The 57671-nt window shown below is 50.1% G+C and carries 54 protein-coding genes, 1 tRNA gene and 2 pseudogenes; 30 read left to right on the top strand and 27 right to left on the bottom strand.

The features are described 5' to 3' along the window. The first annotated feature begins 187 nt into the window (after nt 1-187). A complete protein-coding gene (gene rfaY, locus OGY19_RS18690) occupies nt 188-874 on the top strand; it encodes a lipopolysaccharide core heptose(II) kinase RfaY (protein ID WP_061066826.1) in 687 nt (228 codons plus the stop codon). Between the two features lie 67 nt (nt 875-941). Here rfaY and tdh read toward each other — a convergent pair whose 3' ends face one another. The 3 genes from tdh to OGY19_RS18675 form a co-directional block, all read right to left on the bottom strand. Further along, on the bottom strand, nt 942-1967 hold the full coding sequence (gene tdh / locus OGY19_RS18685) for an L-threonine 3-dehydrogenase (RefSeq protein WP_005120462.1): 1026 nt from the start codon (nt 1965-1967) through the stop codon (nt 942-944). A gap of 9 nt (nt 1968-1976) precedes the next feature. Beyond that, entirely contained in the window at nt 1977-3173 is a 1197-nt protein-coding gene (gene kbl / locus OGY19_RS18680) for a glycine C-acetyltransferase (RefSeq protein WP_115601300.1), read from the bottom strand. A gap of 153 nt (nt 3174-3326) precedes the next feature. Next, nucleotides 3327-4478 (bottom strand): glycosyltransferase, encoded by a 1152-nt coding sequence (locus OGY19_RS18675; RefSeq protein ID WP_115601299.1) that lies wholly within the window; start codon nt 4476-4478, stop codon nt 3327-3329. A gap of 297 nt (nt 4479-4775) precedes the next feature. On the opposite strand from OGY19_RS18675, the gene rfaD reads away from it, so the two are divergent. From rfaD to rfaC, 3 genes are read left to right on the top strand one after another with little or no spacing between them, the layout of a single operon-like run. Beyond that, on the top strand, nt 4776-5708 hold the full coding sequence (gene rfaD, locus OGY19_RS18670) for an ADP-glyceromanno-heptose 6-epimerase (protein ID WP_003827312.1): 933 nt from the start codon (nt 4776-4778) through the stop codon (nt 5706-5708). A gap of 12 nt (nt 5709-5720) precedes the next feature. Continuing rightward, nucleotides 5721-6767, top strand: a complete 1047-nt coding sequence (rfaF, locus tag OGY19_RS18665) for an ADP-heptose--LPS heptosyltransferase RfaF (RefSeq protein ID WP_048213711.1) — start codon at nt 5721-5723, stop codon at nt 6765-6767. Between the two features lie 3 nt (nt 6768-6770). Continuing rightward, on the top strand, nt 6771-7730 hold the full coding sequence (gene rfaC / locus OGY19_RS18660) for a lipopolysaccharide heptosyltransferase RfaC (protein ID WP_115601298.1): 960 nt from the start codon (nt 6771-6773) through the stop codon (nt 7728-7730). 128 nt (nt 7731-7858) lie between these two features. Here rfaC and OGY19_RS18655 read toward each other — a convergent pair whose 3' ends face one another. The 5 genes from OGY19_RS18655 to OGY19_RS18635 form a co-directional block, all read right to left on the bottom strand. Next, nucleotides 7859-8629, bottom strand: a complete 771-nt coding sequence (locus tag OGY19_RS18655) for a glycosyltransferase family 25 protein (RefSeq protein WP_115601297.1) — start codon at nt 8627-8629, stop codon at nt 7859-7861. A 127-nt stretch (nt 8630-8756) separates the two neighbouring features. Next, nucleotides 8757-9554: a lipopolysaccharide core heptose(I) kinase RfaP gene (gene rfaP, locus OGY19_RS18650; protein WP_048213714.1), complete on the bottom strand. Its 798-nt coding sequence runs from the start codon at nt 9552-9554 to the stop codon at nt 8757-8759. Next, the gene (locus OGY19_RS18645) at nt 9547-10671 is read right to left on the bottom strand and encodes a glycosyltransferase family 4 protein (protein WP_115601296.1); all 1125 of its coding nucleotides are present in this window, start codon (nt 10669-10671) and stop codon (nt 9547-9549) included. Before OGY19_RS18645 ends, rfaP begins: the two co-directional genes overlap by 8 nt. Nucleotides 10672-10692: 21 nt before the next feature. Further along, complete coding sequence (gene rfaQ / locus OGY19_RS18640; protein ID WP_048213809.1) at nt 10693-11697, bottom strand: lipopolysaccharide core heptosyltransferase RfaQ; 1005 nt, start codon at nt 11695-11697, stop codon at nt 10693-10695. Nucleotides 11698-11977: 280 nt separating this feature from the next. Next, the gene (locus OGY19_RS18635; RefSeq protein ID WP_115601295.1) at nt 11978-13228 is read right to left on the bottom strand and encodes an O-antigen ligase family protein; all 1251 of its coding nucleotides are present in this window, start codon (nt 13226-13228) and stop codon (nt 11978-11980) included. A gap of 310 nt (nt 13229-13538) precedes the next feature. On the opposite strand from OGY19_RS18635, the gene OGY19_RS18630 reads away from it, so the two are divergent. The 3 genes from OGY19_RS18630 (at nt 13539) to coaD (ending at nt 16539) form a co-directional block, all read left to right on the top strand. Then, nucleotides 13539-14528: a glycosyltransferase gene (locus OGY19_RS18630; protein ID WP_115601294.1), complete on the top strand. Its 990-nt coding sequence runs from the start codon at nt 13539-13541 to the stop codon at nt 14526-14528. Nucleotides 14529-14773: 245 nt separating this feature from the next. After that, nucleotides 14774-16051, top strand: coding sequence for a lipid IV(A) 3-deoxy-D-manno-octulosonic acid transferase (gene waaA / locus OGY19_RS18625; RefSeq protein WP_048213717.1), 1278 nt, complete (start codon nt 14774-14776; stop codon nt 16049-16051). Nucleotides 16052-16059: 8 nt separating this feature from the next. After that, on the top strand, nt 16060-16539 hold the full coding sequence (gene coaD / locus OGY19_RS18620) for a pantetheine-phosphate adenylyltransferase (RefSeq protein ID WP_048213718.1): 480 nt from the start codon (nt 16060-16062) through the stop codon (nt 16537-16539). A 49-nt stretch (nt 16540-16588) separates the two neighbouring features. Here coaD and mutM read toward each other — a convergent pair whose 3' ends face one another. The 4 genes from mutM to radC form a co-directional block, all read right to left on the bottom strand. After that, complete coding sequence (gene mutM / locus OGY19_RS18615; RefSeq protein WP_061066832.1) at nt 16589-17398, bottom strand: bifunctional DNA-formamidopyrimidine glycosylase/DNA-(apurinic or apyrimidinic site) lyase; 810 nt, start codon at nt 17396-17398, stop codon at nt 16589-16591. Between the two features lie 98 nt (nt 17399-17496). Next, nucleotides 17497-17664: a 50S ribosomal protein L33 gene (rpmG, locus tag OGY19_RS18610; protein ID WP_003024094.1), complete on the bottom strand. Its 168-nt coding sequence runs from the start codon at nt 17662-17664 to the stop codon at nt 17497-17499. 22 nt (nt 17665-17686) lie between these two features. After that, entirely contained in the window at nt 17687-17923 is a 237-nt protein-coding gene (gene rpmB / locus OGY19_RS18605; protein ID WP_002436699.1) for a 50S ribosomal protein L28, read from the bottom strand. Between the two features lie 218 nt (nt 17924-18141). After that, the gene (gene radC / locus OGY19_RS18600; protein ID WP_061066833.1) at nt 18142-18807 is read right to left on the bottom strand and encodes a RadC family protein; all 666 of its coding nucleotides are present in this window, start codon (nt 18805-18807) and stop codon (nt 18142-18144) included. Nucleotides 18808-18978: 171 nt separating this feature from the next. Here radC and coaBC point away from each other — a divergent pair, with 171 nt between their 5' ends. The 3 genes from coaBC to slmA all read left to right on the top strand — a co-directional run bounded on the left by coaBC (nt 18979) and on the right by slmA (nt 21348). Then, the gene (coaBC, locus tag OGY19_RS18595; protein ID WP_286596984.1) at nt 18979-20199 is read left to right on the top strand and encodes a bifunctional phosphopantothenoylcysteine decarboxylase/phosphopantothenate--cysteine ligase CoaBC; all 1221 of its coding nucleotides are present in this window, start codon (nt 18979-18981) and stop codon (nt 20197-20199) included. Further along, complete coding sequence (gene dut, locus OGY19_RS18590) at nt 20177-20635, top strand: dUTP diphosphatase (protein WP_061066835.1); 459 nt, start codon at nt 20177-20179, stop codon at nt 20633-20635. The genes coaBC and dut overlap by 23 nt, the downstream gene beginning before the upstream one ends. A gap of 116 nt (nt 20636-20751) precedes the next feature. Then, a complete protein-coding gene (gene slmA / locus OGY19_RS18585) occupies nt 20752-21348 on the top strand; it encodes a nucleoid occlusion factor SlmA (RefSeq protein ID WP_048213722.1) in 597 nt (198 codons plus the stop codon). An 82-nt stretch (nt 21349-21430) separates the two neighbouring features. Here slmA and pyrE read toward each other — a convergent pair whose 3' ends face one another. Together pyrE and rph are read right to left on the bottom strand one after the other, a co-directional pair. Beyond that, the gene (gene pyrE, locus OGY19_RS18580; protein ID WP_061066836.1) at nt 21431-22072 is read right to left on the bottom strand and encodes an orotate phosphoribosyltransferase; all 642 of its coding nucleotides are present in this window, start codon (nt 22070-22072) and stop codon (nt 21431-21433) included. A gap of 65 nt (nt 22073-22137) precedes the next feature. Continuing rightward, the gene (gene rph / locus OGY19_RS18575; protein WP_003024054.1) at nt 22138-22854 is read right to left on the bottom strand and encodes a ribonuclease PH; all 717 of its coding nucleotides are present in this window, start codon (nt 22852-22854) and stop codon (nt 22138-22140) included. Nucleotides 22855-22979: 125 nt separating this feature from the next. Between rph and OGY19_RS18570 the strand changes: the two genes are divergently transcribed. From OGY19_RS18570 to OGY19_RS18520, 11 genes are all read left to right on the top strand, one after another. After that, nucleotides 22980-23843 (top strand): YicC/YloC family endoribonuclease, encoded by an 864-nt coding sequence (locus OGY19_RS18570; protein ID WP_005122606.1) that lies wholly within the window; start codon nt 22980-22982, stop codon nt 23841-23843. 175 nt (nt 23844-24018) lie between these two features. Continuing rightward, a complete protein-coding gene (locus OGY19_RS18565; protein WP_286596971.1) occupies nt 24019-25278 on the top strand; it encodes a tyrosine-type recombinase/integrase in 1260 nt (419 codons plus the stop codon). A 187-nt stretch (nt 25279-25465) separates the two neighbouring features. Continuing rightward, the gene (locus OGY19_RS18560; protein WP_225622921.1) at nt 25466-26080 is read left to right on the top strand and encodes a hypothetical protein; all 615 of its coding nucleotides are present in this window, start codon (nt 25466-25468) and stop codon (nt 26078-26080) included. A 74-nt stretch (nt 26081-26154) separates the two neighbouring features. Beyond that, nucleotides 26155-26331 (top strand): helix-turn-helix transcriptional regulator, encoded by a 177-nt coding sequence (locus tag OGY19_RS18555; RefSeq protein ID WP_061280834.1) that lies wholly within the window; start codon nt 26155-26157, stop codon nt 26329-26331. After that, nucleotides 26328-26777, top strand: a complete 450-nt coding sequence (locus tag OGY19_RS18550; RefSeq protein WP_061280832.1) for a hypothetical protein — start codon at nt 26328-26330, stop codon at nt 26775-26777. Before OGY19_RS18555 ends, OGY19_RS18550 begins: the two co-directional genes overlap by 4 nt. A gap of 82 nt (nt 26778-26859) precedes the next feature. After that, complete coding sequence (locus OGY19_RS18545) at nt 26860-27729, top strand: toprim domain-containing protein (RefSeq protein WP_082767943.1); 870 nt, start codon at nt 26860-26862, stop codon at nt 27727-27729. Continuing rightward, nucleotides 27726-29432: a DUF927 domain-containing protein gene (locus tag OGY19_RS18540; protein ID WP_286596965.1), complete on the top strand. Its 1707-nt coding sequence runs from the start codon at nt 27726-27728 to the stop codon at nt 29430-29432. Before OGY19_RS18545 ends, OGY19_RS18540 begins: the two co-directional genes overlap by 4 nt. A gap of 609 nt (nt 29433-30041) precedes the next feature. Further along, the gene (locus OGY19_RS18535; protein ID WP_000774112.1) at nt 30042-30527 is read left to right on the top strand and encodes a hypothetical protein; all 486 of its coding nucleotides are present in this window, start codon (nt 30042-30044) and stop codon (nt 30525-30527) included. After that, a complete protein-coding gene (locus tag OGY19_RS18530; protein ID WP_044071072.1) occupies nt 30524-30730 on the top strand; it encodes a hypothetical protein in 207 nt (68 codons plus the stop codon). Before OGY19_RS18535 ends, OGY19_RS18530 begins: the two co-directional genes overlap by 4 nt. Nucleotides 30731-30849: 119 nt before the next feature. Beyond that, nucleotides 30850-31131 (top strand): hypothetical protein, encoded by a 282-nt coding sequence (locus OGY19_RS18525; protein ID WP_000935764.1) that lies wholly within the window; start codon nt 30850-30852, stop codon nt 31129-31131. A 423-nt stretch (nt 31132-31554) separates the two neighbouring features. Next, nucleotides 31555-32172 (top strand): trimeric intracellular cation channel family protein, encoded by a 618-nt coding sequence (locus OGY19_RS18520; protein ID WP_003024049.1) that lies wholly within the window; start codon nt 31555-31557, stop codon nt 32170-32172. On the opposite strand, the gene ligB is transcribed toward OGY19_RS18520, so the two are convergent. Then, on the bottom strand, nt 32169-33848 hold the full coding sequence (ligB, locus tag OGY19_RS18515) for an NAD-dependent DNA ligase LigB (RefSeq protein WP_115601292.1): 1680 nt from the start codon (nt 33846-33848) through the stop codon (nt 32169-32171). The genes OGY19_RS18520 and ligB overlap by 4 nt on opposite strands. Before the next feature lie 261 nt (nt 33849-34109). On the opposite strand from ligB, the gene gmk reads away from it, so the two are divergent. From gmk to recG, 5 genes are read left to right on the top strand one after another with little or no spacing between them, the layout of a single operon-like run. Next, nucleotides 34110-34733 carry a guanylate kinase gene (gmk, locus tag OGY19_RS18510; protein WP_019078035.1) on the top strand — a complete coding sequence of 208 codons (624 nt, stop codon included), beginning with the start codon at nt 34110-34112 and terminating at the stop codon, nt 34731-34733. Between the two features lie 54 nt (nt 34734-34787). Beyond that, on the top strand, nt 34788-35063 hold the full coding sequence (gene rpoZ / locus OGY19_RS18505) for a DNA-directed RNA polymerase subunit omega (RefSeq protein WP_000135058.1): 276 nt from the start codon (nt 34788-34790) through the stop codon (nt 35061-35063). Between the two features lie 18 nt (nt 35064-35081). Next, entirely contained in the window at nt 35082-37196 is a 2115-nt protein-coding gene (gene spoT, locus OGY19_RS18500; protein WP_003024038.1) for a bifunctional GTP diphosphokinase/guanosine-3',5'-bis pyrophosphate 3'-pyrophosphohydrolase, read from the top strand. Nucleotides 37197-37200: 4 nt separating this feature from the next. After that, entirely contained in the window at nt 37201-37890 is a 690-nt protein-coding gene (gene trmH, locus OGY19_RS18495) for a tRNA (guanosine(18)-2'-O)-methyltransferase TrmH (RefSeq protein WP_016151178.1), read from the top strand. Nucleotides 37891-37895: 5 nt separating this feature from the next. Continuing rightward, nucleotides 37896-39977 carry an ATP-dependent DNA helicase RecG gene (recG, locus tag OGY19_RS18490; RefSeq protein ID WP_003837591.1) on the top strand — a complete coding sequence of 694 codons (2082 nt, stop codon included), beginning with the start codon at nt 37896-37898 and terminating at the stop codon, nt 39975-39977. A gap of 42 nt (nt 39978-40019) precedes the next feature. On the opposite strand, the gene gltS is transcribed toward recG, so the two are convergent. Beyond that, entirely contained in the window at nt 40020-41225 is a 1206-nt protein-coding gene (gene gltS, locus OGY19_RS18485; protein WP_003024029.1) for a sodium/glutamate symporter, read from the bottom strand. Between the two features lie 225 nt (nt 41226-41450). On the opposite strand from gltS, the gene xanP reads away from it, so the two are divergent. Then, on the top strand, nt 41451-42842 hold the full coding sequence (gene xanP / locus OGY19_RS18480) for a xanthine/proton symporter XanP (RefSeq protein WP_003024026.1): 1392 nt from the start codon (nt 41451-41453) through the stop codon (nt 42840-42842). A gap of 121 nt (nt 42843-42963) precedes the next feature. Then, on the top strand, nt 42964-44673 hold the full coding sequence (locus OGY19_RS18475; protein WP_115601291.1) for an AsmA family protein: 1710 nt from the start codon (nt 42964-42966) through the stop codon (nt 44671-44673). 42 nt (nt 44674-44715) lie between these two features. Here the strand turns inward: OGY19_RS18475 and OGY19_RS18470 are convergent, their stop codons facing one another. The 9 genes from OGY19_RS18470 to OGY19_RS18430 all read right to left on the bottom strand — a co-directional run bounded on the left by OGY19_RS18470 (nt 44716) and on the right by OGY19_RS18430 (nt 54913). Next, entirely contained in the window at nt 44716-45393 is a 678-nt protein-coding gene (locus OGY19_RS18470) for a D-lyxose/D-mannose family sugar isomerase (RefSeq protein ID WP_115601290.1), read from the bottom strand. Between the two features lie 49 nt (nt 45394-45442). Next, a complete protein-coding gene (locus tag OGY19_RS18465; protein WP_003827236.1) occupies nt 45443-46303 on the bottom strand; it encodes a ketose-bisphosphate aldolase in 861 nt (286 codons plus the stop codon). 80 nt (nt 46304-46383) lie between these two features. Further along, on the bottom strand, nt 46384-47235 hold the full coding sequence (locus tag OGY19_RS18460) for a class II fructose-bisphosphate aldolase (RefSeq protein ID WP_115601289.1): 852 nt from the start codon (nt 47233-47235) through the stop codon (nt 46384-46386). A gap of 11 nt (nt 47236-47246) precedes the next feature. Next, the gene (locus tag OGY19_RS18455; RefSeq protein WP_115601288.1) at nt 47247-48338 is read right to left on the bottom strand and encodes a PTS fructose transporter subunit IIC; all 1092 of its coding nucleotides are present in this window, start codon (nt 48336-48338) and stop codon (nt 47247-47249) included. 29 nt (nt 48339-48367) lie between these two features. Beyond that, nucleotides 48368-48685 (bottom strand): PTS fructose transporter subunit IIB, encoded by a 318-nt coding sequence (locus OGY19_RS18450; protein ID WP_115601287.1) that lies wholly within the window; start codon nt 48683-48685, stop codon nt 48368-48370. A 19-nt stretch (nt 48686-48704) separates the two neighbouring features. Further along, entirely contained in the window at nt 48705-49175 is a 471-nt protein-coding gene (locus tag OGY19_RS18445; RefSeq protein WP_003024008.1) for a PTS sugar transporter subunit IIA, read from the bottom strand. A gap of 26 nt (nt 49176-49201) precedes the next feature. After that, nucleotides 49202-50755: a BglG family transcription antiterminator gene (locus OGY19_RS18440; protein WP_286596956.1), complete on the bottom strand. Its 1554-nt coding sequence runs from the start codon at nt 50753-50755 to the stop codon at nt 49202-49204. 446 nt (nt 50756-51201) lie between these two features. Continuing rightward, on the bottom strand, nt 51202-53520 hold the full coding sequence (gene yicI / locus OGY19_RS18435) for an alpha-xylosidase (RefSeq protein ID WP_286596954.1): 2319 nt from the start codon (nt 53518-53520) through the stop codon (nt 51202-51204). Nucleotides 53521-53530: 10 nt separating this feature from the next. Continuing rightward, complete coding sequence (locus OGY19_RS18430) at nt 53531-54913, bottom strand: glycoside-pentoside-hexuronide family transporter (RefSeq protein ID WP_286596952.1); 1383 nt, start codon at nt 54911-54913, stop codon at nt 53531-53533. Between the two features lie 290 nt (nt 54914-55203). Here OGY19_RS18430 and OGY19_RS18425 point away from each other — a divergent pair. Further along, a tRNA-Sec gene (locus OGY19_RS18425) sits at nt 55204-55298 on the top strand. A gap of 295 nt (nt 55299-55593) precedes the next feature. Beyond that, nucleotides 55594-56808: a tyrosine-type recombinase/integrase gene (locus tag OGY19_RS18420; protein ID WP_039026320.1), complete on the top strand. Its 1215-nt coding sequence runs from the start codon at nt 55594-55596 to the stop codon at nt 56806-56808. A 48-nt stretch (nt 56809-56856) separates the two neighbouring features. Here the strand turns inward: OGY19_RS18420 and OGY19_RS18415 are convergent. After that, nucleotides 56857-57183 (bottom strand): annotated as a pseudogene (locus tag OGY19_RS18415) (5'-nucleotidase); the annotation flags it as partial. Nucleotides 57184-57194: 11 nt separating this feature from the next. Beyond that, a pseudogene (locus OGY19_RS18410) lies at nt 57195-57671 on the bottom strand (IS1-like element IS1X2 family transposase); the annotation flags it as partial.

Below are 57671 nucleotides of genomic sequence, written 5' to 3'. Positions count from 1 at the left end.
TTAAGGTTAGAACGTATTTATGGGCAGAAACGCTGCAGCGAAAGCGTCCGGTTTGAGAAAGATGCCCTGCTACACCTGCGTTCAGCAGGTTGATGATAGCTCAGATCGTCTACATATTGAGGTACACAACCTGTATACTCTATTCCTATGAATTAACGTACTCTATAGGCTGATATTGAGGGAAAAGATGGCCATCAGTAAGACACACGAAAAAGGTTTTACGGTCTATTGCAAAGAGACCAGAAAAGACCTTAAGTCACTGATGAATAAATACATCAAAAAAGAAATCAGTGGCAAACCGCTGAGCAGTGGTAACGCATTGCGCAGCGTGGAGTTGGTCGAGTACAACTCACAAAAATTTATCATCAAAAACGACCGTGAAGTTGATCCACGATTTGAGAAAAAATTACAGAACTTTACCTCCGGCCCTTTCTATTCCCGGCTGATCAGGAAGCTGGACAGGCTCCCGCCGGAAATGCGCATCTGTACTGCCGATCTCTACTATGCTGCTGAGAAAACACGTTTTCGCCAGTGCCATGATGTTTATACTATTCATGAATATATTGAAGGGGTTCCTTTAAGGGAAATTAACCAGCAGAATGCTGACGAGGTAAAGCAATGCGTACTGCGTCTTCACAAGGCCGGACTGGCATCAAATGACATTCACCCAGGGAATTTCATTCGCACACCAACGGGTGAGTTAAGGATTATTGACCTGTCCTGTAAGGGAAATATGAAGGTCTGCCAGGCAAATGACATTCTGGCATTACAACGAAAATATAATATTAACGTTAAAGGCAGAGGGTTAATTTATAAACTCATCCTGCTTAAAGAAAATATAAGATCGTTATCCAGAAAGATCCGCGGAAAATAAAATCTATGGTTTATACGGCCAGATAGCGATATCTGGCCGTAATTAACATTGAATGCACCTTGCGCATTCAATCCCAGCTCAGGATCACTTTCCCTGACTGGCCTGAACGCATCGCGTCAAAGCCCTGCTGGAATTCATCGATGGAGAATCGATGGGTGATGATCGGCGACAAATCCAGACCAGACTGGATCAGTGCAGCCATTTTGTACCATGTCTCAAACATCTCACGACCGTAGATACCTTTAATAAACAGTCCTTTAAAGATAACTTTCGTCCAGTCGATGGACATATCAGATGGCGGAATACCCAGCATAGCAATACGGCCACCGTGATTCATGGTGTCCAGCATGGTGCGGAACGCTGGCGGCGCCCCAGACATTTCCAGACCCACATCGAACCCTTCGGTCATCCCCAGCTCGGCCATCACGTCGGTCAGGTTCTCTTTCGAGACGTTGACTGCGCGGGTAATGCCCATTTTACGCGCCAGCTCCAGACGGTACTCATTAACATCTGTAATCACTACGTGGCGAGCACCAACGTGCTTCGCTACCGCTGCAGCCATAATGCCAATCGGACCCGCACCGGAAACCAGCACATCTTCGCCAACCAAATCAAACGACAGCGCCGTGTGTACCGCGTTACCGAATGGATCGAAGATGGAAGCTAAATCATCGGAGATATTGTCCGGGATTTTAAAGGCGTTAAACGCCGGGATCACCAGATATTGTGCAAAACAGCCTGGACGGTTTACGCCGACACCGGTGGTATTGCGGCACAGGTGAGTACGGCCACCGCGGCAGTTACGGCAATGTCCGCAGGTAATGTGGCCTTCACCGGAAACGCGATCGCCGATTTTGAAGCCTTTAACTTCCTGGCCGATGCCAACAACTTCACCGACATATTCATGCCCTACAACCATTGGAACCGGGATGGTTTTTTGCGACCATTCATCCCAGTTATAAATGTGAACGTCAGTCCCGCAGATGGCTGTTTTACGGATTTTAATCAGCAAATCGTTATGGCCGACTTCCGGTTCAGGAACGTCGGTCATCCAAATGCCTTCTTCCGCTTTCAGTTTGGATAACGCTTTCATTTCACATCCTCAGGCAATAACGCCCAGTTGTTTACCAATGCGTGTGAACGCGTCGACTGCACGCGTAATCTGCTCAGGGGTATGTGCCGCAGACATCTGGGTACGAATACGCGCCTGGCCTTTTGGAACCACCGGATAGAAGAATCCGGTAACGTAAATCCCCTCTTTTTGCAGTTCGCGGGCAAACGCCTGCGCAACAACCGCATCACCCAGCATTACCGGAATAATCGCGTGATCGGACCCTGCCAGCGTGAAGCCTGCTGCGGACATTTGCTCACGGAATTGACGCGCATTCGCCCACAGACGATCGCGCAGGTCGCTACCCGCCTCAACCATCTCCAGCACCTTAATGGAAGCAGCAACAATTGCCGGAGCCAGTGAGTTAGAGAACAAATACGGACGGGAACGTTGACGCAGCCACTCAACAACTTCTTTACGTGCCGCAGTGTAACCACCAGATGCGCCGCCGAGTGCTTTGCCCAGCGTGCCGGTGATGATGTCCACACGACCCATCACGTCACAGTATTCATGGGAGCCACGACCATTTTCACCGACAAAACCGACGGCATGGGAATCATCAACCATGACCAGCGCATCATATTTGTCTGCCAGATCGCATACGCCTTTCAGGTTAGCGATCACACCATCCATAGAGAACACGCCATCAGTGGCGATCAGGATATGACGAGCGCCCGCTTCACGTGCTTCTTTCAGACGCGCTTCCAGCTCGACCATATCGTTGTTGGCGTAACGGAAACGTTTTGCTTTACACAGACGAACGCCATCAATGATAGAAGCGTGGTTCAGAGCATCAGAGATAATGGCATCTTCTGCTCCCAGCAGCGTTTCGAACAGGCCGCCGTTGGCGTCAAAGCAAGAAGAGTAAAGAATGGCATCTTCCATACCGAGGAATGCCGCCAGTTTTTGCTCCAGTTGCTTATGGGTGTCTTGAGTGCCACAAATAAAGCGCACCGAGGCCATACCAAATCCGTGAGAATCCATACCCGCTTTTGCCGCTGCAATCAGTTCCGGGTGGTTAGCCAGCCCTAAGTAGTTGTTCGCACAAAAGTTAATAACATGGCTTCCGTCAGCCACGGTGATATCAGCCTGCTGAGCAGACGTAATAATGCGCTCTTCTTTAAACAACCCCTCCGCGCGTGCGGTTTCCAGATCGTTCGTTAACTGCTTATAAAAATTCCCACGCATTGCAATTCTCCAGACTGGGCAAATTTCAGCACATATTACCCAATGCTATTGGTTTGTACGAGATGACTCATCATGACTTGTCTAAAATGCAGCATAAATCACGTGTACCCACATAACCTTTCAGGAATGACAGACCTGGCATCACAACCTGACTTACGTTGTCGCGTCATCAATGGCCTGAGACGCTGATGACGGTGCCAGAGTAAATCCTGCCATAGCAAAGGCCTTATTAACCTTAATGATATAGTTATCTTCGTAGAATTCCTCAATCGCCTGCTGAATCTGTTCGCCGGCAGGCAACGTTTTTCCATCAACAATACCTTGTAGCAAGGAAACAAATTTTTCCGGTTCATCAGTAGGGTATAAATTACCGTTTATCCCTTCTTTGATAATGTCTGCAGGCCCCGTTTCGCAATCAGAGCTAATGGCATAAACACCGTGAGCACTGGCTTCAACCAGAACCATAACGAAACCTTCAAAATGAGAAGTTAGCAGCAGGCAGGTGATATTTTTTAGCGTATTTTGAATATATTCCCATGGTGATTTCTGCCAACCATGCCAGTGAATATTTCCACTAATCCCCAACGTTTCAGCTAATGCCGTTAAGGTATCAACATCCGGGCCGGTGCCGACAATATCTAAGGACCACTTCCCTTTTAGTTTAGCCAACCCGTTGAAAAGACTGCGTACATTTTTCTGTCCATCTGCCACAACCCTGCCTACATACACAAACCGGGCATGCTTCTCAGGGGTAGGGATACGGATATCGCATCGCGCAACGGGATTGTAAATCGTTGCAATAGTGCTTTTTTCTATTCCCATCTCAATGAGCTGCTGAGTTATCCCTGAGCTAATTGAAAGATGATAGTCAGCTTTATTAATATACTTGATTTTTTTCTTATAATTATTTTTGTAGAAGTTAAAAATAGAGAAGTGAAACCATGAAAATATTTTCACCTGCTTGCTTGTATATTTCCTTGCAACGTGACTGATGTAACATGAAAGCGTATCCAGGGAAACAATTATATCTGGACTTTCCTGAAGAATAATTTTTCGCAAACCATAAGCAAAACTTAGTCTTCTTAATTTAGTTATTTTTATATTAGAAGATAGATGACAATAGCGCTGCCCTGTGAGCCAGTCATTATTGACATTGCTATTATTATTTTTCTTAAAAAAAACAAAAGAGACATCAATATCAGGGTCTTGCGTTCGCAGCAGCTTCACCAAATTAATACATACCGTCTCCATACCTCCGAGGCCACTGGTTTCATAACCTGTAATAATTATCTTCTTAAGTTGCATATATTATTTTCATTCCAACGACTATTGTCAGTCCCAACACAGTGCTTTACCTTGCTTATTCATTCGTTGATGGCTCCGAAAAAGCCGGCACCGCGCGCCTGAACATCCATTTACGACGTGAATCATACACCACCAGACCCTAACTATTTCAATTAAGAATGACTGAAGCAATAATCAGTACACATGTCACACGCCACATGACGCGACGTACTGCTGAAGCCGAAGCCATGTAGTGATATGATTAGAGGTATTCGTGTCTGAGATTGTCTCTGACTCCATAATTCGAAGGTTACATTTATGATCATCGTTACCGGCGGCGCGGGCTTTATCGGCAGCAACATCGTTAAGTCCCTGAATGACAAAGGCATCACCGATATTCTGGTGGTGGACAACCTGAAAGACGGCACCAAGTTTGTGAATCTGGTGGATCTGAATATTGCTGACTATATGGACAAGGAAGACTTCCTGATCCAGATTATGGCCGGGGAAGATTTCGGCGATATCGAAGCGATTTTCCACGAAGGCGCGTGCTCTTCCACTACCGAGTGGGATGGCAAGTATATGATGGACAACAACTATCAATACTCCAAAGAGCTGCTGCACTACTGTCTGGAGCGTGAAATTCCTTTCCTGTATGCCTCTTCTGCAGCAACGTACGGCGGTCGTACCTCTGACTTCATCGAATCTCGTGAATATGAGAAGCCGCTGAACGTCTATGGCTACTCAAAATTCCTGTTCGACGAATATGTACGCCAGATCCTGCCAGAAGCAAATTCTCAGATCGTTGGCTTCCGTTATTTCAACGTCTACGGACCGCGCGAAGGTCACAAAGGCAGCATGGCGAGCGTCGCTTTCCATCTCAATACTCAGCTCAATAACGGCGAAACACCCAAGCTGTTCGAAGGAAGTGAAAACTTCAAACGTGATTTCGTCTATGTCGGCGATGTTGCAGCAGTAAACCTGTGGTTCCTGGAAAACGGGGTTTCCGGCATCTTTAACCTCGGTACTGGTCGCGCAGAGTCTTTCCAGGCCGTCGCGGATGCCACGCTGGCATACCACAAAAAAGGCAGCATTGAGTACATTCCGTTCCCGGAAAAACTGAAGGGCCGCTATCAGGCATTTACTCAGGCGGATCTGACTAACCTGCGCGCTGCGGGCTATGACAAGCCGTTTAAGACCGTTGCTGAAGGCGTAACGGAATATATGGCCTGGCTGAACCGCGACGCTTAAGGCAGGCAATCTATGAGGATTCTGGTGGTTGGCCCGTCCTGGGTGGGCGACATGATGATGTCGCAAAGTCTCTATCGCACGCTCAAGGCGCGCTATCCCCAGGCCATAATCGACGTGATGGCACCTGCATGGTGCCGTCCGCTGCTGTCGCGTATGCCTGAAGTCAACGACGCCATCGCCATGCCGCTGGGACACGGCGCGCTGGAGATTGGCGAGCGCCGCAAACTGGGCCACAGTTTGCGTGATAAACGCTACGATCGCGCGTATGTCCTGCCGAACTCGTTTAAATCCGCACTGGTACCCTTCTTCGCGGGTATTCCTCATCGTACCGGTTGGCGTGGCGAAATGCGCTATGGTCTGCTGAACGATGCGCGTGTGCTGGATAAAGATGCATGGCCGCTGATGGTCGAACGCTATGTGGCCCTGGCCTACGATAAAGGCGTGATGCTGTCGGCTAAAGATTTGCCGCAGCCTCTGCTGTGGCCACAATTGCAGGTCAGTGAAGGTGAAAAGTCTCTGACCTGTAGTCAGTTCTCCCTTTCTGCCGAACGCCCCATCATCGGTTTTTGCCCTGGTGCGGAATTTGGTCCGGCGAAACGCTGGCCACACTACCATTATGCTGAACTGGCAAAACAGCTGATCGACGAAGGTCATCAGATTGTGCTGTTTGGCTCGGCAAAAGATCATGAAGCCGGAAATGAAATCCTGGCAACGTTAAGCGTTGAGCAGCAGGCCTGGTGTCGTAATCTGGCGGGCGAAACGCAGCTGGAGCAGGCCGTTATTCTGCTCGCCGCCTGCAAAGCCGTGGTCACCAATGACTCCGGTTTGATGCACGTGGCTGCCGCACTAAATCGTCCGCTGGTCGCTCTGTATGGCCCTAGTAGCCCGGATTTCACTCCACCACTCTCCCACAAAGCTCGCGTGATTCGCCTGATTACGGGCTATCATAAAGTGCGTAAGGGGGATGCTGCACAAGGGTATCACCAGAGCCTGATTGACATCACACCTCAGCGCGTACTGGAAGAACTGAATGACCTGTTGTTACAAGAGGAAGTCTGACGGATGCGGGTTCTGATAGTTAAAACATCGTCAATGGGCGATGTACTGCATACGTTGCCCGCATTAACAGATGCGCAGCAGGCCATTGCGGATATTCAGTTTGATTGGGTAGTGGAAGAAGGGTTTGCTCAAATCCCCTCCTGGCATCCGACCGTTGACCGTGTGATCCCGGTGGCGATTCGCCGCTGGCGTAAAGCCTGGTTTTCCGCCCCCATTAAAGCTGAGCGCAAAGCTTTTCGCGAGGCGGTGCGTTTACAGAACTATGACGTGGTTATCGATGCGCAGGGGCTGGTAAAAAGCGCCGCGCTGGTCACACGTCTGGCGCATGGCATTAAGCATGGTATGGACTGGAGTACCGCGCGCGAACCGCTGGCGAGTCTGTTTTATAACCGTAAGCATCATATCGCCAAACAACAGCATGCTGTTGAACGCACTCGTGAGCTGTTCGCGAAAAGTCTGGGATATACCAAATCCCAGTCGCAGGGGGATTACGCTATTGCGCAGCATTTTCTGAATGAACGCAATGCCGATGCAGGGCAGTATGCCGTCTTCCTGCACGCCACCACTCGTGATGACAAGCACTGGCCGGAAGCGAAGTGGCGGGAGCTCATTGGCTTATTAAATCACGCAGAAATACGTATTAAGCTCCCATGGGGGGCTCCGCATGAAGAAGCGCGAGCCAGACGACTGGCAGAAGGATTTGATTACGTAGATGTTTTACCGCGAATGAGTCTTGGGGATGTAGCCCGGATATTAGCCGGCGCTAAATTTGTGGTATCCGTTGATACCGGATTAAGCCACTTGACCGCCGCACTGGATCGGCCGAATGTTACGCTATATGGCCCTACGGACCCGGGGTTGATTGGGGGATACGGGAAGAATCAGGTCACATGTCGTGCCCCGGAAGGAAAGCTTGCTTTGCTTGAACCCACTCAAGTTTATTCTCACATAGCGCTGCTGTAATTATTCAGGTATCGCAGATATGTTAAATTCGTTCTTATACAGTCGCTTTGCTATTTAACATATCTGCAGCTGACTAAAACTATGCCCTATATCGTATTTCATCCACGATTAAGCATTATTGCGTTCATCTACTTCCACCAACATAACCCAAGAATAATTCGTCGGGCATGCCAGTATGAGGATGAAATTTTACGTCTGAAAAGTGATTTCTGCTTTTTCTTGTGACTCTTTATCTCTTTACGTTCTTTCTCTAACCAGCTCCCGGACAACTCTTCAGGATGATGGACAAAGTTTGCCAGGTATATATCAGAAAAATATCCCTGACGCATCAGATATGCCCATTCATCTATGATGAAAAAGTTATTTTCAAAACGGGAAACAAGTTTTTGAGCAGTTACCGAATTCATCAAATAACCGCAGGCTCGCAAAACATATCCATGACCAAATATGACTTTGCCGAAGGTCTGGCCACCAATTTTTTTGAGTTTAAGCAAATTTAAGACAACTTTATTCTTATACCTTAAACCATCTTGCCCACCAAGTAGGTATAACGCATTTTTATTGAGAACACTTTCATCAATTGTCGATATAAATTCCTTAAAATTCTGATCGATTATTGCGTCATCCTCAAGAATACAAACCCAATCTTGTCCACTCTGCCCAAACTGTTTAAATGCCTTCATATGGCTTAGTGAGCAACCCAGTTCACCATCAGTAGGCGTATGGTTTTCCCTGTGCTGAAAGTCAGTTAACGGTATCTTGCGCTTTTCTTCGGCAGACAAATTTTTCCCATAGATAGCATCAACGAACGAATACTCGATATTTAATTCATTCATTATATCTGATACGCGTTTTCGTCGGGCATCGTCAAAAGGAAGCGAAATGACCAGCACGTACATGAGTTCAAACCCTCTAATATAATTAAGCCAGCACAGTCATCGTGAAATAAAGGTTAACAATTGCTGGCCAGCTGAATAAACTTAATTAACTATTCTATGTAGCTATACAAAGTCTATTATTTCATATTTATAGTTTATTCTTTGATGTATGATTAATAATTTTATCAGTTTTTTTTGCATAGGTTGCAAAGAGATCAGACTCATCACGAATAATTTTATTAATGTCTTTTTCAAAGTATATCTTCAAAAATCTGAAGTAGTCTCTTTGCGTTAACCCGATGTTCAACGAGGAGAAGTACAAACCAATCAGATCTTTATTGCGCCAACGAACAGGAACCGCATTTCTTATCTGAGCTCGGTGCAGATCAATAACCGACAGTTTGAACGTATTATCCTCAAAATTGGCCGGTTGATGCAATAAGAAGTGGCAGAGATAGCAATCACGGTGATTAACGCCTCCCTGATGCATCCTTCTGACCATAATGGCAAGACGCTCAATTAATGCCATTTTAATTTTCCGCGAAGGTGGATTCACCAACCAATCTGCGCAATAGTCTTCCAGGCTAACCGCCGGGCTCAGATCTTCAGTTATAATAAATGAGATACGGTTGAGCGGATTTATACCTTGTTGCCCGAAACCAACACCGTGCATTGTATCAACATCCAGTTCCTGCAAACGGTGTATAGCATTCCACTCTCTATCAGCTCCGAGTACCGGCAAACGTAAAGAGAACAAGTTTTTGATAACTTCCTTCAGTTTAGTTCCCTGGTGCCATTTCAGGAAATAGCTTTTACCTGCAATCTCAAACCTTATCGTTCTACGCGTTTCGAGCTGTCTAAATGTTTCTCCCTGCAGCTTCTGCACTTCAGAAAAAGCATCTTTCCCTTTCCACAAGGATAAAAATGGTTCTTTTAATTCAACCATGGGCACCACCTATAATAATATCAGCTGCTTTCTCAGGTAGACTATAAAGGTCTTGAGTATCAGCAAAGTGTCGTGCATTCTCTTTCCATGCATTTCTCTGCTCTGAGTCAGTTAAAGAAAAATAAACAGCTTCATTTAATAATTTTTGTTCAAACGGTTCATCAATAACAATGCCGCACTCAGCATCTTTAACATAATGAGCATATCCGCAAACTGCCGTTGTTATGACAGGTAAACCTGCTGCAATTGCTTCAACCAGCACGATCCCTGCGGCTTCCTGGTATGCCGGATGAATCAATAGATCGGCCGCTGCCATTAACTCTGAGACATCATTACGGCCAGGGAAGAACTTGATATTGTCAGCAACACCATACTCTGTTGCCAGCTTTATATAGCGATCAGGCTTATCCTGACCCACAACAAATAGAATCGTTTTTTTGCGGACAGCTTCCGGTAAGGAAGCAATCGCCTTGATAGTTCTGTCGACACCTTTACGGGTAAAATCAGAACCGATTTGTATAATTAAATACTGGGAATCACTGATATCATTTTCTTTCCTGAAGCTAGCTCTGCAATTTGCTGCCTGAGAGCTGTATTTTCTGTCAGGATAAATCCCCGGCGGAAGGATATGGAAACGCGTTGACTCAGTATGATAGTGCTTCTGAAAATCCGCAATTTGCTTATCTGTTAGCATCAACAGCTGTGTTGATTTTCCCTCAGCAAATGTTGCTTTCTCAAAGGCGGCATAATGTCGGTATCGTGGTGTCAGACGATAGAGCAAACCTTTTTCTTGCGCGACTTTTTCTGCGTAGCAGACATCAGCAGCATAATAAACATCTAATCCAGGCATTTTATTGAACCCAACAACCCGATCTGCTGGATTACTCTCAAGATGTTTACTTACCCACCGATGATACTCAGCATTTTTCCCGTTGTTGGAGCATGACCTCACAGGAACAATGATGATCTCCAGGCTGTCTGGAATATTTCCTTGCCATGATTGTGTGTAAACCCGAACATGATGTCCACGTGATGCGACTGTCGACGCTATACGCAAAAAATCACGCTGTAACCCACCAAAAGGGAAATATTTATACAAACAGAAAGCAATAACCATTTTATATATCCGGATGCTTTATTAGTCGAGTTTAGGTAACCGTGACGCTATGGCTGCAATCACGTCTTCCGCTGGTATAGCAGATAAATATTTCTTACTTCGATCAAGTTTTTCACGCACTGGCATTGGTTGGTAATCACCAGCCCAAAATTGAACCACATCATCAGACCATGGTCGCCAGGCGATATGATCGGTGGCGCCGAAAAGGCAAATGATGGGGGTTTTAACAGCTGCAGCAATATGCATCGGGGCAGAGTCGACACCAATAAAAAGTACAGCATGATCAATTAATGCAGCAAGCTCAGGGAATGTTGTCTTCCCGGCAATTTCAGTTAAAGGTTTGGTTTCACATGCCCTGGCAATCTCATCGACGCAGGCAATATCGCTGGCACCGGGTCCAGAAGTCAGTACAACCTGATACCCCAAATGATGTATCGCATCAATCACCAGGGAGAATCTATCATTCTCCCACGACTTGAATTCTTGTCTCGCTGTAGGCTGTATAACGACATACTTCTGGGTATCAACCTGAGGAAGTTTTTTCCGAACAGATTGCCAGACTTGCTCACCATAAACCATTTTCAGTACCGGGACTGATTCTTTTAAATTTAATGGCATCAACACAGACAAATTACGCTCAACCCAATGATCGCCACTTAGAGGAACGTGATGAGTAAAACTGTCGCGCCAGAATTTTTTATTTCTGTGCGAGAAATCATGTGTCAACTTTATTGGGCAATCCAAACAACGACACAATAAAGCAACTATCCACTGATCGGTAAGATTGACCACTAAATCATAATGATTGCCACGTAGTACCTTGATCAGCGCTAAGAAATTTTTTGCTTTCTCAAAAGCAGAGCTCTTTTTATTTTTTATGCCATACAAAGCATGGATATCGGGGTTTTCAGATAAAATAGGAATGGTATCTTCGTAGAGTAGAACATCAATATCAGCATCAGGATAATTTTTTTTAAGCGTGCTGATGACCGGTGTGGTTAGCAACATATCGCCGTGAAAGCGCATTTTTATTACCAGGATCTTTTTCACACTATACCCTTTCAGGTTATTGTTAATTTTCAAATCACGCTACCGCCCCAGGCTCAACAGCTACCTGTGTACTGCAGATCACACCATCTTATTTTATCGCTTATATTATACCACTATTCACTTGACAATTCGATATCTATGGAAATTTTCTATGTGAATTAGAGGAAAATTAATATTTACAATATATGAGACTATTTATCATATTATGAAAATTGAGCCTATATTCTCAACGACATCACATAGGCTCATTTTGATGTTAATTTGTTATTTTTCCTGGCTCATTTTTGCCATACAACATCAGGATGGCTATGCTGTATAATAAAAAGACATTTATGAACATCTTTTCAAATAAACAATATACCAGAATATAGCCAACAAGAGAGCACAGTAATGAAATGCTAAAAATATCTTTTTGGCTTCTGGCTCGGATATATATGTCTTTAAATGTAATGAAAAAAGCCGCAGTAAATAAGAAGAGACCAATAGCCCCAACATTATAAAGAATTATCATAAAAAATGGTTCATCTATATTATAGCCGTTATTTCGCTCAGAATATACCCCGCCATTTTTCGGCGCATTATGGTCCTCTAAATACTGATTGTATGTAGAATTCCCATATCCAATACCAAAGATGGCATTGTTGATATTCTCCATTACTAAAGGGAAACGGTCTAAGATGATTTCATCACGACTGGATGTGACGTTATTCATTTGCAGAGTTTGATCGACTTTCATTTTTACCTGACCCACTGTGTTGTAGGCCCCGATAAGCAAAGCAGCCATTATAAATAGCAAACCACAGGTAGCAGCCATAAATCTCTTGATGGTTTTACTCACCAGAAATGAAATCAGGAAAATCTCTACAACAACTGCCAAGATCCCTGCGCGGCTCCCGGTGTATGATAAAAAGACGAATGCAAGCGCAGAAATGATATATAATACTGTTTTCAGGAAGTGATTCTTGAATAAAATCGCTCCTGTTAATACAAAAGGAAATAGCATAACAACATAGAATGCGAAACCATAGCGAAGCTGTAGATACAGTTCCTGCTGGTTATTTTTTATAATTCTTAAAATCGGCACTACTAAGACAATATAGGATAGAGTAAGTATCGCCCCAATGACAAAGACCTGTCTCAGTGAGGTTATATGCTTACTGAATGCTCCAAAAAATAACATCATCACTAACGGGTAACGCCAGTCTTTTATCAATATGATAAAGGCATCAAGAGATTTATCTTCATAGGTGAAAAATACAATACAAAAAACACACCACAACGTGAAGAGTAACAATAGTTTTCTCTTCTGCATGAGATCGAGCACAATGTTTTTAATATCTATTTTATTGGCTTTAATATAGTAAATAGATAAAACTACAGCGAGCAAAGAGGTCATATTTAGCACCCCTTGATTATCTATCGTAAATAACCCAAAAATCATTAAAACCAATACAACTTTGCTTAAAATCAAGATATTACCATTTTGACTGTATCTTACTTGATTCATAAAATTCAAATCTCACTTCTTCAAATTGCCTTGTTAATCAACAACAAACACTCGCTAGCACGATTTATGGGGCATATCTTATTATATAACATCGTAAAAATCCCCCATTAATTTTAGTCTCTTCCTCTCACTGTGTACCCTCAATCTAATCACAAAAATATTTTCACATAACATAATGATTAATAAAGAAATTTAATCACCAAGTATCTCTTTCCTTCCTTTACAGTTTGTTCTATTCTATGCCGACAGGAGCGCCATTTTGTCTTACATAAACACGCGTGCACTCTGAAAGAATCAAAAGGAAAAAGATGTGAAAGAAAATATAATAAAATATATTAAGAATGCACATATTGAAAATGACGATAAAAAAAACACATGTATCAATATTACCTATGGCGCTGACAGACCCTTTCTTTACGGTACGGGCGTTTCAATTACATCGGTACTTTTAAATAATCGGGACCTGAACTTCCATTTCCATATTTTCACTAATTATCTTGACGAACATCAACTTCATCTTTTTTCTGTCCTGGCAAGCCAATATAATACCCGCATTACGTTTTATGTACTGGATGATAATGAATTAAAAAATCTACCTACTGCATCTAAGGCATGGAATTATTCAATCTATTTCAGACTTATTGCAATAGATTACTTTGCCGATAAGCTCAGCAGCATTATATATCTTGACTCTGATATTATATGTAAAGGAAGCCTTGCCTCGTTACTCACGGAAGAATTTAATGGCAATGTATTAATGGCTGTCCATGATAGCTTTGTCGATACATCTGCTGTTGTCGGCATAAATCCAGGCCGGTACTTCAACTCAGGCTTCATGTATTTTAACCTTTCAGAATTAAAAGATACTAATTTGACTCTGCAAGTCATTTCAAAGGTTAATGAAAACCGTTTCTCACATCCCGATCAGGATGCGTTGAACGTCCTCTTCAATGATCACGTAAAAATCCTGGACCATAAATTCAATTCATTCTTTAACATCGATACGTTAGCCAGGAAAGGGGGTGATGCCTTTAAAATCACATCACAAACGGTATTCATTCACTATGTCGGCGTCACTAAACCCTGGCATGACTGGGCACAATATTATGCTGAAGTCGAATACTTCAAAATAGCCAGAGAGAATTCGCCGTGGAAAGATATTCCTTTATTGGCACCCACTACGTATAAACAGCTATCACGAAAAAGCACACATTTAAAACACAATGGGCAACTCTTCGGTGCTTTTATTTTCTATGTAAAGTATTTAGTTAAGAAATACCAAACACAGAAAAAACGCTAATGCATTGATATTATTGTCTTTTAGGAATGGTTATGTTTCTGGCATATTCCATAAAAAGATCGGTTTTTATGACCATAACCATTCCGTTTTTAGCCTTCCACTGCTGAGATTACCAAGCGGGACAACACAACTCAGGCCCCTTTTCTCGTGATCCGTACAGTTTCCTCAAAAAATCAGCAAAAATGATGGTAAAGCCATAGTTAAATACATAGAATCCCCAGCACATCCATAAGCCAGCTACTATTATGCTAGAATTGCTTTACACCGCCCTTTTCTACCTTATTCAGCCTTTGATCTGGATACGGCTTTGGGTGCGCGGACGTAAAGCTCCGGCGTACCGTAAACGCTGGGGTGAACGCTACGGTTTTTATCGCCGCCCACTGAAACCAGGCGGTATCATGCTCCATTCAGTTTCCGTGGGTGAAACGCTGGCAGCAATCCCATTAGTCCGCGCTCTGCGACATCGTTACCCGGATTTGCCGATCACGGTAACCACCATGACGCCAACCGGTTCGGAGCGCGTGCAATCTGCTTTTGGCACAGACGTTCAACATATTTATCTTCCCTATGATTTACCTGATGCGTTGAACCGTTTCCTGAATAAAGTTGACCCCAAACTGGTGTTAATTATGGAAACCGAGCTCTGGCCAAATCTGATCGCTGCACTGCATAAGCGCCATATCCCGCTGGTCATCGCCAACGCGCGCCTTTCCGCTCGTTCAGCCGCTGGCTACGCTAAATTAGGAAAATTTGTTAGCAGGCTATTACGCCGCATTACGCTGATTGCTGCGCAAAACGAAGAGGATGGCGCTCGCTTCATTACATTGGGTGCCAAAAGCAATCAGGTCACCGTCACCGGTAGCCTGAAGTTTGATATTTCTGTCACCCCACAGCTGGCCGCTAAAGCCGTTACGTTGCGACGCCAGTGGGCACCGCATCGCCCGGTATGGATTGCGACCAGCACGCATGACGGGGAAGAAAGCATCATCATCGCTGCTCATCAGGCGCTGTTACACCAGTTCCCGAATCTTTTATTGATTCTGGTTCCCAGACACCCTGAGCGCTTCCCGGATGCCATTAACCTCGTACGCCAGGCTGGTCTAAGCTTTACCACACGTTCTTCAGGCGAAGTGCCGTCCTCAAGTACCCAGGTGGTTATTGGCGACACGATGGGTGAGCTGATGCTACTGTACGGAATTGCCGATCTTGCTTTTGTCGGTGGCTCTCTGGTTGAGCGTGGTGGACACAACCCACTGGAAGCAGCGGCACATGCCATTCCCGTATTGATGGGCCCGCATACCTTTAACTTCAAAGACATTTGCGCCCGACTGGAACAGGCAAGTGGGTTGATCACCGTCACTGACGTCACCACGCTGGTGAAAGAGGTTTCGTCCCTTCTGACCGATGAAGATTATCGTAATTTTTATGGTCGCCATGCTGTTGAAGTACTGTACCAAAATCAGGGCGCGCTACAGCGTCTGCTGCAGCTGCTGGAACCTTACCTGCCACCCAAAACGCATTGAGGGCTGTCATGCAAAAACGGGCGATTTATCCAGGAACCTTCGATCCCATAACTAACGGCCATCTTGATATCGTGACACGTGCGACGAGCATGTTTGATCACGTGATCCTGGCAATTGCCGCAAGCCCCAGTAAAAAACCGATGTTCACGCTGGAAGAACGCGTTCAGCTGGCACAGCAGGCAACGGCGCATCTGGGTAATATAGAAGTCATGGGATTTAGCGATTTAATGGCAAACTTTGCCCGCGATAATCAGGCTAATATTCTGATTCGTGGCCTGCGTGCCGTGGCTGATTTTGAGTATGAAATGCAGTTGGCACACATGAACCGCCACTTAATGCCTCAACTGGAAAGCGTCTTTTTGATGCCATCTAAAGAGTGGTCGTTTATTTCATCATCGCTGGTTAAAGAAGTCGCCCGCCACCAGGGTGACGTGACCCACTTCCTGCCGAAAAATGTTCACCAGGCGCTAATGGATAAGTTGAAGTAGCGCATTTAGCCGGGTAAGCCAACAAGGTTTATCCGGCCTGCAATGAATATTATTTCTGACAGCGACGGCAGTAGAACGTTGTACGCTGAGCGTGTTTTGTCGCAATGACTGACGCTCCGCATACGCGACAGGGTTCGCCTTCTCTCCCATAGACCTGCAGCTCCTGAGCAAAATAGCCTGGCTTACCGTCACTTTGCAGAAAATCCTTCAGCGTCGTTCCACCCTGCTCGATAGAGCGCAGCAATACAGCCTTAATAACGCGTACCAGCAGCTCACACTCATCTTTCGACAGCGATGATGCCAGGCGGTCAGGATGAATGCCAGCCGCAAAGAGAGACTCACTGGCGTAGATATTTCCCACCCCCACCACCAGCTTGTTATCCATCAGCCAGGGTTTTATCGCCGTTTTCTTCTTTGCGCATTTCTGCTGGAGATAAGCAGTGTTGAAATCGTCGCTCAGCGGCTCTGGGCCAAGATGAGCGAGCACATTATGTCCATCCAGTTCTTTTGTCCACAGCCAGGCGCCAAAACGCCGAGGATCGGTATACCGCAGAACTTTGCCATTACTCATCACTAAGTCGACGTGATCATGCTTTTCTGCGGGAAGTTCTTCAGGAAGAATACGCAGACTACCCGACATCCCCAGATGAATGATAATCCAGCCATCCGTCAGCTCCAGCAGCAGGTATTTCGCACGGCGCTGTACGCTCAGGACAGGTTTATCGCTCAGGCGATAGATTTCCTCGGATACCGGCCAGCGCAAACGACCATTACGCACAGTGGCGTGTAAAATCTTCGCCCCTACCAGATGCGGCTCAATACCACGGCGACTGGTTTCGACTTCAGGTAATTCAGGCATAGCATCTCCGGCGCTGTATCAGGTCTCATTAATATGGGGACGGCCAGAAAACAAAAAACCCCGCCGAGGCAGGGTTTTTCTTTACATCAAAACGAAAATTATTTGATTTTCGCTTCTTTGTACAGTACGTGCTGGCGTACAACTGGATCGAATTTTTTCAGTTCCAGTTTTTCCGGCTTAGTACGTTTGTTCTTCGTGGTGGTGTAGAAGTGACCTGTACCAGCAGAAGAAACCAGCTTGATTTTCTCGCGAATACCTTTAGCCATGATTTATTTCCTCTTTAAGTACTTAGTACTTTTCGCCACGGGCACGCAGTTCAGACAGAACTGTATCGATGCCTTTCTTATCGATTACACGCATACCTTTAGCAGATACGCGCAGGGTGACAAAACGCTTCTCGCTCTCAACCCAGAAACGGTGAGAGTGCAGGTTCGGCAGGAAACGGCGTTTAGTCGCGTTCAGTGCGTGGGAACGGTTGTTACCGGTCACCGGACGCTTGCCAGTAACTTGGCAGACTCGGGACATGTCTATTCTCCAAAAATCAAATTAGCTCGAGCTTCGTATGGGGTATCGGCGCCTCGTCAGGCTTTACAGCCCGGTCATCGCATAGTTCTAAGTGAACTCTCGATTGCCAGGCCCAAATGCCAAACCCGAGATTCTCAAAGGTGGCGTAGTATACGCTGACCCGGCGTTATGCTCAAGTCCCGAACAGACAAAGATCCCGATGGATCGCGTAAAGTGCGTTAAATCCAACCGCGTTCCGCAAAAGAAACGTACTCTCCGCGCCCAATTATCAGATGATCAAGCACCCGGATATCCATGAACTGACAGCATTTCACAACACGCTCGGTGATGAGTTTATCTGCTTTGCTCGGCTCTGCACACCCCGAAGGGTGATTATGCGCAAGGATCACCGCGGAAGCATTCATTTTTATCGCTGCGCGGACAATTTCTCGCGGATGCACCTCTACATGACTAAGCGTCCCGGAAAAAAGTTTGCTGTGTTTTATCACTCGATGTTGTGAATCCATGAAGATCACCAAAAAGATCTCGCGCTCTTCTTGTGACAGCTGACTTTGCAGAAACTCACGTGCCATTTCCGGGCTAAGTATCGACCTTTCTTCTATCACCCGCACGTCGTAGTAACGTCTTGCCAACTCAGCAATTCCCTTAAGCTGAGCGTACTTCGCAAGGCCAATGCCCTGGACCAGGCTAAAATCCATGTAGTCAGCCGACAACAGGCCGTAAAGCGAATCAAATTGTTGTAGCATTTCTTTCGCCAGCGTCAGGACATCTTTACCCAGCATCCCGGTGCGTAAAAAAAGCGCCAGCAGCTCAACGTCGGTCAGCGAGCTTGCCCCCTGTGCCAACAGCTTTTCCCGAGGCATTATACGTCCTGTATTTTCCATGCTTTCCCCTCCTTTCGCATCCGCATGGTGGCATAACACCAGCGGCAGATCGACGTTCTGTTCTCCATTCCTCGTGGCGCTTCGCAAAGTGGATCACGGTCAAAAGCACGATAAATGATGGAGTGTGATAAAATATCCGCCTTCTGGTGTAACCCAACAGGAAAGATCATGATGAGCCTGGCCGGTAAAAAAATCGTACTTGGCGTCAGTGGCGGTATTGCTGCGTACAAAACCCCTGAGCTGGTGCGTCGTTTACGGGAACGCGGCGCAGACGTCCGCGTGGCGATGACCGAAGCGGCAAAAGCCTTTATTACTCCCCTGAGCTTACAGGCAGTTTCGGGCTATCCGGTATCTGACAGCCTGCTCGACCCCGCTGCCGAAGCTGCGATGGGCCATATTGAGCTGGGGAAATGGGCCGATTTGGTTATCCTGGCCCCTGCGACGGCAGACCTGATTGCCCGCGTTGCCGCCGGTATGGCTAACGATCTGGTGTCTACGATTTGTCTGGCAACACCCGCGCCTGTTGCCGTGCTGCCGGCCATGAACCAGCAGATGTATCGCGCTGCCGCGACCCAGCACAATCTGGGCATTCTTGCTTCGCGCGGTTTGCTCATTTGGGGCCCTGACAGCGGTAGCCAGGCATGTGGTGATATCGGTCCTGGACGTATGCTGGATCCGTTAACGATTGTGGATATGGCGGCAGAACATTTTTCACCTGTCAACTCCCTGCAACATCTCAACATCATGATTACGGCGGGCCCGACGCGTGAACCGCTTGATCCCGTGCGGTATATTTCCAACCACAGCTCCGGAAAAATGGGATTTGCTATCGCGGCCGCGGCCGCAAAGCGCGGAGCAAACGTCACGCTGGTGTCGGGTCCGGTTTCGTTACCCACACCGCCATTTGTCCAGCGCGTTGATGTGGTGACCGCACTGGAAATGGAAGCCGCCGTGCAATCTGCGGTGCAACAACAGCATATTTTTATCGGCTGCGCCGCAGTCGCGGATTACCGCGCTGAAACTGTCGCCCACGAAAAAATCAAAAAACAGGCGACGCAGGGCGATGAATTAACAGTAAAAATGGTCAAGAACCCGGATATTATTGCCGGCGTTGCCGCACTGGATGCTAACCGTCCCTTTGTCGTTGGGTTTGCCGCCGAAACAAATAATGTGGAAGAATATGCCCAGCAAAAACGCCTCCGCAAAAACCTTGATGTGATCTGTGCAAACGATGTTTCGCTTTCTACTCAAGGATTTAACAGCGATAGCAACGCATTACACCTTTTTTGGCAGGATGGAGATAAAGTCTTACCGCTTGAGCGCAAAGAACTCCTGGGCCAATTATTACTCGACGAGATCGTGACCCGTTATGATGAAAAAAATCGACGTTAAAATTCTGGACCCGCGCGTAGGGAAACAATTTCCGCTCCCGACGTACGCCACCTCTGGTTCTGCCGGACTTGACCTGCGTGCCTGTCTTGATGACGCCGTAGAACTGGCGCCTGGCGCAACGACGCTGGTGCCAACTGGGTTAGCCATCCATATCGCCGATCCCTCACTGGCCGCGGTGATGTTGCCACGCTCTGGTCTGGGTCATAAGCACGGTATCGTACTGGGTAACCTGGTCGGTTTGATTGATTCCGACTATCAGGGTCAGCTGATGGTATCCATCTGGAACCGTGGCCAGGATAGCTTCACCATTGAACCAGGTGAACGTATTGCACAGATGGTCTTTGTACCGGTTGTGCAGGCTGAATTTAATCTGGTGGAAGAGTTTGAAGCCACCGATCGTGGCGAAGGCGGCTTCGGCCATTCCGGGCGCAAGTAACCCGTAAAGAAGCATCCCGTAGCGTAATAACGCAATAACATACCGCAAACAGTCGTTTGCGGTCGCTGTGTGGATGCCTGCCTGGCAATTGCTTATTTTCAGGGGTATTTTGTAACATGGTAGAAAAGCAAACTGCGAAAAGGAATCGTCGCGAAGAAATACTTCAGTCGCTGGCGCTGATGCTGGAATCCAGTGATGGAAGCCAGCGTATCACGACAGCAAAACTGGCAGCCTCTGTGGGCGTTTCCGAAGCGGCATTGTATCGCCATTTTCCCAGCAAGACCCGCATGTTCGATAGCCTGATTGAGTTTATCGAAGATAGTCTGATTACCCGTATCAATCTGATCTTAAAAGATGAAAAGGACACCGGCGCACGTCTGCGTCTGATCGTTCTGCTGATTTTAGGGTTCGGTGAACGTAACCCCGGTCTGACGCGCATTCTGACCGGGCATGCGCTCATGTTTGAACAGGATCGTCTGCAAGGCCGTATTAACCAGCTTTTTGAACGTATTGAGGCACAGTTGCGCCAGGTTCTGCGAGAAAAAAGAATGCGTGAAGGCGAAGGTTACGCCGTAGATGAAACGCTTCTGGCAAGTCAGTTACTGGCTTTCTGTGAAGGTATGTTATCTCGTTTCGTGCGCAGCGAATTTAAATACCGTCCAACGGATGACTTTGACACCCGCTGGCCGTTGGTTGCCGCACAGTTGCAGTAACGACTTCGTTTTATCCGGCCTACGTAAGCCGTAGGCCCGGTAAGTGCGTAGGCCGGATAAGCGCAGCGCCATCCGGCAGTTCTTATACCCCAAACTCTTCGCGATACGCCCGTACTGCGGCCAGGTGTTCTGCCATTTCAGGTTTTTCTTCCAGATAAGCAATCAGATCTTTCAGGGTAATGATAGAAATCACCTTGCAACCATAATCGCGTTCCACTTCCTGAATCGCTGAAATTTCGCCGCGGCCGCGCTCCTGACGATCGAGAGAAATGAGTACCCCTGCCAACGTCGCGCCATTTGCCTGGATTATCTCCATGGATTCACGAATCGCAGTACCGGCAGTGATCACGTCATCCACCAGCATGACACGCCCCTCAAGTGCGCTACCGACCAGATTGCCACCTTCACCGTGGGTCTTCGCCTCTTTACGGTTAAAGCAGTACGGCAAATCTTTATCGTGGTGTTCAGCCAGCGCAACGGCCGTTGTAGTCGCAATCGGAATACCTTTGTACGCTGGGCCAAACAGCAAATCGAACTCAATACCGGAATCCACCAGCGCTTCGGCGTAAAAACGGCCTAACAGAGCCAGGTCGCGCCCGGTATTAAACAGTCCGGCGTTGAAGAAATAGGGGCTTTTACGCCCGGATTTCAGCGTAAACTCGCCAAACTTTAGTACCTGCTTGCTAAGCGCAAACTCAATAAACTGGCGCTGATACGGTTTCATGGATTCGCTCCTCATCTCACTTTATTACAGACAAAAAAAAGGCGACTCATCAGTCGCCTTTAAAATCAATTTTCTAACGCCGCCTTCTGCGTCGCTACAATGGATTCGATTCCCCCTCGGGCCAACGCCAGTAGGGTGAGAAGTTCTTCATGGCTGAATGGCTCGCCTTCCGCCGTGCCTTGTACTTCAATAATACGGCCGTCTTCAGTCATCACCACGTTCATGTCGGTTTCTGCGGCAGAATCTTCAACGTATTCCAGGTCGCAGAGTGCTTCGCCGTTCACAATCCCCACGGAAACCGCTGCAACCATCCCTTTCATCGGGTTAGTTTTCAGCTTACCGCTCGCGACCAGCTTGTTCAGCGCATCAGCCAACGCAACGCATGCACCGGTAATTGATGCGGTGCGCGTACCGCCATCTGCCTGAATAACATCGCAGTCCAGCGTAATAGTGAATTCGCCGAGCGTTTTCAGATCAACGGCGGCGCGCAGCGCGCGGGCGATCAGACGCTGGATTTCCATGGTGCGGCCGCCCTGCTTACCTTTCGCCGCTTCACGGGCGTTACGGGTGTGCGTGGCGCGCGGCAGCATGCCATATTCTGCGGTGATCCAGCCCTGGCCCTGACCTTTCAGAAAACGCGGTACGCCTTCATCAATCGAGGCGGTACATAGCACTTTGGTATCACCAAATTCGACCAGCACGGAGCCTTCAGCGTGTTTTGTATAATTACGGGTCAGGGTGACGGGACGCACCTGATTGGCACTACGACCTGCTGGACGCATGATAAAATCTCCGGCTTGAAACGAATGTGGCTGCGCATTATACGGACTTCCGACTGTTATTCCTATCCTGACAAGACGTGGATGGCTATAATCCTCCCATCTCATCTTTAAAAACAGGAACGTCTATGATCCGCAGCATGACCGCTTACGCCCGGCGTGAAATCAAGGGTGAATGGGGTAGCGCTACCTGGGAAATGCGCTCGGTAAACCAGCGTTATCTGGAAACTTATTTTCGCCTGCCGGAGCAGTTCCGTAGTCTCGAACCCGTAGTTCGCGAACGTATTCGCACGCGTCTGACGCGCGGTAAAGTCGAATGTACGCTGCGTTTTGAGCCTGATGCCAGTGCACAAGGCGAGCTGATTCTGAATGAAAAACTCGCTAAACAGCTCGTTAGCGCTGCTAACTGGGTCAAAATGCAGAGTGATGAAGGTGAAATTAACCCGGTTGATATCCTGCGTTGGCCTGGCGTAATGGCAGCCCAGGAGCAAGATCTGGACGCCATTGCCGCCGAAATCCTCGCCGCGCTTGACGGTACGCTGGATGACTTCGTCGTCGCGCGTGAAACCGAAGGTCAGGCGCTAAAAGCGCTGATCGAGCAGCGTCTGGAAGGCGTCAGCGCTGAAGTCACCAAAGTACGCGCACATATGCCGGAAATCCTGCAATGGCAGCGCGAGCGTCTGGTAGCCAAACTGGAAGATGCTCAGGTGCAACTGGAAAATAACCGTCTTGAGCAAGAGCTGGTGCTGATGGCACAGCGTATCGACGTGGCTGAAGAACTGGATCGCCTGGAAGCTCACGTCAAAGAAACCTACAACATTCTGAAGAAAAAAGAGGCGGTTGGCCGTCGTCTTGACTTCATGATGCAGGAATTCAACCGTGAGTCGAACACCCTGGCATCCAAGTCTATCAATGCCGAGGTGACTAATTCCGCGATTGAACTGAAGGTATTGATCGAGCAAATGCGCGAACAGATTCAGAACATTGAGTAGGATATCATTCCATATCAAGTAGACTCACCAACCAGAAGAAGCCCGCTAACCACGGGCTTTTTTAATGTCACAAAGTTGCAGTTAGTATCATAAAAGCGCATATTTCTTGTGTACCCTAACGTGTACAAAGCCACGAAAGGCAAACTCTTAATCGGGTACAAGAATACAGGTGAATATGGGCAAGCTAACTGACATTCAAATCAAGGCATGGGTAAAAGCCGGAACACGCTTCGAGGGCAAAGCAGACGGTAACGGCTTGTACCTACGTTATAGAACCCACGACACAATCCCTTCATGGCGCTTTCGATATCGGTTAGCAGGCAAACCCCGTGTAATGACCATTGGCACATATGGCGCTATCTCATTAGCTAAAGCCCGTGAAATCACCCGAGAGCTAGCCGCTCGCGTTTCTCTTGGATATGACGTTGCCGGAGAGAAGCAGGAACGTAAGGCAGAGGTAAAAGCCAAAATAGAAGCTGACCGGAACGATAAAACCGTGGCTGAAGTCGCTGAAGACTATTTTAAGAAGAAAGTGCTGGGTACATGGAAACACCCTGACATTCTGCGCCGCCGTCTTCAGAAAGACATAAATCCGCGCATGGGCAAAAAGAAGGTTAACGAGATAAAGCCTAAGGATATTGATTCATTACTTCAGGCAATTCTGAAACGTGGTGCGCCATCCGTTGCTAATGACGTCCTGCGATGGGTACGCCGCATCTTTGACCATGCGATCAAGCTGGGAATAATTGATGTTAACCCCGCAGCCGCTTTTGATATGAGTGATGCCGGAGGTAAAGAGCAGTCCCGAAGCCGCTGGCTAACCAGAGCGGAACTGGTTCAATTCTTCGAGGCCATGCGTATGGCGAAAGGGTTTAGCCGCCAAAATGAATTAACCATGAAGTTGTTGCTAGTGACATGCGTCCGCAAGATGGAACTATGCGCCGCCCGCTGGAGTGAGTTCGATTTAACTAATGGCATTTGGTACTTACCGGGCGAACGCACAAAGACAGGCGACGGGATTGATATTCCACTGCCAAAGCAGGCTATCGAATGGTTGGAGGAGTTGCGCCTTCTCTCTTATAACAGCAAATGGGTATTACCTGCGCGAAAACAACAGCACCGCATGATCCCCCACATTCAGGAAAGCACCCTGCCCGTTGCGCTGGCGAAGGTTAAGCAGGCAATGCCGGGCGTACCTAACTTCACCGTTCACGATATGCGCCGTACCGCCAGAACCCACTTAGGAGCGCTGGGCGTTGATCCTATCGTTGCCGAACGTTGCCTTAATCACCGCATTAAAGGCGTCGAAGGCATCTACAACCGTCACCAATATTTAAACGAACGGCGGGAAGCGCTGGCCATGCTGGGCAACCTGATGGAAGCGCTTGAACGGGGCGAAGAGTACAACGTTACACCACTGAGGCAAGCCAGATAGATTTTCAATATTGTTTTTTTGCTTGTCCCATCTGTCCCGCTTGTCCCGTTTTGTAAAGACTCAATAAATACAGCTGGTTACAAGAATGGTTATGGGACAAAACCGGGACAAAACACGGGACAGGACGGGACAAAAACCTGTCTCAACACTGGTGGGTAGTACAAATAACAGACGTGTAGGGTGAATAATGAGCAATTTACAAAACCAAATGGGGTTATCTGATGAAGCGCTGGCTAGTTACTTAAGGCAAGCGAAGGAGAATGAGTTAGAGATAGTGAGGCTAAATGCTCACATTGAAACTCTAAATAACGCGCTATCCGGAAATACAGAGTCTGCCCTCGCAGAACTGTCCAGAGAAAATGCTCAATTGCGGCATTCATTGAGACTCGCTGAGATGAACGCCAATTTTGTTAGTAGTCATTACGGTCAGGTGATTGAAACACGCCGCCAAGATATTCAAGCGGCAGGAGGAATCATCACTGCTATTCATGACGGCAAAGAAAAGGTTCGAAAAGTACAATCAAATGGTGGCAAAAATGGTGGCCGCCCAGGGATATTTGAGTCTTATATCAGAACATATCTTGACGCGATTGAAGAGGGTACGCATGCGCTGCCCAAAAAAAAGCCAGAAGATGATTTTATTAACTGGCTTAAAGAAAAATATAAAGATGCCGTGACAGAAAAGCCGGATGGCCTAGTTGAGCTGGCCGTTGAAGATGATGATGTGAGAACCGCACAGAAAGATTCGATAAGGCAATCGATAACGAGAGTGAAAAAAAAACGGGAGGCGGACGATAACTGACTTATCTCGATATCTGGGGTGGCATTCTTAGCTCTACGGACTACCCGTGATACTAACAAGCTATCGAGGCATATATGTTAAAACCTAGCTATATCAGACCGAAAAATCTTGCTGAAGAATTAGGTATTTCAATGCCGTCATTATGGCGCTGGGTTAAAGCTGGAAAGATGCCGAAACCGGTCAAACTGTCCCCCAGAGTGGCGGCATTCTCAACTGCGGAAATCAACTCATGGCTGGAGGCCAAAAAATGAAGAACTGGGAGAAAATCCTGATTACTGCGCCGTTGCACACTATCCCTAAGCCAGGCACAAAGGCATATCGAATCTGGCGCGCGCTGGTTGATGGCCCTGTTTGTGAAGACGAATTACTTCAAATAGCAGGTAAACACTATCGCTCACCATTGCAGCAATTAATGAACGAGAAGCATGGCTGGTGGTTCATTCATGAGGATACGGATGAAAGAGGCGTTATCGTAAGCAGGTATCTAGATGGCCGCCACCTTTCATGCGATTGGGAGTTGGATGCTCAAGCCAGAGCCGAAAGGCGCGAACAGTTAGCCAAAAAATCAGCCGACAAAGCTGAAGCAGAGGCAGCGCGGACAGCAAAGGCAATCAGAGAATTGGTTAAGGCTGAAGACTTGCTGGAGGAAATTAATGACCGGATAAAGCAAAACGGCACCCCAAAGGATGCCGATTAGCACTACTAAAAATATATTAATTCATTCGCTGGCGGTGAAGTTTGGCGACCAATCCGCCAGCGCATAACAGGTAAAAGTATATATGAGTACACTTCAAAGACAATCACTGTCTGACACCATGCGCGAAGCTGGTGTTATTCCTTGCGAGCTGCCAGAACTAATACCCGGTAACGTAGTCCGCTTTCGTATCGAGGGCGATAAATCCGGCTCACTTAATGGCTGGGCTTACCCATTCCCTGATGGCGCGGGCTGTGCTTTTGGTAGCTGGAAAACTGGCATAACCGCGTGTCACTTTGCCGATGGTGTACAGGTCAACAGCATTGAACGTAAGCGCGTGATGATGGAAGCACGCCGGGCAATTGGGGCGATACAACGTAAAGCGGAGGTTGCCGCCGCTGCTGAGTGTCGAACCAAGATTGGTAACGCAATCCTCGCCAGTGATGAACATCCCTACCTGATGCGCAAAGGTGTTAAAGCGCACGGCATTTATCAATCTGGTGACTGGTTACTAATTCCAATCCATGACCAGTACGGAAGTGTACAGTCCATTCAGTACATTATGCCGGACGGCACAAAGCGCTTTAAATCTGGCGCACTATTGAAAGGTGGACGCTATTGGCTGGGCGGGTTAGTCGTCAATGGCAAAACCGTCTTTATCGCTGAAGGCTATGCCACCGCCGCCACCGTTCGAGAGATAACGGGCTGCCCGGTCTGCGTCGCCTTTACTGCCGGAAACCTGCGTGAGGTTGCTGAGAGTGTACGCAGTGAATTTCCACGCGCCCGCATCATCATTGCCGCCGATAATGACGCGAATACAGATGGCAACCCGGGAGTAACTAAAGCCATTGACGCGGCAAGCCGCTACCGTTGTGAGTTACTAATCCCGTCCAGTCATGGCGACTGGAACGATCACAAAGATGAACTGGTGAAGAAATGGGAGGCAGTGGCATGAGTACGGATAATGTTGTCGCCTTGTCAGCACACAAAGATAAGCCACCAGTAGAGAAGCTGCCGCCGTTTTACTGGGTACATCGGGAGTACGACAGAGAGCGTGGGGAGGCTGGCGTTTACTTCTACAGAGTGCCTACAGAGAAAAACCCCAATCCGGCACCTGTTTGTATATCTGATGTTATTGAGGTTACTGCGGAAACCAGAGACAACGATAACGAGTCATGGGGCAAACTTCTGTCATGGTGTGATCGTGACGGGATGCCAAAGAAATGGGCGATGCCCGCAACCTCACTTTACGCAAATGGCGGAGCGGAAGCCATTAGCATACTTGTTAACGGCGGCCTGCGTATCTGGGATGAGAAGGCGTTTATCCGCTATCTCAAAGGGCAATCCCACCAAAGCCGGTTAACCTGCGTTACTCGCTGCGGTTGGTTTAAGCCTGCTGTATACGTGACCCCGGTACGGACATTTAACCCAATCGATAAAGATATGGTTGTCTATCAGGTGAATGCCCGCGTCAAACCAGAGCCATTCTGCGGCACGCTAGATACATGGCGTGATGAGGTAGCGGCGTTGTGTGTTGGCAATAGTCGTCTGGTTCTGGCTGTGTCTACTGCCTTCCTGTCCCCTATGCTCACCATGCTGGGAGTTGATGGGTTCTGCTTCCATTATGTAGGGGCGTCATCTTCAGGCAAATCCCGGTCAATGACGGTTGCCGCTTCTGTTATTTCCGACCCCAAAGAATATATTCGCTCATGGCGTGCGACAGATAACGGGCTGGAAGGTATCGCAGCACGTCATAACGATGGCCTCCTATGTCTGGATGAGATCGCCCAAGTTGACGCAAGTAAGGCCGGGGAAATCGCATATATGCTACCAAACGGGAAAGGTAAGCAGCGAAGCGCCAAAAACGGTGCGGCCAAAGAGATTCAGCAATGGTGTCTGGCGTTATTATCCAATGGCGAGATCGACCTTAAATCTCATGCCGATACCGCGCGTAAAAGTACATACGCCGGGCAGGAAATGCGAGTGATCAACATACCCGCTGATAACTGTGAATATGCCTGCTTTGAGGAGCTTCACGGAGAGGCAAACGGTGCGCTTTTCGCTGACCGCCTCGACAGAGCCGTGAGAGATAACCACGGTACAGCATTTAACGCATGGCTTGATAACCTGACCATTAACTATGAGGCCATTAAGAATGGTTGGCGTGAGTTTAAGGCAATCTTCCTGGCTGATGTGGCCGAAGAACCTACCGGGCAGATTGGGCGCGTCGCTGAAAAATTTGCTATTGCTGCTTATGCTGGCGAGCTGTCTTCAGAGATAACGGGATGGAGTGCCGGAACCGCGACAAAGGCGGCGAAAGTTTGCTTTGCCGCATGGGTTGAGCGTAGAGGAGGTACGGAAAGCCATGAAGATAATGAAATCGTTGAACGTATCAGACAAACCATAGTGCGTGACGGGGCGCGTTTTCAGGACGTAAATAAACCATGCGAAGTGCCAACGGCACGCATAGGCTTTATCGACAATGATGATTATGTTATCCCGGCTGAAGGCTGGAAAATTATCTTTGCCGGACTTGATGCCAGACGAGCGGCTAACGTTCTGCAAGAGAAGGGAATAGCTAAGAATGAGCGGCGATACCTCCCCGGCCTGTCCCGAATCAGGTGTTATGTCATTCATCGTGACAGCCTCGCAGACTAACAACCGATACCCGCCACCGAGCGGGTATTTTTTTGCCCGAACCGCTCAAAGTACAACCGCCACAACATTCAATGGAAAACTTTTGTCCCGCTCTGTCCCGTGTTTTGTCCCGGTTTTGTCCCATGCGACTGCTAGTAACTAATTGAATTTATTTAATACTTACAAAACGGGACAGATGGGACACGTGGGACAGACAAAAACAACAATCTTATTTTCTGCCAGACTTTTAAGTAATTGCGTGCTTAAAGCGTGTATGTTGTATCCAGCCATTGGTCGGAGGTTCAAGGAATGAAAAAAGCGGGAAGCCTTCATCGTGCTTGCTTTTGATAGGCTACTGACCCCAGATTAATCTTTGGTCGGTAGCGGGAAGCCTTCATCGTGCTTGCTTTTGATATGTTACTGACGTCAGATTAATCGTCGCTCGATAGAGGAAGCCTTCGTTCTGGTCAGGGTAATGTCAGGGTGATGCTTACATTTTATGACTATTTTAGTTAGCAATAGTTAGCAGCCTACTCAAATCAAAACTTCTCAAAGTTAATTCCTAAAACGAAAAAGCCCCCACATTTCTGTAGGGGCCGTTTCGTCATTCTGCGCTTGATGGTCGGAAGGATGGCCGACAAATATATACTATCTCTTTATGTACTCATGAACCAGTACGATAGTACAATAAGCCGTCAATTCTTCAAAATGATGGTGATAGCGATGAACGAAGTAGATTCAATTCTGGCCGAGCAGAAAAGAGCCGCAGAACAACGCCGCTTGGCTAATGAGAAGAAGCGCCATCCATCCGGCCTGTACGCTGCGGGTGATGGGTGGTATGTGAAGCAAATCGAAGAGCTTCACTCCCCGCTGGGTCTCAGTAAGGTGGTTCTGGTAAGCCCTGATGATGTTTGTGTGAGATATCAGCGCCAATATGGCAAAGCACTCACCACTGACAAATTGAAGGAATGGAGCAGGGACGGGAACTTCCCGTTGCCGCGCTCTATTAATGGGGTTATCGGTTGGGAATCGAATGTTGTGACCAATGGCCTGAATGAACTGAGCAAAGCAGCCGGTCGAGGCTACACCAGTATTACACGAGGGTTTGCACGATGAGCAAAGAATCTGTAATGGCGGCATTGAGAAAGGCGCGTGAAGCGCGTGAAGGCAATATCTTTGGCGGTACTGGTCAGGCCGAATTTAACAAAAATTTTTACGCTGGCCGCGTCACCAAAACCGATGGGGTCAGCAAAACCGACAGTAACGAGCCGATGAACCAAAAGGCATTTAATGCCCGGTTCTATGCGGGGAAATCATGACTGAGGCATATGCGCTCTGTGTGATGCTGTACTGCTACCTGATGCTTATCTGCCAGTAACCTTCCCTCACTGCCAAGCGCCGCCGAAAGGCGGTTTCTTTTGACCTGATGGAGCCTGTCATGCTGAATGTGAACCGCTTGCCCAACAGCACCCGCCTACAGATTGCCGCCGCTATTGCTGAAGAGGTTTACGCGCTGGATCTGGATGATGAGGCGTTAATTCATGAGCTGCGTCGTTATGGATTCAGCCAGGCTTATGCGGAAGCAATGACTTTCAGATTTATGACGCCAGCCTTTGAAATCGCAGATCCACGGCGCGAACGTAAAACAAAAATGCCAGCGCCCACCTCTCACCCCGAATGGGTTTTTGTTGATAATGTTTTAATGAAGATCACGGCGTGACTTACACAAAATTACAATTGGTCATAAATCACACAATAAAAATTGTAATCCCTGTAAATCCATGTACCCCTACGTGTACACAAGCAAAACCAGAAAAACAAAAATCATTTAAATATCAATATATATAACCCACAATTCAATATTCAGATTCAGAATATCGAGTAAGTCACCATCTCACGTAGCCCGTCAATAAACGGCGGCGCTACGTGCCTTTCCCGACGCTTCAGTTCTCATCTATGCGACCAGAATTATATTTTCTCATCATTTATCATCACCACCCATATCACAAAGCGTATGCCATAACGTGTTTACAACAATTTCGCATTAGCTGTAGTTATTAAAATCACTTCACCTTAGAAAATCTCAATCGTGACAGTGCGCACAAATCGTTAACCTTAGCCCCCAGCAAATCAGGGGGAATACATGCTGTTACACGTTTTATATTTAATTGGTATTACTGCCGAAGCCATGACCGGTGCGCTTGCGGCTGGGCGTCGTCGTATGGATACATTTGGCGTCATTATCATTGCCACCGCGACAGCCATTGGCGGTGGTTCAGTACGCGATATTCTTCTCGGCCATTATCCGCTCGGCTGGGTAAAGCACCCTGAATACGTCATTATCGTAGCCACTGCCGCGGTACTGACCACCATTATTGCTCCCGTTATGCCCTATCTGCGTAAAATATTCCTCGTATTGGATGCGCTGGGCCTGGTGGTCTTTTCTATTATTGGCGCTCAGGTGGCGCTGGATATGGGCCATGGTCCGATTATCGCCGTGGTCGCTGCGGTCACTACCGGGGTTTTCGGCGGCGTATTACGCGATATGTTCTGTAAACGCATCCCGCTGGTGTTCCAGAAAGAACTGTATGCCGGCGTATCATTTGCCGCTGCCGTGCTGTACATCGTGCTGCAGCATTATGTCTCCAGCCACGATGTGGTGGTTATCTCCACCCTGCTTTTCGGCTTTACCGCCCGACTACTGGCGCTGCGCCTGAAGTTAGGTCTGCCGGTATTTTACTATCGCCATGAAGGCCATTAAGGCATAAAGCCCGCGATCCGCTGAGCAGCTAACCAGTTGCTCAGCGCTGTGATCTCCCTATTCTCCAGCCACTGCATCACCTGCCGAGCCCGCCGCTCCCCCATGAAAGGAAGCTGCCGCCAGCTTTGTTCATCGCGTTCTTGCAATTGCTGCCACGAACCATCCCTGCAGGCATTCAGCGTTGCCTGTGTTAACGGTATTCCCATGGCAATCACCCAGCGCGTGAACGGAAGATCGCGTGACAGGTTGAATTGATGCCATAACTTCTCCCCTTTGCTTACACCAAATGTGGATTGTAGTTGTTCCTGAGTTAGCCCGAGCCAGGAAAAGATATGCTCAAAGCGATACGCCTGGTGGAGCTCCCGCCATCCCGCCTCGCCGATGCCCTCCAGCCCCAGCACCTCTTTGGCCCCCAGCCAGACCAGTCTGGCAACAAACTGTTCCTGGCACTCCGCTGTGGCATAAAAACAGGTTAATGAATTGAAGCGCCCCTCAGGTGGCACTGGCTTAATACGCTGGGTACTGCGCCAGACCACTTCATCTATACGGGGGATCCCTTGTCCGGCCAGGCTCACCAGAATCTGATCGCCAGGCGCGATATCCCATTCATTCCAGCGTCGAACGGAACCAATATTGACGCGCTGTACGCGTTTATCATCCAGCATGACGGGAGTCAGCAATGCAACCACCGCAATTTTTCCGCTTTTGCCAACAGAGAACTGAATACCCGTCACCTCAGACACCCTGGCCACGGGAGGATATTTCCACGCTGCCAGCCAGTCTCCCTGTCCGGGTAGCCAGTATCGCGCCTGCGGCTCTTTTCCCGTTCGCACAACTACGCCATCCGTCACAAAAGGTAATGCTGAACTCCACCAACTGGCGCGTGCTTGCTCGACATCATCTGCACTCTTCACGGCCCTGGTAAAATGTTGCGTAAAACTGAAACCGGCAGCAGTGAGTTGTTCCAGTCTTTCCGACATGGCAGCCGGTCCATCGGGCCACGCCCAGATAAAAATAGCCAGCGAGCGTAACATTTCCGGATTGCTCTGGCGTATCATCATTCCAGCAACCTTTGAACGGGCGTTCATTCCCCCTCTCTGCTGTTGGATATGCCCTTCCTGCTGCAAAAATATCTCACCCTGCAGAGTACTGTTAGCGAGCTGTCCCTTGGTGATATGGGGTACGGAAGGGATCTGAAGAACCTTTTGCGTCCAGTCTTCACCTTTCAGGCCGTTACCACGGCTAATCGCCCGGACCAAATTGCCATTGCGATAAACCAGCGTCACCGCCACGCCATCCACCTTCGGCTGTACCCAGAGATCGCTGCGGGCTTTCATCCATTGCTGTAGCGCTTGCTTATCGGCAAGTTTTCGAACTCCCGTATGGGGAACAGGGTGCGAGACGGTGCCACTTATTGGGGGCGCAGACAGATCTGTTTTGGCTTCATCGCCAAAACAACGTTGCCATTGGATGAGTTGCGCATTGAGCTGGTCATAAACGCCGTCGTCTACGGCACTTTCACCCTGTTTCCAGTAACTGTCATTCCACTGTGTTATCTGCTGCTGTAGTCGTGAAATTTCCTCATTTGCCCGGGCAGGCGACCAGACGGGGCAAACCGCCCATACAGGTAAATTCCAGACCAGCAAAACCAGCCCTATGCATTTCCATGATCCCATGCTACCTCCGCTGAACACTGCATTTCCCGGCAGATATAGCGCGAAGTGAAAGGGAAGCAGAGCGGCAAATATTCACTCTGCAGGCAGCATTCCTGACATTTGCACGTATTGCTGCAAATCGCGGATAAAACAGGAAACTGGTACGCAAAACGCAATAAACATGCGCAAAAAGTGTGACAAAGGCTACGTAGCAAAGCGGCTACGTGTATAATAAGCCCGTATGTAGGCTCTCTTTCGACAATCACATACATTAAGATACTCATGGCTCAAGGCACGCTTTATATTGTTTCTGCCCCCAGTGGCGCGGGTAAATCCAGCCTGATTCAGGCTTTATTAAAGACCCAACCGTTGTATGACACCCAGGTTTCTGTTTCGCACACCACGCGCGCACCGCGCCCGGGGGAAGTGCACGGTGAACACTATTTCTTTGTGAACCATGATGAATTCAGAACCATGATTGGCAGAGACGCGTTCCTGGAACACGCGGAGGTTTTCGGTAATTACTACGGCACCTCACGTGAAACCATTGAGCAAGTATTGGCATCCGGCGTAGACGTCTTTTTAGATATCGACTGGCAAGGTGCGCAGCAAATTCGTCAAAAAATGCCGCATGCGCGCAGTATTTTTATTTTGCCGCCATCTAAGATTGAGTTGGATCGCCGTCTGCGTGGCCGCGGTCAGGATAGCGAAGACGTGATAGCAAAACGTATGGCGCAAGCTGTTGCAGAAATGAGCCATTACGCCGAATATGATTATCTTATTGTGAACGATGATTTCGATACCGCCCTGGGCGATTTGAAAACCATCATTCGCGCCGAACGTCTGCGCATGAGCCGCCAAAAGCAGCGTCATGACGCTTTAATCAGCAAACTGTTGGCAGACTGAACCCACATTCAGTATCATGCCCAGTCATTTCTTCACCTGTGGAGCATTTTAAGTATGGCACGCGTAACTGTTCAGGACGCTGTAGAGAAAATTGGTAACCGTTTTGACCTGGTACTGGTCGCCGCGCGTCGCGCTCGTCAGATGCAGGTAGGCGGAAAGGATCCGCTCGTACCGGAAGAAAACGATAAAACTACCGTTATCGCGCTGCGCGAAATCGAAGAAGGTCTGATCAACAACCAGATCCTCGACGTGCGTGAGCGCCAGGAACAGCAAGAGCAGGAAGCCGCTGAATTACAAGCCGTTACCGCTATTGCTGAAGGTCGTCGTTAATCACAAAGCGGGTCGCCCTTGTATCTGTTTGAAAGCCTGAATCAACTGATTCAAAACTACCTGCCGGAAGACCAGATTAAGCGTCTTCGGCAGGCGTATCTCGTTGCACGTGACGCTCACGAGGGCCAGACACGTTCAAGCGGTGAACCCTATATCACGCACCCGGTAGCGGTAGCCTGCATTCTGGCCGAGATGAAACTCGACTACGAAACGCTGATGGCCGCGCTGCTGCATGACGTGATTGAAGATACCCCAGCCACCTACCAGGACATGGAACAGCTTTTTGGTAAAAGCGTTGCAGAGCTGGTAGAGGGGGTATCGAAGCTTGATAAGCTTAAGTTTCGCGATAAGAAAGAGGCGCAAGCTGAAAACTTTCGCAAGATGATTATGGCGATGGTGCAGGATATCCGCGTCATTCTCATCAAACTTGCTGACCGTACCCACAATATGCGCACGCTGGGCTCATTACGCCCGGACAAGCGTCGCCGCATCGCCCGTGAAACCCTCGAAATCTATAGTCCGCTGGCACACCGTTTAGGTATTCATCACATTAAAACCGAGCTGGAAGAGCTGGGTTTTGAAGCACTGTACCCGAACCGCTATCGCGTGATTAAAGAAGTGGTTAAAGCCGCTCGCGGCAACCGTAAAGAGATGATCCAAAAAATCCTCTCGGAAATCGAAGGGCGTTTGCAGGAGGCAGGCATTCCGTGTCGCGTAAGTGGGCGTGAGAAGCACCTGTACTCTATCTACTGCAAAATGGTGCTCAAAGAGCAGCGTTTTCACTCCATCATGGATATCTACGCTTTTCGCGTTATCGTTCATGATTCCGATACCTGTTATCGCGTACTCGGCCAGATGCATAGCCTGTACAAACCACGTCCTGGTCGCGTGAAAGACTATATCGCCATTCCAAAAGCGAACGGATATCAGTCTTTGCACACCTCGATGATCGGCCCTCACGGCGTTCCAGTTGAAGTACAAATTCGTACTGAAGACATGGATCAGATGGCAGAAATGGGTGTGGCAGCGCACTGGGCTTACAAAGAACACGGCGGCGAAAGCAGCACCACCGCACAAATCCGCGCTCAGCGCTGGATGCAAAGCCTGCTGGAACTGCAGCAGAGCGCCGGTAGCTCATTTGAATTTATTGAAAGCGTCAAATCTGATCTCTTCCCGGATGAGATTTATGTTTTCACACCGGAAGGGCGCATTGTTGAACTGCCTGCCGGTGCAACGCCTGTCGACTTCGCCTACGCCGTGCATACCGATATCGGTCACGCCTGCGTCGGCGCACGCGTAGACAGACAGCCTTACCCGCTTTCACAACCGCTCTTTAGCGGTCAGACCGTTGAGATTATTACCGCGCCGGGCGCACGCCCGAATGCAGCATGGCTCAACTTCGTCGTCAGTTCGAAAGCGCGCGCCAAAATTCGCCAGTTGCTGAAAAACCTCAAGCGCGATGATTCCGTCAGTCTGGGGCGTCGACTGCTCAACCATGCCCTGGGCGGTAGCCGAAAGCTGGCTGAAATCCCGCCAGAGAGCATCCAGCGTGAGCTTGAGCGCATGAAGCTCGCCACGCTTGACGATCTACTCGCAGAAATCGGTCTGGGTAACGCCATGAGCGTGGTGGTAGCGAAAAACCTCCAGCAGGGCGAAGCAACAGCGAACGTCCCAGCGCAATCTGGTCACGGTCATTTGCCGATCAAAGGCGCAGACGGCGTGCTGATCACCTTCGCGAAATGCTGCCGTCCAATTCCAGGCGATCCCATCATTGCCCACGTCAGTCCGGGTAAAGGTCTGGTGATTCACCATGAGTCCTGCCGTAATATTCGTGGCTACCAGAAAGAGCCAGAGAAATTTATGGCGGTGGAATGGGATAAAGAAACAGAGCAGGAATTCATCACTGAGATTAAGGTGGATATGTTTAACCACCAGGGTGCTCTGGCGAACCTGACGGCGGCAATCAACACGACCACCTCCAATATTCAAAGTCTGAATACGGAAGAGAAAGATGGCCGCGTTTATAGCGCCTTTATTCGCCTGACCGCTCGCGATCGCGTGCACCTGGCGAATATCATGCGCAAAATTCGCGTCATGCCGGACGTGATAAAAGTCACCCGTAACCGAAACTAGTCTTATGAATGAACAGCGCTATGCACGTATCCGCGAGATGCTCGCACGTCGTCAGCCCGATCTGACCGTCTGCATGGAGCAGGTTCACAAACCTCATAACGTTTCTGCGATTATTCGTACTGCAGATGCGGTCGGCGTGCATGAAGTCCACGCCGTCTGGCCGGGTAGTCGTATGCGCACCATGGCCTCTTCTGCCGCAGGCAGCAACAGTTGGGTGCAGGTGAAAACCCACCTTACCATTGGCGATGCGGTCACACATTTAAAAAACCGCGGCATGCAGGTTCTGGCAACTCATCTGTCAGATAAAGCCGTGGATTTTCGCGAGATTGATTACACGCGTCCCACCTGCATCCTGATGGGCCAGGAGAAAACCGGCATCACTCAGGAAGCGTTGGATCTGGCTGATCAGGACATCATCATTCCCATGACTGGCATGGTGCAGTCGCTGAACGTTTCGGTCGCCTCCGCGCTGATTCTGTACGAAGCACAACGCCAGCGGCAAAACGCTGGGATGTACCGACGAGAAAACAGCATGCTGCCACAAGACGAGCAGCAGCGCTTACTGTTTGAAGGCGGTTATCCGGTGCTGGCGAATGTCGCTAAGCGCAAAGGTCTTCCCTACCCTCACGTAAACACGCAGGGCGAAATTGAAGCCGATGCAACGTGGTGGGCCACTATGCAATCTGCGAGATAAACGCGATGAAAGGCCGTTTACTGGATGCCATCCCACTCAACTCTCTGACCGGCGTTGGCGCAGCGCAAAGCAGTAAACTGGCGAAAATTGGCCTGCACACCGTACAGGACCTCCTGCTACACCTCCCCCTGCGTTACGAAGACCGTACCCATCTGTACCCGATTGGCGAACTGCTGCCGGGCGTCTATGCCACCGTTGAAGGCGAAGTGCTGAACTGCAATATCACCTTCGGCGGTCGCCGGATGATGACCTGTCAGATCAGCGATGGTTCCGGCATTCTCACCATGCGCTTTTTCAATTTCAGCGCAGCAATGAAAAACAGTCTCGCCACCGGGCGTCGGGTACTGGCCTATGGCGAAGCCAAACGCGGGAAATACGGCGCAGAGATGATCCACCCGGAATACCGCGTGCAGGGCGATCTCAGCACGCCGGAATTGCAGGAAACTCTCACTCCGGTTTACCCGACAACCGAAGGCGTGAAGCAGGCCACGCTGCGCAAGCTGACCGATCAGGCACTGGATCTGCTCGATACTTGCGCCATTGCCGAACTGCTGCCACCAGAGCTGTTACAGGGCATGATGAGCCTGCCCGAAGCACTGCGCACGTTGCACCGCCCCCCACCGTCGCTGCAACTCAGCGATCTGGAAACAGGACAACATCCGGCGCAGCGACGTCTGATTCTCGAAGAACTGCTGGCGCATAATCTCAGTATGCTGGCATTACGCGCCGGGGCGCAGCGTTTTCATGCCCAGCCGCTGAGCGCAAACAATGCGCTGAAAGATAAGCTGTTGGCGGCACTACCATTTAAACCGACCGGCGCACAGGCCCGCGTCACCGCGGAGATAGAACGTGATATGGCGCTGGATGTGCCGATGATGCGCCTGGTGCAGGGCGATGTCGGCTCCGGTAAAACGTTGGTTGCGGCGTTAGCCGCCCTGCGCGCTATTGCACATGGTAAGCAGGTTGCGCTGATGGCCCCCACCGAATTATTGGCTGAACAACATGCGAATAACTTCCGCAGCTGGTTCGCGCCGCTGGGCGTTGAAGTGGGCTGGCTGGCGGGCAAGCAGAAAGGCAAAGCGCGTCTGGCGCAACAGGAAGCCATCGCCAGCGGTCAGGTGCAGATGATTGTCGGTACTCATGCAATTTTCCAGGAACAGGTTCAGTTCAACGGTCTGGCACTGGTTATCATCGACGAACAGCACCGCTTCGGGGTGCATCAGCGTCTGGCGCTGTGGGAAAAAGGTCAGCAGCAGGGTTTTCACCCGCACCAGCTCATCATGACTGCCACACCAATCCCGCGCACATTGGCGATGACCGCCTATGCCGATCTCGACACCTCAGTAATTGATGAACTCCCACCAGGACGCACCCCGGTCACCACGGTGGCGATTCCGGATACCCGCCGCAGCGACATCATTGATCGCGTGCGCAACGCCTGTACCCACGAAGCGCGCCAGGCATACTGGGTCTGCACGCTAATTGAAGAGTCTGATCTGTTAGAAGCTCAAGCAGCAGAAGCAACGTGGGAAGAGCTTAAGATTGCGCTGCCAGAACTCAATATTGGCCTGGTACATGGCCGTATGAAGCCCGCCGAGAAGCAGTCAGTAATGGCAGCCTTTAAGCAGGGTGAACTGCATCTGCTGGTTGCCACCACGGTGATTGAAGTGGGCGTGGACGTGCCAAACGCCAGCCTAATGATTATTGAAAACCCGGAGCGCCTGGGCCTGGCCCAGCTGCATCAGCTACGTGGCCGCGTAGGTCGTGGCGCGGTGGCCTCCCACTGCGTCCTGCTCTACAAATCACCGCTGTCTAAAACCGCGCAGAAACGCCTGCAGGTTCTGCGCGACAGCAACGACGGGTTCGTGATTGCGCAAAAAGATTTAGAAATCCGCGGCCCCGGTGAGCTGTTGGGTACTCGGCAGACCGGAACAGCGGAATTCAAAGTCGCGGATTTACTGCGCGATCAGGCGATTATCCCGGAAGTTCAGCGCATTGCTCGCCATATTCACGAACGTTACCCGCAACAGGCTGTGGCGCTAATAGAGCGCTGGATGCCGGAAACCGAACGCTACTCCAACGCATAGTGGATTCATAGCGGCGGCGGATGTTACCCCGCCGCACAGCCGTTATTGCGCAAAAATCGGTAACAGCAGATACAGCTTAATCACCAGCGCGTTGACGATATCGATAAAGAATGCCCCCACCATCGGCACCACCAGAAACGCCATATGGGATGGCCCAAAGCGTTCGGTAATCGCCTGCATGTTGGCAATCGCCGTCGGCGTCGCGCCGAGGCCAAAACCGCAGTGTCCGGCAGCCAGCACAGCGGCATCGTAGTTCTTACCCATCATGCGCCAGGTAACGAATATCGCATACAGCGCCATGAAAATGGTCTGCACAACCAGGATTGCCAGCATCGGCAGGGCCAGAGAAGCCAGTTCCCATAGCTTCAGGCTCATCAGCGCCATCGCCAGGAACAGTGACAGACTAACGTTACCCAGCACAGAAACCGCACGTTCGAACACCCGGTAAAAGCCCAGTAGCGCCAGACCATTGCTGAGGATCACCCCAACAAACAGCACGCAAACGAAGGTTGGCAGTTCCAGCACCGTTCCAACCAGCATTTGCGCAACGATTTTACCCACCGTCAGACAGATAGCGATCAGCGCGATGGTTTCAATCAGCACCAGTGAGGTGATCATGCGCCCAACGTCCGGCTTTTCAAATGCGGTCGGCACAGCCTGATCGTCCGGCATACCGTCTGGCGTGGTGGAGTGTTTGACCAGATAGCGCGCCACCGGACCTCCAATCAGCCCACCCAGCACCAGGCCAAACGTTGCGCAAGCCATCGCCACTTCAGTCGCATTGGTGAAGCCATAACGTTCAATAAACAGCTTGCTCCATGCTGCCCCGGTTCCGTGTCCACCAGAGAGGGTGATCGAGCCAGCGATCAGACCCATCAGCGGGTCCAGGCCCAGCAAGGTTGCCATACCGATCCCGATGGCGTTTTGCATAAGCAGCAGGCCAACAACCACAATCAGAAAGATGCCCACCACACGGCCACCGGCGCGCAAACTTGCGATATTGGCGTTCAGACCGATAGTGGCGAAGAAGGCCAGCATCAACGGATCACGCAGGGTCATATCGAAGTTAACTTCCCAACCCATGCTTTTTTTCAGCACCAGCAGCGCAATCGCCACCAGCAGGCCGCCCGCTACGGGTTCGGGAATGGTGTATTTTTTCAGGAAGGAAACAGATTGGACGAGCTTACGTCCCAGCAGCAACACAAGGGTTGCCGCAACCAGCGTTGATAACGTATCGAGATAAAACATTTACAGCTCCATTAGTGCGTTTAGCACAATCACGCACGATGCATTCCAGACCGATTTTTAGCTCTTATTGAGTTTTCGGGGTGGATTTTAAGCAGAAAATGATGAAAAGTTATATAAAAATGTTTGTTTATCCGTTTTAAATATTAAGAATACCTGCTAGCAAACGTTTGCTTTTCCGCCCTGGTCAGATAAAATCACCGCTTTTCCACCATGGGATTGCCTCTGATGTCCGTTAACGCCGTAGAGTCAACAAATGCGCAACCGGTTGCGCAGACTCACAACAGTGAACTGATTTACCGTCTTGAAGATCGCCCCCCGTTAGCCCAGACCTTATTTGCCGCCTGTCAGCATCTGCTGGCCATGTTCGTCGCGGTAATTACTCCCGCTCTGTTAATTTGCCAGGCGCTTGGTTTACCGGCTCAGGATACTCAACACATTATCAGTATGTCGCTGTTCGCCTCCGGCGTAGCTTCTATCATTCAGATCAAAGCCTGGGGGCCGGTAGGCTCAGGGCTGCTATCCATTCAGGGCACCAGCTTTAACTTTGTTGCGCCACTGATTATGGGCGGTACGGCGCTAAAAACCGGTGGCGCAGATGTCCCAACCATGATGGCGGCGCTGTTCGGTACGCTGATGCTGGCAAGCTGCACCGAGATGGTTATCTCACGCGTACTGCATCTGGCGCGGCGGATCATTACCCCATTGGTCTCAGGCGTGGTGGTGATGATTATCGGCCTGTCGCTGATTCAGGTGGGTCTGACATCGATTGGTGGTGGCTATGCCGCAATGAGCGACAACACCTTTGGTGCACCGAAAAATTTACTGTTGGCAGGCGTGGTGCTGGCACTAATCATCCTGCTTAACCGTCAACGCAATCCTTACCTGCGTGTTGCGTCATTGGTGATTGCGATGGCGGCAGGCTATCTGCTGGCCTGGTTTATGGACATGCTGCCGCAAAATACCGCACCGGTAAGCCAGGACCTGCTAATGGTGCCAACGCCGCTGTATTATGGCCTGGGTATCGACTGGAGTTTACTGCTGCCGCTGATGCTGGTCTTTATGATCACCTCGCTGGAAACCATCGGCGATATTACGGCCACCTCTGATGTCTCCGAGCAGCCGGTTTCTGGTCCGCTGTATATGAAACGCCTGAAAGGCGGCGTGCTGGCGAACGGTCTGAACTCGTTTGTTTCCGCTGTATTCAACACCTTCCCGAACTCCTGCTTTGGACAGAACAACGGGGTTATTCAGTTAACGGGCGTTGCCAGCCGCTACGTCGGTTTTGTGGTGGCGCTGATGTTGATCGCGCTGGGCCTGTTCCCGGCGGTCAGCGGTTTTGTACAGCATATTCCTGAGCCAGTACTGGGCGGGGCAACGCTGGTAATGTTCGGTACTATCGCCGCATCCGGCGTGCGTATTGTGTCCCGCGAGCCGCTGAACCGTCGCGCGATTCTGATTATCGCGCTGTCGCTGGCCGTCGGCTTGGGCGTCTCCCAGCAGCCGTTGATCCTGCAGTTCGCCCCGGACTGGGTGAAAAACCTGCTCTCTTCCGGCATTGCCGCAGGCGGTATTACCGCTATAGTTCTGAACCTGGTGTTCCCACCAGAAAAGCAATAAGCAAAATGCGGCGTTGATTCAGAATCAACGCCGTTGTAACGCTCTTTCACCATTCCCGCCTTGAGCATTGCGTCTAAATCGTGCATAACTTGACTATGTGCACTTCGCGGGATGGAAGACCATGAAATTTATTGGAAAGCTGCTTCTTTACGTGCTGATCGCCCTTGCAGTGGCGATCCTCGGCCTTTATTTTCTACTGCAAACCCGCTGGGGCGCAGAGCACGTCAGCGCCTGGGTTTCACAGAACAGCAGCTACCATCTGGCCTTTGATGCCATCGATCACCGGTTTTCTTCCCCTTCCCATATTCTGCTGGAAAACGTCACCTTTGGCCGGGATGGTCAGCCCGCCACGCTGGTCGCCAAAACGGTCGATATTGGACTCAGTAGCCGACAAATCACAGACCCGCTGCATGTAGACACCATTTTATTGCAAAACGGCACGCTGAATCTTTCCCAGCAAACCGCGCCGTTGCCGTTTCAGGCCGATCGCCTGCAGTTGCAGGATATGGCGTTTAACAGCCCCGGCAGCGAGTGGAACCTCAGCGCCCAGCGCGTTAACGGCGGCATCATTCCCTGGAGCCCTGAGGCAGGTAAAATTCTCGGCAGCAAAGCGCAAATTCAGCTCAGCGCCAGTTCGTTGACGCTCAACGATGTCCCGACCACCAACGTCTTGATTGAAGGCAGCATTGACCATGACCGGGTGACGCTTAGCAATATTGGCGCAGACGTGGCGCGTGGAGCATTAACCGGCGTAGCGCAACGCAATGCCGACGGGAGCTGGGTAGTGGAGAATCTGCGCCTGAACGATATTCGCCTGCAAAGCGACAAATCGCTGGCCGACTTTTTTGCCCCGTTAAGCACCATTCCTTCCCTGCAAATTGGTCGTCTGGAAGTGACGGATGCCCGTCTGCAAGGCCCTGACTGGGCGGTTACGGATCTCGATCTGAGCTTGCGCAACATGACCTTCAGCAAGGACGACTGGCAAACTCAGGAAGGAAAATTGTCAATGAACGCCAGCGAGTTTATCTACGGCTCGTTGCACTTCTTCGATCCGATTCTGAACGCTGAATTCTCGCCGCAAGGTATTGCGCTGCGCCAGTTCACCACCCGCTGGGAAGGCGGTATGGTCAGAACGTCGGGTAATTGGCTGCGCAACAACAAAGCGCTGGTCCTCGATGATGCCGCCATCGCCGGTCTGGAATACACGCTGCCGGAAAACTGGAAACAGCTGTGGATGAACCCCCTACCTGTCTGGCTAAACAGCCTGACGCTGAAGAAATTCAGCGCCAGCCGCAATCTGGTAATTGATATCGACCCGAGTTTCCCGTGGCAGCTCACCGCGCTTGACGGTTACGGCGCTAACCTCGGGCTGGTACAGAACAATCAGTGGGGGATCTGGAGCGGGAGCACCACCCTCAACGCCGCTGCTGCTACCTTTAACCGCACGGATGTACGTCGTCCTTCGCTGGCGCTGACGGCGAACAACAGCACCATCAATATCAGCGAACTGAGCGCCTATACGGAAAAAGGGCTGCTGGAGGCCACCGCCAGCATTTCGCAGTTGCCTCAGCGCCAGGCTCAGATCAGCCTGAACGGACGCGGCGTGCCAATGACGATCCTGCAACAATGGGGCTGGCCCGCGCTGCCGCTTTCCGGCGATGGTAATATTCAGCTTACCACCAGCGGCAATATTCAGGCCGATGCGCCGCTCAAGCCAACGGTCAGCGGCCAACTGCATGCGGTGAACGTGGAGAAACAGCAGGTCACGCAGACCATGCAGGCGGGCGTGGTTTCAGGGAGTGAAGTCACAGCACCACCACCTGCGCAATAATTTATTGTCCGGTGGCGCTTCGCTTACCGGGCCTACTCACGCTCATAAACGAGTATATTCACTGCACAACAGCCACTTCACCGGCTCATCCTCTTCAATCGCCGGGAAGCGACCGCCGGGTTCCAGAAAGTGGTTGTCATGCTGGTCGTCATTGACCATCGAGATTTCCCAGCCCAGCACGAACGCCTTCTCCGCCCAAAAGCGATGATACAAGCGCGGCGGCAGGCACACCCCCTGTCCCGGTTTCAATACCAGCGTCTCGCCAGCGTCAACGGTACGCCGCTGACCATCGACGCTAACTTCAACAATACGCCGTGCGTCATACCCGTCATCAGGCGTGGCCCATGCCAGCTGCATACATAAGTCACCGCCGCCGCGATTCACGATATCTTCCATTTTATGGCGATGAAAATGCCATGGTGTTTGCTGATCCTGCTGAATTTGCAGCATCTTTTCAGCATACGGTTTGGGATAACCCGCTGACCCTGGCTGACCATTGCGCAACGTCAGTAACGTCAGTCCCGTTTGCGCAAAATCTCCACGCCCAAAGTCGGTAATATCCCAGCCCAACTGGAGATCGCGCACTTCACGCCACAGAGATTGATCCTGTTGCCGCCAGGCATCGATCGTAAAATACGCAAAATCAGGCAGACAGACCCGAAAAGTCTCGGCGATGGCATGCGCTTTATCGACGGCATAATTAATATGTGAACGCTTCATTCCACTTTTCCTTGTTGCGAAAGAGGCGGGTCGCCCCGCCTGCATGCCGTTAGTAAAGTGATGCTTTGCCGGTTGAGCCGAACAGTTTCATTTTGTGGCGGATCACGTCCCGCGCGGCGCTAATGGCTTCCGGGTAGATTACGTTCGGGTCCCACCAGGTTTCTTTCGCCAGGATTTCGCGGACTTTCTGGAAGTAGGCATATTTCATATCGCTGGAAATGTTGATTTTGCCAACACCCAGCGTCACGGATTCGGCAATTTCCGCATCCGGGTTCGCGGAACCACCGTGCAGCACCAGCGGAATATCCACACGCCCGGCGATGTCGCGCAGGATGTTCATTTGCAGCTCTGGCTGCATCCCTTTCGGGTAGATCCCGTGCGCGGTTCCAATAGCCACCGCCAGCGTGTCTGCACCGGTTCGGGCGATAAAATCCTCTGCCTGAGCAGGATCGGTATAAGTAACCTTCGACACACCGCCTTCCACTGACGTCCCGGTCTGACCAATCGTACCCAACTCCCCTTCCACAGAAACACCTACCGCATGCGCCAGCTTGACCACTTCGCGGGTCAGCGCCACGTTCTCTTCATACGGCAGCAGCGAGCCATCAATCATCACCGAGGTAAACCCACACTGAATCGCCCGCAGAACATGCTCAACCGAAGCGCCGTGGTCCAGATGCAGAGTAAACGGCACTGGGCTACGCATCGTGATATCACGGACGTAGCTAAAAAACGCATCGCCGACAAAATCATGTTCGCTGGGGTGAATGGAGATAATCGCCGGGGTGTTGGTCGCTTCCGCTTCTTCCACAACTGCACGTACAAAGCAGCTGTCCGCCACGTTGAATGCGCCGATGGCAAAACCGTGCTGACGGGTAGGTTGCAGTAATTCTTTCATCGAAACTAACATGTTAATTCTCCAGTTTCAGGGTGTAGAAAGCCCTGCCAGTGCGTCATCGCAGAGGCATAGAAGGCGTTACAGAAAATGAATCAGGCTTTGCCGATAGCGCCGCTGGCCTGCAGGTACGGAATAATGGCTTCCTCGCAGGCCTGCTCCATCAGGGTCAGGGCATCAACAAGTTCACCGGATGTGTCACGACACAGGGTATGCAGCAGCGCAGCCTTTCCGGCTTCGAAAACCGCTGCGCCAACGTTTATCTTGGCGACGCCAAACATCGGACAGCGCTGTAGCTGATCAAACGGCGTCCCGCTGCCGCCATGCAGCGCCAGAGGTACCGTTGATAACCGGGCAATGTCCTCCAGCCGCTGGAAATCAATGGCTGGCGTAACGCCCGGCGCGTACATGCCGTGTGCCGTACCGACCGATACCGCCAGCAAATCGATCCCGGTCTGCTGGATAAAGGGTTCCACGTCGGCGGCCTGAGTCATCAAATCAGCGTTAGCGGCATGGTCATAGCGCGGAGCATCGGCCAGATGGCCCAGCTCGCCTTCCACGCACAAAGAAACGCTGGCTGCGAGCTCAACCACTGCACGGGTCTGGCGAATATTCTCCTCCAGCGCAAAGGCGGAGGCATCGATCATTAGCCCGCTGAATCCGGCGCGAAAAGCCTGACGAATGCGTACAGGATCCTTTCCATGATCCAGCGCCAGCGCGACCGGTACCGAGGCTTCCTCTGCCAGCGTTTTGACGACCGCAGCGGCTATCGGGGCCGGAAAATGCTCCAGATGCCCCTGATACAGATTCAGAATGATGGGCGCACGGTGTTTCTCTGCCACCCGAACCGCCGCGCGGGCGCTTTCCAGGTTCATGCAGTTGATGGCCAGCAGCGCGTACTGCTCGCGCCAGGCTTTCGCCACCATGCTTTTCATATCGGCAAACATACGGCCTCCGGTTATTCCAGGGTGAAGGTGATCTCTTCGTCTTTCAGTTTTTGATCGCTGAGTTCATCAAACTCTTCGTCACGCTCGGTCACCGGTTTCTTCCACAGCGACAATATGACACCGCAAATCACTGTGCCGATCCCCAGCGCCAGGCAAAACAGCAGTGGATGCGTAAAGAGCGGAACCACAAACATGCCGCCGTGCGGTACCGGGCTTTCGACACCCCACACCATAATCAGGCCGCCCGCAATCGCCGAGGCCACCACGCAGGAGCCCACCACGCGCAACAGGTCGCGCGCTGCAATCGGAATGACCCCTTCGGTAATCATGCAGATCCCCATCGGGAATGCCGCTTTCAGCGCCTCGCGCTCCGCACGGGTGTATTTGTGACGCGTCAGCAGGAAAGAGAGCGTAATGCCGAACGGAGGGATCATCGAGCCAACAAACTTCACCGCTTCCGGACCGTACACACCGCTGACCAGCATGCCGTCAGCAAACAGCGACATGGTTTTATTCACCGGTCCGCCGAAGTCGAATGTCGCCATCGCACCGAGGATAGCGCCCATCAGAAAGCGGGATCCGCCCTGCATGGACTCCAGCAGATGAATCAACGCGTCCTGCAGCCAGGCTATCGGCTTGCCAATCAGCGTCATCATCAACAGGCCGCCAATGACGGTACTCAGTACCGGCAACACCATGATGGGCATCAGCCCCTGCATCGACTGTGGCAAACGGATATAGCGCTTAAGAAGCAGTACGGTATAACCGACCAGGAACCCGCCCAGCATCCCGCCGATAAAACCGGTATGAATTTCGCCGCAAACAAAACCGACAATCAGGCCCGGCGCAAATCCAGGACGGTCGGCAATGGAGTACGCAATCGCCGCACTAATCAGCGGTACGATTAACCCCATCCCCCAGCCGCCAATCTGGTTGAGCATCCAGGGTATGGTTCCTGTTTTTTCACCCACGTTAGTGCCGCCAAGTATTTGCCCGAGAGCAATACAGATCCCGGCGGCGACAATTAACGGGATCATCCACGAAATTCCCGTTAATAAATGTCTTTTTATTTCCTGAGATAGCGGAATTTTATTTTCACTCATGTGAAATCCCTCCAGAATGAGGATCGCTACTAGTTGGTGTTAACTAATGATTTTTCGACCTTTTCAAGAAACTGAATGGGCGATTTTATGACGATTTCGGTTTTCACTCGCACAATGCGTTTATTTGAAAATCGTTCCTCCCCTCTTATTTTGACATCGACAGCAAGAATTACGACATCAGCTGCAGAAATATCCTCTGTCAGCAGTTCGTTCTCCGTGCCGATAGTTCCCTGGGTTTCAACTCTTATATTATGACCAAGCGCTTTAGCACCTTTAATTAGCTTCTCACGAGCAATATAGGTGTGCGCAATACCCGCCGTACAGGCGGCAACACAAACAATATTCATAACATGCTCCACTTTTTATTTAGCAGACATTGGATTCAGCATATTGGCTAAAAAGCTCAATAATTTTCTGTGGACTGCTTTCGACTAACAGTTGTTCAATAATGTCGTCATCCGCCAACGCGCCGGCAACCTGCGAAAGCAGACGAATATGTGTAGTGTTTTGATCTTCAAGACGTACGGCAAACAGAATGATGCAGCGCACGTTGCTACCATCCAGGGTTTCCCAGGGAATATCCTGGCGGGTACGCCCAATTGCCAGCGTGGTATTGACCACCGCCGAGGATTTCCCGTGCGGGATCGCAATATGATTTTCGAAGCCGGTCGAGCCTTCTGATTCACGCTGCCAGACATCCTGAATAAACGTTTCCCGACAGCTAATTGCCCCATCTTTTTGCAGAATATCCGTCAGTTCCTCAATAGCCTCCGTTTTGTTTGTGGCCTTCATGTCCAAAATAACGCGATTTGTATTGAGTATTTTCGTGATGTCCATCAATCATACCTCATGGAGTTCAGACATTAATTTTCGACGACCAGCGACGTCGCCCGATGTAATTTTTCCGTAATAACCGTTTCTGTTACCCGCTTAATATCTGCATCATTGAAAAAGGCGGTGACATACACGACCGGCATAGCAACAGCAGGTAAATTTATCGTCGATACCACCAGTTCAATATCGTCAGTCAGTACGGAGGGCAGGCTGCCTGCCGATACCACGCCGACGATAGTCCAGTCCGGAAAGGCGCGCAGAATACGGCTTTTGAGTAAGTGAGAGGTGCCAATACCGGTTGAGCAGACCAGCAGCACACGCTTACGCGCTATCTGCCGCTCCATTGCGGCTTGAAAATGCACGGTTAAATATCCCACCTCATCTTCCGACACGGGCCGCTCGCCCCAACCGCTAAACACCCGATTCACCGCGCACTGGGTCAGACGCCACACGTCCTGCAACTCGCCTTTAATATCCTCCAGCAGCGGATTACGAATGCGGATCTGGTAGTTCAGGCGGTTAATCAGCGGCTTAATGTGGATCAGCAATCCGTCATACAGCGCCGTGTCCTGGCTAAGATCGCTGTCGACCATCTCGGCAAAGGAGGCAATCAACCGATGGGTAATCAAACGCGCTTCGTCGCTGGAGTGCATATGGCCAATCACGCTCACGTCGTTATGCTCTTCAATTACCACGCCGGAGGAGATAATGTATTGATATATAAACCAGACTTCGTCTTCCGGTAGCGGGTGGGCAATGCGTTTTTCAATATGTTGAATCATCCGGCTGGCAATGGAAAAAATATTCTCGTCACATGAGGTGATATTTTCATCTTTTCTCGGTAGCGCATTGCCCCGCGTGATGCGGTACATCATGATCAAAATATGGGTAAAGATATTGATGTAATAAGGCTCGCCCAAAGACCAGCACAGGTCGTTCTCCATTTCCTGCAATAACGTCTGGACAAATAAAACATCTTCTTCGCCAAAGTAATGCACTAAGGCTTTATAACTGCCCGGGTCAAGGCGTGAATAAACCACGTTACCGGGTTCATTATGGTTAATCACGCCGTTAATCAGCGACGCCATCGCCTGGCGTACACCGCTCTCGCTGCCTTCGATATGCGTGCCGCTCTGACTGCGAATCAACGACAGGCCCAGTGGGGTAATCCAGGATTCAATTACTTTCAGATCGTTAACAATCGATGCGCTACTAATGAAATAACGTTCGGATAATTTACTGATCGACGTTTCATGCGGCGTTTCGCTTAATAATTGTGAGGCTATCTTGACTCGCCGTGAATTATTCATCATGCCGTCAGTATCATCACCCTCCGATCCTAATAACTGGTCCATATATAAAAGGTCGGTAATATTATCGGAACTTAATATCACCCCAGCACCAGCACGTTTATCGATGGTTATTTTCCATTCTGATAACCATGGTTCCAGTAAGCGCAGATCGCGCTGCACAGTTTTCTCTGAAACAGATAAATACTCGGCAATTTTCAGCAGCGTGACATATTCCTTCTTAGACAGAAGAAACTTTAATAATCTGTTTTGTCGCGAGGTAATCATTTGCATTATTTACCCTTATTACATACCAGATTAAATATCTATACCCGTCATACTTCAAGCTGCATGTGCGTTGACTTTCCTCGCTCACCCCAGTCACGTACTTATGTACGCTCAGGGGATTCGCTGCGTCGCCGCCTTCCTGCAACTCGAATTATTTAGGTTATAAAGAAGCATTTATGCTCCACGTGTAATCCGTGATGATAAATATAAGAGGACTACGATGCGCCAACAATACTAAATCGTGTCCAGTAATCCGGACAGAAATAAGACAAAAAGAGGAAATAGTGAGATATTTACGGCGCAGATCACATTTTTCGCGGGAATCAGAGTGATACCGCTCGCAAATATGCAGAGATAAAAATTTAATTCAGGATGTTTTGGATTTTCAGATCTGGAATGCTGCTCGCAGCGTGGGCCGGATAAAACGCATCCGGCACCACGTCGACACATGCTTACAAGGTAATCGTCAGCTCACTGCCCTGTGGAGTAATAACTACACCCAGCTCGCTGCCCATATGCGACCCGCATTTAATGCCGCCAATTTTCTGAATATTTCGCAGGCACAGCGTCCAGTTCCGTGCCTCACCGTTCCCTTTCACAGTGATGGTATTACCTACACGCGTCGCCTTCAGCGTGAAGATAACCGAGCCGTCCATCGCAGGCACTTCACACACCGCTTCCCGGCCCTCCTGCAGATGGAACAGCTGGAACGCGGTTCCTTCATGCCAGGCGTAGTCCGGCTTCTGGTTATTGCTGCCCAGCGCCAGCAGGGTGTTCTCACGCACGTAGACTGGCAGGCTCAGGAAGTCATGCTGCTGTTTATGCCAGCGGCTACCAGACACCTCGTCGTTACGCCACAGATGCGTCCAGCGTCCTTCCGGCAGGTAGAACTGCACATCACCCTTCTCGCTAAACACCGGCGCAACCATCACGCTATCGCCCAGCATATACTGGCGGTCGAGGTAATCACATGCCGGATCGTCCGGGAACTCCAGCATCATTGCGCGCATCATCGGCGTTCCTTGCTCATTGGCGCGCGCCGCTTCGCGATACAGATACGGCATCATGCGGCATTTCTGCTCGGTGAAGTAGCGCACCACATCGCAGGATTCGTCATCGTACGCCCACGGCACGCGGTAGGATTTGCTACCGTGCAGACGACTATGGCTGGAGAGCAGCCCGAACGCACACCAGCGCTTGTAGACGTGCGCCGGGGCGGTATTCTCAAAGCCGCCAATATCGTGACTCCAGAAGCCAAAGCCGGACAGACCAATGGACAACCCGCCGCGCAGGCTTTCCGCCATCGATTCATAGTTGGCATAGCAGTCGCCGCCCCAATGCACCGGAAACTGCTGCGCGCCGACCGAAGCTGAACGGGCAAACAGCACCGCCTCTTCTTCACCGACAGTCTCTTTCAGCACGTTCCACACCAGTTCGTTGTAGATGTACGCATAATGGTTATGCATTTTCTGCGGATCGGCACCGTCAAACCACTGAACGTCAGTAGGAATGCGTTCGCCAAAGTCAGTTTTGAAACAATCCACGCCGATATCCACCAGACCTTTCAGCTTGTTGGCATACCACTCGCAGGCTTCGGGATTGGTAAAGTCATAAATCGCCAGGCCCGGCTGCCATTTATCCCATTGCCACAGGGAGCCGTCCGGACGTTTGAGCAGATACCCTTTCTCTTTCATCTCTTTGAAAATTGGTGATTTTTGCCCGATATACGGGTTGATCCACACGCAGACCTTCAGCCCTTTTTCTTTCAGACGGCGGATCATGCCTTCCGGATCCGGGAAGGTCACCGGATCCCACTCAAAGTCGCACCACTGGAAGGCTTTCATCCAGAAGCAGTCAAAGTGAAAAACGTGTAGCGGCAGATTGCGCTCGGCCATGCCGTCGATAAAGCTGTTGACCGTCGCTTCGTCATAATTGGTGGTGAACGACGTGGTCAGCCACAGGCCGAACGACCAGGCAGGCGGCAGCGCGGGACGGCCAGTGAATTGGGTATAACGGTTCAACACGTCCTTCGGCGTTGGGCCGTCAATAACGAAGTATTCCAGATACTCGCTTTCCACGCTGAACTGCACTTTCGACACTTTCTCAGAGCCGATTTCAAACGACACGCACTGCGGATGGTTCACCAGCACGCCGTAACCGCGGTTGGTGATATAGAACGGGATGTTCTTGTAAGATTGCTCGGTGCTGGTGCCGCCGTCGCGGTTCCAGGTTTCTACCGTTTGCCCGTTACGCACCAGTGCGGTAAAGCGTTCGCCCAGACCATATACCGTTTCCCCGACACCGAGATCCAGGCGCTCAAACATATAGTTACGCCCGCTGTGAGTATCCTGCACGTAGCCGTTGTTTTTCAGCTGACTGCCGGTAATACGTTCGCCGTTACGCAGGAAGTCCAGCGACCAGAACTCACCTTTGGTCACGCGCACGCTCAAGTTACCGCTCTTCAGTTCGGCAAATTCAGCGGTGTTCTGCATCTCGACCTTCACATCCTGCAGCACGTTCAGCGGGTAATGCGGACCGGTATCCAACGCCCCCTGGAAGTGCTCCATACGCACCCCCACCACGCCCTCCTGCGGCGAGAAGAAGCGCAGGGTGAAGAGTGGAGTATCCAGTTGCCAGGTACGTTCGCGCACATCGCGCGGCGCAACGTAGACAATCATCTCGTTACCCTGCTGTTCGACCTCGAATACCTGAATCGGGTTAATCACGTTCAGACCGGGCTGAATCAGCCAGTTTCCATCGCTAATTTTCATTGTCGGTTCCTTAGTTCTGTAATTCTTTCGTCGTAAAATCCTGCTGATTGCGGCGCGCACCCTGAGCCAGTTGATTCATGATTTCAGTCAGATACGGCGTTTTCAGGGTATAGAAGCGTTTGGCAATCACGGCACTCAGCAGGTAGCAAATAGCCGGAACAATGGTGAACAGCCCGATGATGATGCTAATAGTGGCGCTGTTCTGGGTTTTCGCTGCGGCGTCGTATCCCCCGCCCGCCAGCATCCAGCCGATCATCGCCCCGCCGAGCGCCAGACCCAGCTTGAGTACGAACAGCGTGCCCGCAAAGCTGATCCCCGTCAGACGCTTTCCGTTGCACCACTCGCCGTAGTCAACGGTGTCGGACATCATGACCCACTGAATTGGCGTCACGAGCTGATGCAGTACACCAATCACGAAGATGAAGACGAACATGGTGATGTTGGCGTGCATCGGTACGAAGAACATCGCCAGACTGACGACCGCCAGCGCGGCGTTGGTCCACCAGAAGACGCTGACTTTGCATTTCCAGTCGGTGAGCGGCTTCGCCAGCGCAGAGCCGATAAGATTGCCGACGCAATAGGAGGTGAGGAAGGCGACAAACACTTCCGGGGTACCCAAAATCCAGGTGACGTAATACATCATCGCCCCGCCGCGAACGCAGACGGCCAGGATGTTGAGGATGGTCAGCAGGCCGACGATGCGCCATTGGTCGTTCTGCCAGATGTCGCGCAGGTCTTCACGCATCGAGGTGGTGCTCGGCGGCGCTTCCACGCGTTCTTTGGTGGTGAAAAAGCAAAATGCCAGCATCAGGAAGGCCACAACCGAGAGCACGGCAATCCCGCCCTGAAAGCCGAACGCTTTATCCTCACCGCCAATCAGATTCACCAGCGGCATCATCAACACGGTGGAGAGCATGCCGCCCGCCGTCGCCAGCACAAAGCGCCAGGACTGCAGGGAGATACGCTGTGTGGGGTCATTTGTGATGACACCGCCCAGTGCGCAGTAGGGAATATTCACCACGGTGTAGAGCAGGGTCAGCAGGGTGTAGGTGATTGCGGCATAAATCATTTTGCCATGCAGGCTGAGATCCGGCGTGCTGTAGGCGAGCACACAGACCAGACCAAACGGCAGTGCGCCAAATAGTACCCACGGGCGAAATTTCCCCCAGCGCGACCGGGTGCGGTCGGCGAGCAGTCCCATGCAAGGGTCTGAGATAGCATCCAGCGCGCGGGCCAGCAGGAACATGGTGCCGACAAATCCGGCCGGAATACCAAAAATATCGGTATAGAAGAACATCATATATAACATAACGTTATCAAAGATGATGTGGCTGGCGGCATCGCCCATACCGTAGCCAATCTTCTCTTTAACGGACAAAATCTCACTTTTCATTACGCATCCTTGTTAGCACTTTCACACGCACTGATACCGGTTACAGTTCTTGTAAACCATCCCTGTGAGCGCGGGTATTCCGATATCTCGTTATCAAATTACGATTCTTGTTTTCTGTGATCGGGGTAGCGTCGAAAAATGTGATGAAATGTAACTACCGGATTTATTGAGGATTTATATGAAACCGATCATGGCAAGACAAAAGGGAAGTTAAAAAAGTGAGTGGGGGGGTGTGGAAACGTTTGGAAGTAGCTATAATGCGCCCCGCCTCCATGTAGCAATCGAGGCGCGGAAGATCGTCATCTCCGGTGAGGTGGCTGGACTTCAAATCCAGTTGGGGACGCCAGCGTTCCCGGGCAGGTTCGACTCCTGTGATCTTCCGCCAATTTGCCTCTCCTGAACTCCCTCGAAGTCAACAAAACCCCTGTAATACCTGATAAAACAAGAGAAATAACCCCACCATTGTCGCCTGAAGGTAATCGGCATCAAGTCCTTTTTGGGGGTACATTAGGGGGTGTTATTTTCCTTTAAAATATCAGCACCCCCATAATGGTAAAAATGTGATATATAACAACAGGTTTCAAAGACATCTTTGTTATATAAGGGGTACATGGGGGTATCAGGTTAATCATTAGCGGAAGTCCCCTGGAGGATGGATTCATCAAAAGCCGGAGGATGTAATGGCGCTAACCGATGTAAAAGTGAAAACCGCAAAGCCAAAAGAAAAGCCCTATAAGCTGACCGATGGCGGCGGCATGTATCTACTGATTAACGCTAATGGTTCCAAATACTGGCGTATGAAGTACCGCTTCGCCGGTAAAGAAAAGATGCTTTCCATTGGCGTATACCCTGATGTTTCCCTGGCTGACGCACGCGAAAAGCGCAGTGAGGCCAGAAAAATTCTCTCCGCTGGAGGAGATCCGGGTGAAGTAAAGAAAGAAGAAAAAATCGCCCAGCAAATGAGCCAAAAGAATACGTTCGAGGCCATTGCCCGCGAATGGCATCAGACGAAAGCCGATCGCTGGTCATTACGCTACCGCGATGAAATCATCGACACCTTCGAGAAGGATATCTTCCCTCATACGGGAAGACGCCCTATCGTCGATATTAAGCCGATGGACTGGCTTGAGATCCTTCGTCGCCTTGAAAAGCGCGGCGCTTTAGAGAAAATGCGCAAAGTCCGCCAGCGTTGTAATGAAGTCTACCGTTACGCTATCGTTACCGGGAGAGCTGAATATAATCCCGTGTCAGATCTTGCTACAGCGCTGGCAACGCCTAAGAAAACACATTTCCCGTTCCTCACAGTCGAAGAGTTACCACACTTCCTTAAAGATCTGGCCGGATACACCGGTAGTATTATCACCAAAACAGCCACACAGATCATCATGTTAACCGGCGTGCGTACACAAGAGCTGCGTTTCGCTCGCTGGGAAGATATCGATTTTGAGAAGAAATTGTGGGAAATCCCGGCAGAAGTGATGAAGATGAAACGGCCTCATATTGTGCCGCTCTCAGAGCAGGTCATTGCGCTGTTTGCACAGCTTGAACCGATCTCAAGGCATCACCCGCTGGTTTTTATCGGCAGGAATGATCCTCGCAAGCCGATCAGCAAGGAAAGCATTAATCAGGTTATAGAATTGCTGGGATATAAAGGCAGGCTGACGGGGCACGGTTTCCGCCACACGATGAGCACCATTCTGCATGAGCAGGGGTTTAACTCCGCGTGGATTGAAACGCAGCTTGCACACGTCGATAAGAACGCGATTCGCGGGACGTATAACCATGCTCAGTATCTTGATGGGCGTAGGGAAATGATGCAGTGGTATGCGGATTATATCGATGAGTTAGGGAGAGCTGGGGCCGTGGTAGAAGGGATGTTTGGGAAGACAGCATAAATTAATAAATAGCCTTCTAGCAGTAAAGATGGCTATTTATTTAAGGTTTCATGACGCTTTGTTTTCAAAAAGCTCTGAATTGCTGGCGTAAGGTACTTTCCCGGAAGGAACCACCTTTGCAGCAGTATTCAAATGCACATCCTGATCGTCAAAGAAAATGTGCGGTTTAAATGCCTTCAAAACTTTTGTTTTCTCTACACCGCCAAGAAAAAAAGCTTCATCGACATACACCCCCCAGCTTCTCAGTGTTTTAATGACGCGCATTTCCGATGGGCTGTTTCTGGCGGTCACCAGTGCAATACGGACAGGGGAATACTCAACTCTTGTCGGTAGTCGCTCCTGAAGCCTGGCTACTTTTTTTAGGGAAGGTGGGTAATGACTCCAACTTACTGATAGTGTTTTATGTTCAGATAATGCCCGATGACCTTGTCATGCAGCTCCACCGATTTTGAGAACGACAGTGACTTCCGTCCCAGCCTTGCCAGATGTTGTCTCAGATTCAGGTTATGCCGCTCAATTCGCTGAGTGTAACGCTTGCTGATTACGTGCAGCTTTCCCTTCAGGCGGGATTCATACAGCGGCCAGCCATCCGTCATCCATACCACGACCTCAAAGGCCGACAGCAGGCTCAGAAGACGCTCCAGTGTGGCCAGAGTGCGTTCACCGAAGACGTGCGCCACAACCGTCCTCCGTATCCTGTCATACGCGTAAAACAGCCAGCGCTGACGTGATTTAGCACCGACGTAGCCCCACTGTTCGTCCATTTCAGCGCAGACAATCACATCACTGCCCGGCTGTATGCGCGAGGTTACCGACTGCGGCCTGAGTTTTTTAAGTGACGTAAAATCGTGTTGAGGCCAACG

The organism is Citrobacter sp. Cy070 (assembly GCF_030332245.1).
Classification (GTDB): Bacteria; Pseudomonadota; Gammaproteobacteria; order Enterobacterales; family Enterobacteriaceae; genus Citrobacter; species Citrobacter youngae.
The sequence above is the reverse complement of the archived record's forward strand: the minus strand, read 5'-3'. Positions and strand labels throughout refer to the sequence as shown.

Excerpts from the sequence above, each read along its gene's own strand:
- rfaY (WP_061066826.1), top strand. The coding sequence starts at position 188 with ATGGCCATCAGTAAGACACACGAAAAAGGTTTTACGGTCTATTGCAAA.
- tdh (WP_005120462.1), bottom strand. The coding sequence starts at position 1,967 with ATGAAAGCGTTATCCAAACTGAAAGCGGAAGAAGGCATTTGGATGACC.
- kbl (WP_115601300.1), bottom strand. The coding sequence starts at position 3,173 with ATGCGTGGGAATTTTTATAAGCAGTTAACGAACGATCTGGAAACCGCA.
- OGY19_RS18675 (WP_115601299.1), bottom strand. The coding sequence starts at position 4,478 with ATGCAACTTAAGAAGATAATTATTACAGGTTATGAAACCAGTGGCCTC.
- rfaD (WP_003827312.1), top strand. The coding sequence starts at position 4,776 with ATGATCATCGTTACCGGCGGCGCGGGCTTTATCGGCAGCAACATCGTT.
- rfaF (WP_048213711.1), top strand. The coding sequence starts at position 5,721 with ATGAGGATTCTGGTGGTTGGCCCGTCCTGGGTGGGCGACATGATGATG.
- rfaC (WP_115601298.1), top strand. The coding sequence starts at position 6,771 with ATGCGGGTTCTGATAGTTAAAACATCGTCAATGGGCGATGTACTGCAT.
- OGY19_RS18655 (WP_115601297.1), bottom strand. The coding sequence starts at position 8,629 with ATGTACGTGCTGGTCATTTCGCTTCCTTTTGACGATGCCCGACGAAAA.
- rfaP (WP_048213714.1), bottom strand. The coding sequence starts at position 9,554 with ATGGTTGAATTAAAAGAACCATTTTTATCCTTGTGGAAAGGGAAAGAT.
- OGY19_RS18645 (WP_115601296.1), bottom strand. The coding sequence starts at position 10,671 with ATGGTTATTGCTTTCTGTTTGTATAAATATTTCCCTTTTGGTGGGTTA.
- rfaQ (WP_048213809.1), bottom strand. The coding sequence starts at position 11,697 with ATGCGCTTTCACGGCGATATGTTGCTAACCACACCGGTCATCAGCACG.
- OGY19_RS18635 (WP_115601295.1), bottom strand. The coding sequence starts at position 13,228 with ATGAATCAAGTAAGATACAGTCAAAATGGTAATATCTTGATTTTAAGC.
- waaA (WP_048213717.1), top strand. The coding sequence starts at position 14,774 with ATGCTAGAATTGCTTTACACCGCCCTTTTCTACCTTATTCAGCCTTTG.
- coaD (WP_048213718.1), top strand. The coding sequence starts at position 16,060 with ATGCAAAAACGGGCGATTTATCCAGGAACCTTCGATCCCATAACTAAC.
- mutM (WP_061066832.1), bottom strand. The coding sequence starts at position 17,398 with ATGCCTGAATTACCTGAAGTCGAAACCAGTCGCCGTGGTATTGAGCCG.
- rpmG (WP_003024094.1), bottom strand. The coding sequence starts at position 17,664 with ATGGCTAAAGGTATTCGCGAGAAAATCAAGCTGGTTTCTTCTGCTGGT.
- rpmB (WP_002436699.1), bottom strand. The coding sequence starts at position 17,923 with ATGTCCCGAGTCTGCCAAGTTACTGGCAAGCGTCCGGTGACCGGTAAC.
- radC (WP_061066833.1), bottom strand. The coding sequence starts at position 18,807 with ATGGAAAATACAGGACGTATAATGCCTCGGGAAAAGCTGTTGGCACAG.
- coaBC (WP_286596984.1), top strand. The coding sequence starts at position 18,979 with ATGAGCCTGGCCGGTAAAAAAATCGTACTTGGCGTCAGTGGCGGTATT.
- dut (WP_061066835.1), top strand. The coding sequence starts at position 20,177 with ATGATGAAAAAAATCGACGTTAAAATTCTGGACCCGCGCGTAGGGAAA.
- slmA (WP_048213722.1), top strand. The coding sequence starts at position 20,752 with ATGGTAGAAAAGCAAACTGCGAAAAGGAATCGTCGCGAAGAAATACTT.
- pyrE (WP_061066836.1), bottom strand. The coding sequence starts at position 22,072 with ATGAAACCGTATCAGCGCCAGTTTATTGAGTTTGCGCTTAGCAAGCAG.
- rph (WP_003024054.1), bottom strand. The coding sequence starts at position 22,854 with ATGCGTCCAGCAGGTCGTAGTGCCAATCAGGTGCGTCCCGTCACCCTG.
- OGY19_RS18570 (WP_005122606.1), top strand. The coding sequence starts at position 22,980 with ATGATCCGCAGCATGACCGCTTACGCCCGGCGTGAAATCAAGGGTGAA.
- OGY19_RS18565 (WP_286596971.1), top strand. The coding sequence starts at position 24,019 with ATGGGCAAGCTAACTGACATTCAAATCAAGGCATGGGTAAAAGCCGGA.
- OGY19_RS18560 (WP_225622921.1), top strand. The coding sequence starts at position 25,466 with ATGAGCAATTTACAAAACCAAATGGGGTTATCTGATGAAGCGCTGGCT.
- OGY19_RS18555 (WP_061280834.1), top strand. The coding sequence starts at position 26,155 with ATGTTAAAACCTAGCTATATCAGACCGAAAAATCTTGCTGAAGAATTA.
- OGY19_RS18550 (WP_061280832.1), top strand. The coding sequence starts at position 26,328 with ATGAAGAACTGGGAGAAAATCCTGATTACTGCGCCGTTGCACACTATC.
- OGY19_RS18545 (WP_082767943.1), top strand. The coding sequence starts at position 26,860 with ATGAGTACACTTCAAAGACAATCACTGTCTGACACCATGCGCGAAGCT.
- OGY19_RS18540 (WP_286596965.1), top strand. The coding sequence starts at position 27,726 with ATGAGTACGGATAATGTTGTCGCCTTGTCAGCACACAAAGATAAGCCA.
- OGY19_RS18535 (WP_000774112.1), top strand. The coding sequence starts at position 30,042 with ATGGCCGACAAATATATACTATCTCTTTATGTACTCATGAACCAGTAC.
- OGY19_RS18530 (WP_044071072.1), top strand. The coding sequence starts at position 30,524 with ATGAGCAAAGAATCTGTAATGGCGGCATTGAGAAAGGCGCGTGAAGCG.
- OGY19_RS18525 (WP_000935764.1), top strand. The coding sequence starts at position 30,850 with ATGCTGAATGTGAACCGCTTGCCCAACAGCACCCGCCTACAGATTGCC.
- OGY19_RS18520 (WP_003024049.1), top strand. The coding sequence starts at position 31,555 with ATGCTGTTACACGTTTTATATTTAATTGGTATTACTGCCGAAGCCATG.
- ligB (WP_115601292.1), bottom strand. The coding sequence starts at position 33,848 with ATGGGATCATGGAAATGCATAGGGCTGGTTTTGCTGGTCTGGAATTTA.
- gmk (WP_019078035.1), top strand. The coding sequence starts at position 34,110 with ATGGCTCAAGGCACGCTTTATATTGTTTCTGCCCCCAGTGGCGCGGGT.
- rpoZ (WP_000135058.1), top strand. The coding sequence starts at position 34,788 with ATGGCACGCGTAACTGTTCAGGACGCTGTAGAGAAAATTGGTAACCGT.
- trmH (WP_016151178.1), top strand. The coding sequence starts at position 37,201 with ATGAATGAACAGCGCTATGCACGTATCCGCGAGATGCTCGCACGTCGT.
- recG (WP_003837591.1), top strand. The coding sequence starts at position 37,896 with ATGAAAGGCCGTTTACTGGATGCCATCCCACTCAACTCTCTGACCGGC.
- gltS (WP_003024029.1), bottom strand. The coding sequence starts at position 41,225 with ATGTTTTATCTCGATACGTTATCAACGCTGGTTGCGGCAACCCTTGTG.
- xanP (WP_003024026.1), top strand. The coding sequence starts at position 41,451 with ATGTCCGTTAACGCCGTAGAGTCAACAAATGCGCAACCGGTTGCGCAG.
- OGY19_RS18475 (WP_115601291.1), top strand. The coding sequence starts at position 42,964 with ATGAAATTTATTGGAAAGCTGCTTCTTTACGTGCTGATCGCCCTTGCA.
- OGY19_RS18470 (WP_115601290.1), bottom strand. The coding sequence starts at position 45,393 with ATGAAGCGTTCACATATTAATTATGCCGTCGATAAAGCGCATGCCATC.
- OGY19_RS18465 (WP_003827236.1), bottom strand. The coding sequence starts at position 46,303 with ATGTTAGTTTCGATGAAAGAATTACTGCAACCTACCCGTCAGCACGGT.
- OGY19_RS18460 (WP_115601289.1), bottom strand. The coding sequence starts at position 47,235 with ATGTTTGCCGATATGAAAAGCATGGTGGCGAAAGCCTGGCGCGAGCAG.
- OGY19_RS18455 (WP_115601288.1), bottom strand. The coding sequence starts at position 48,338 with ATGAGTGAAAATAAAATTCCGCTATCTCAGGAAATAAAAAGACATTTA.
- OGY19_RS18450 (WP_115601287.1), bottom strand. The coding sequence starts at position 48,685 with ATGAATATTGTTTGTGTTGCCGCCTGTACGGCGGGTATTGCGCACACC.
- OGY19_RS18445 (WP_003024008.1), bottom strand. The coding sequence starts at position 49,175 with ATGGACATCACGAAAATACTCAATACAAATCGCGTTATTTTGGACATG.
- OGY19_RS18440 (WP_286596956.1), bottom strand. The coding sequence starts at position 50,755 with ATGCAAATGATTACCTCGCGACAAAACAGATTATTAAAGTTTCTTCTG.
- yicI (WP_286596954.1), bottom strand. The coding sequence starts at position 53,520 with ATGAAAATTAGCGATGGAAACTGGCTGATTCAGCCCGGTCTGAACGTG.
- OGY19_RS18430 (WP_286596952.1), bottom strand. The coding sequence starts at position 54,913 with ATGAAAAGTGAGATTTTGTCCGTTAAAGAGAAGATTGGCTACGGTATG.
- OGY19_RS18420 (WP_039026320.1), top strand. The coding sequence starts at position 55,594 with ATGGCGCTAACCGATGTAAAAGTGAAAACCGCAAAGCCAAAAGAAAAG.